Source organism: Flavobacterium sp. GW823-FHT06G12, assembly GCF_058794775.1.
The window spans coordinates 502,076-559,746 of record NZ_JBXAHE010000002.1 but is presented as its reverse complement, the minus strand read 5'-3'; the positions used below and the strand labels follow the sequence as shown (position 1 = coordinate 559,746).

The window sequence follows — 57,671 nt, the reverse complement described above, 5'->3', positions numbered from 1 at the left end:
ATTTGCGCAATAATCAGATTACACCAGAGGACATAGCTGTTCTAAATCAGTATGTTAAGCCAGATTTTGACTTCAAAGAGAACAAAGGATATATTACACTTACAACACATAATGCCAAAGCAGATTCTATCAACTCACAGTCAATCAATGATTTAGATGGTAAAGAATATGTGTATACGCCATTTGTGGTGGGAGATTTTCCAGAAAAGATATTTCCTGTCGAGGAAGAACTTAAATTAAAAGTGGGCGCACAGATCATGTTCGTCAAAAATGATTTGTCTTTTGAAAAAAGATATTTCAACGGAAAGATGGGCGTAATCAAATCGCTTTCTGACGAGGAAATCTTTGTTCACTTTCCAGAAGAGAATATGACACTTGAAGTTGAAAAGTACGAATGGAAAAATATCCGCTATAAAGTCAACGAACAAACCAAAGATATCGAAGAAGAGGTTTTGGGAACTTTTGCGCATTACCCAATCAAGTTGGCTTGGGCTATTACGGTGCACAAAAGCCAAGGTTTAACTTTTGACAAAGCAGCGCTCGATGTATCGCAAGTTTTTCTTCCTGGGCAGGCCTATGTAGCACTTTCGCGTTTGCGTTCGTTAAACGGGCTTATTTTGCTTTCTCCGATGCAGATGAATGGCATTTCGAACGATCAAGATGTGATGGATTACGCTTTGAATAGAGCGACAGAAGAGACTTTGGAGAAAGCACTTCACTTTGAAACCAAAAATTTTATTCATAACTATTTGATAAACAGTTTTAATTGGGGAGAATTGGCGCAAGAATGGCGAAATCATCGTTTTAGTTATAACGAAAATGCTGCTGGCTCCGAAAAAACGAAACATGCAGTTTGGGCACACAAGCGCATGGAAATTATGGAGCAGCTTTTAGATCCTTCGCAGAAATTCATTTCGCAACTCAATAAAATTTTCATCAAAGAAACAGCCGATTTGTTTTTTGTGAAAGAAAGGGTAGATGCGGCCTACGATTATTTCTTCAAACAAATGGATAAGTTGGTCGATGATCTAATCTACAAAATGGCTGAAATTCAAAAATTTAAAAAAGTTAAAGAGTTCTATGAAGAACTTAATTTTTTAGAAGATCTTCAAACAAAAGCCGTTTTACGATTGATGAAAGCGAAGTTATTGATCGAAGTGGTTGTTGCCGGCGAAGAAATCAGTAAAGAAAAGCTGACGTCGCCAAATATTAAAAATTACAAAACGAACAAAGCGGAAAGAATAAGAGAAGAGCTGAAAACGACAAATACAGACATTTTTAGAACCGAAGAGCCCGTTGCTCGATACAAATCAGCTAAGACCGAGAAAAACGAGCTTAAAACGGCTAAAAAAACGACAGTCGAAGAAACGTACGATTTGTGGATGGATAAAAATTCAGTGGAAGATATTGCAAGAATGCGTAAATTGAATGTTCAAACTATCGAAGGGCATTTGATACGACTTATTCAAACGAAGAAAATCGAAATTACAGATGTTTTGTCCTATGATAAAATTTTGGCCTTGCGAGAAGCATTTCAGTTTTATCAAGAAGAATCTTTGAGTCCTTTGAAAGAAAAATATGGAGATGAATTTACTTGGGACGAATTAAAAATGTTCAAAGCGAGCATAAATTGAATTTAGAGCGTCCTACGTGAAACACTGTTTTTCTGTTTTTCAAAAATCTAATTTCTAACGCATTAAATTATTTTTGACATGAAAACATTTAAAATATTGCTAGCAATTTTGGTGTTTAATTCTTCGTTTTTGATTGCTCAGGATTTGAAACCAGAATACCAGAAATTTATTTCGAAGTTTATTTTTGAAGTGAAAAGTAACGATAAAGAAGCAATTGCAAAGCGAATAAAATTTCCGTTCAAGCGAGAGTATCCAATTGCGTCAGTTAAAGACAAAGCAGATATTGTAAAAAGATATAATCAAATTTTTGATAAAGTTTTGATTGAAAAAATAACAAAATCTGATCCTGCAAAAGATTGGTCAGAAGTAGGATGGAGGGGAATTATGCTCAATCAAGGAGATTTGTGGATCGATACAGATGGAAGAATCATTAGTATCAATCATCAATCTGATGAAGAACTGAAAATTAAAAATTCGCTGATTGCAGCACAGAAGAAAAATGTAAATGTTTCAATTTCAAATTTTAAAGAGCCCGTTGCAATTCTGGAGACTTCAAAATTCAGAATCAGAATTGATGATTTAGGAAGTAATAATTTTCGTTACGTTTCTTGGGGAATCAAAAACAAAATGACTGACAAACCCGATTTGGTAATTGAAAACGGAGTTTTCTATGCAGACGGAACAGGAGGAAATCATTATTTTGATTTTAAAAAAGGCAATTTCAAGTATAGATGTTATTTTATTGTTTTGGGTCAGAAAGATTCGCCACCTGCAGTGTTGACGGTTTATCAGTCCGGAAAAGAAATTCTATCGCAAGACGCAAAAATTGTTTCACGATAAACAAAAAGCCCGATTCGTTTAGAAATCGGGCTTTTATATTAAATGACGAAAATTGTTTTGTCAAGTTCTTGGTAATCTACTGTTTGTTTAGAATCATGGATTTAGTAGGTAATATTTGCGTCGCCAAAGTAGGACATACAATTCTATCTATTAAATCTTGCTATGGCGCCAAAAATAATTTCATCTGTTTATTGCCAGATAATGTTATTGTTGAAATGAAAAACTCTCCAGATTGTCCACAGGTGCTGTTTAGCAGAATAAAAAATAGAATGGTAAGCGTCTAATTTTTCATAGGTTCCATTTTTTAATCCTCAAGTATCAATAATACTTGAGGATTTTAGATATAGGCTATTGTTTTATCATCAAATATTTGCCGCCTTTTATAACTGCAGGCTTTGGTTTTGGCTGACCCTCCTTAACTGCCATTGGTCCCGTATACCAAATTTCTGCAATAATTGCAGGTTTTCCATTGACAGTAGTTTTTCTTATATCAATTTCTCCTACTTGAGGAGACAGTTCATCACTAAAACCTAGTCTAAGGCGTTTTTCATCTGTTGAGCAATCATCGCAGCCTAATACAGTTCCTGTTAAAATTCTTGTGCCACTTATATTATTACTGTTGCTGGTCGAAGTTAATTTACTCAATGTATTCACTTTTTCAATTCCATTTTCAATCAACTGATATTCTCCAACAATTAAGTCTTCATAATAAGCGCCATTCATAGAAGTCTTTATATTTTTTTGCAGTTTTATTTTTAGGGATGTATTGCCATTGGTATATACGTAAGTGCCATCATACCCATTTAACACATTTTTTGTATCTTTGTAGTATGCGCCTTTTATGCCGACAAATCCTTCTTTTGGTGCTGTTATGTCTAATATCTGACTTTGTCCCGAACAGCTATTTAAAAAAATAAAAAATACTGCTAAAAAATTAATATAGTTTTTCATAATCATTTTATTATTGTTAAGTACAAGGTACAAGATTTGCTTTTTTTGTAGTTGGATTAAGTTCTAATTTGCTCCATTTAGTCAATAATGGATCTGCTTTATAAATAGTTATGCCAAAAGAACCAAATTGTTTGAGAAAACTTTCTTCTAAGGCTCCTGCACTTTCATCATATAGTATTGCCTGTGCATCGTGAATTTTTTTAATTTTTTCATCGTCTGATTTATTATTTAAATTTGGATTATTCCAGACTGAATTTACCTTACTGTCTAATAACGCAAAATCGTTAACTTTTATAGAATAAGTATTTACATTCCCGGCTTTATCTTTGGCGACCATTATACAAAAAACATCTTCTTTTCTGCTTGGAGATGCATCATTATAAGCATTTCTTAAAAATTTTACATCTCCAAAAGAAAACATTGCATAGCCATTTTTTGGGTGAGAATGTGCTCCACCAAATATATGAAGAGCCTGTTGATAATGGAACTGAAAATTCATCTAGTGATGATATCTGATTATACTCATACCTGTAAGTCCCATCTGGATTCATGCGTTTTTTTACTTCAACACCGTGTTCCAATCTATTGACAGAAGCCATTACTTTTCCCTTTAACCAATCAATACTAGGTTTCATATTTCCTGTTTTTGTAACGTCTATTAATGCTTTCATTTGTCCGCAAGGATCTGTTGAATTTCCATTTTGATCTTCACCACCTTCAGAACCAGAACCTGTACCTGTACCATGATTGGTATAAGAACCAGCATCTGAGTAATTTGGATTAGTACCACCTGTGCCATTGTAAATAATACCTCCTCCTCCCGAAGGATTTTGATAATTATTGTTTACTACAACTTCTTTTAATTGTATACCTGTATCTGTAGTTCCTCCCCATCTACATCACATTCTATTCCGGCAGGACAGGCGACTTGATTTGAAGGGGCTTTACCTGTAGTTTGTTTGTTTTTAAGGGCTAAGGTAAGAACACCATTTTCAATAAGTCTATTGTTTTCGAACTTAGCAGTTTTTACAAAACCCTTTTTTAAATCCCACCCTACTATATAGCCATTAAAAGAAGGACTATTAATTGATGAATTATCTGCATCTGGATATATTTCAAAGACCATTGCTTCGTAATTGTTTTCGGATACTTTATAAATATACAATTTTTGTTCCCAAAGCTCTGTTTGATCTTTTTTTACTTCAATTATAGGAACTATAATTGTTTGTGTTCCATCTTTTGAATTTGTAATTTCTGCATCATTCCAATTGTAATTTAAGTTCTTAAGTAAAGCAAAATTTTCACCTTTTGCTTCATAGTTTTTAAACCATACTTTGGCAGATTGCATAATTTTAGCATCTGTCTGCCCTACATCATTGTCATCTTTTTGACACTTGATAGAAGTAGCAAGAATTAAAAAGACAATCATAAATCTTGCGGCATTCTTAATTTTTCTTCTCATATTTTGGCATTTAAAGGTTAATATTCTATGCAACTATTTAGGATTATAGATGCAATTATAATGATAAAATATAAGAAAAAGATTATTTTTATAGTTTTATTTGTTAAATAATGTAATATTTATTTTATAAATTTATTTGATTCAGATAAAATAATGCGAGAAGTCTAGGAAAGAAGTATAGGTATCTTACTAAATACTTTTGTTTTGATATTTTGATATCAATTGGAAATCATCAGTACGAATAAAAAAGGGAATTTTAAAGATGAATGTCATTTTACAATTTAGGCGATAATAATAGGCGCCTTAGATGTTATTAAAATATCAATTGGAAAAAGAAATTCTATCGCAAGAGGCAAAAATTCTTTCACGATAAACAAAAAGCCCGATTTCTAAACGAATCGGGCTTTTGTATTAAATGGCAGGAATTGCTTTTTCAAGTTACTTTTCTTGAGTTATTTGTGTCAATTTTAATTTCTGCAGAGCAATATCATTCTTCTATGTTTTTATCTTTTTTTTGAAGTTCTTGAGAAAATGAGGTTGTTGTTATTCTGTTTTCGAAAAACAACGAAACAAGTCGGCTAGATTGTTTCGCGTGGAACTTGTAATGGCTGAAAGAAATATTTAAGTCAATTCCAAATTTGATTCAATCAGAAAAAGGCAAAAAAAAATCCTGTTCGAAAGAACAGGATTAAAAGTATTTTATAGGTTTTCTACCAGAATCCAAGCTTGTGGATTTTCGCCTTTTTGTATTTCTTTTTGAGCTTGTTCAGCTTCTTTCATTGTAGCATAACTTCCGTACAAAACAGGAAATAAACCGTGCTTGTTTTCTTTGAGCATTCTCGCTTTGAAACCATCTTTAATTAGTTGGTTATAAGCTTTTCTAGCATTTTGCTCACTTCTAAACGCGCCTGCCATAATGTGATAGGGCATTGTTGGTTCAACAGTTTCGACAGCAGCAGAATCTACAGAAAGAGTTACAGCTGGAAGCGGACTTTTGATAAAGAAAGTTGCTTCTTGAATTTTGTTTTGTACTTTTTTCTGAACAGCTTGTTCTACAACAAGTGTTTGATTGTCAATTTGATTTTGGTACAAAGGATAACCAATGCTTCCTGTAATTCCAAGTCCTAAAACAAGAATTGCAGCATAACGTAAGAATCGATTTGAAGATTTGGTTTCTTCCTCATTTTCGTATAATAAAGTGGCATCTTTTTCTTTTGCTGCAATCTTTTCGATTTTTTTCTCGAAAACCTCTTTTTTCACCATCGGAGAAACAAAAGGACTTAATCCAAAAGAAGTCGCCAAATAATTGGTCTGATCGTTCGGTCTGAAAATTATATTGCTTTCTGAATTTAAACGTAATTCTCCAATATTTTTTAAAAGGATTACGCCACCTTCTTCCAAAGTTTTTTTCCAATTTAAAACCTCAAAAGCAATTGCGCTAACTGCAAAACCGTAAGATGTTTTTTCAGCTTGAGCAATATGATTTGCTAACAAACCATCGTTATTTTTGATACGACTGTTGAAAGAAATGGTTTTTTTTGGAGGAAAAAACGAATTAGTGCTTTCATTCAGCTGCGCTGAGTGAGTTTCGGTTAAAAATGCACCAAATCCTGGAACCGTTACACACTGATAACGATACAATAACTGTGAGATATATACTTCGATTTTCATACTAACAAAGTTATGCATCGTGTATAGTTATCAAAATTTTATTCACAATTTTTATTAACAATTCAGAATTATTTTTATACAATTCGTTTTCAAATATTTAGCTCTTTAGTTTCTGTCTGTGGGTTTCGTTTTAGAAAAATTAGATTATATTTTAACAAGAAATAACTTTGTTTTAATGATATTTGCGATTCAAAAAATCAAAATTATTTTTTCTATTTTACATAATGTTTTAAAAAGATGACCGATCAGGATTTATTTAGTTTACTTGCCTTGTTGAAAGTTGATGGAGTGGGTGATATTTTAGGCAAAAAACTGCTCCACTCTTTTGGATCGGCTTCAGACATTTTTAAAGCCAAAAATTCTCAGCTGGCGGCCGTTGACGGTATTGGATCTGTTTTGTTGAAGAATTTAAAGGACAAAACAATATTTGAAAGGGCGGAGAAAGAATTATTGTTCATTAAAAACAATACAATTCAGGTTTCTTTTTTTCAAGATGAAAGCTATCCAGAAAGACTTAAACATTGTTTTGATGCTCCAATTTTACTTTTTACAGCAGGAAACATAGATCTTAAAAACAGAAAAATAATTAGTATTGTTGGCACTAGACAAATCACTTCTTACGGAACCGATTTCTGCAAAAAGTTGATTGAAGAAATAGCTCCGTTAGATCCAGTAATTGTGAGCGGGTTTGCGTATGGTGTTGATATTGTTGCACATCAAGCGGCTATAGATTATAATTTGCAAACAATTGGCGTCTTGGCTCATGGCTTGAATCAAATTTATCCCCGAACGCATAAAAAATACATGGCTAAAATGGAGGAGAATGGTGGATTTATAACAGAGTTTTGGAGTGATTCAAATCCCGATAAAGAAAAATTTGTTCGTAGAAACCGTATTGTTGCTGGTATGACTGAAGCAACAATTGTAATTGAATCTGCCGATAGAGGAGGATCTTTGATTACTGCAAATATGGCAAATGAGTACAATCGTGATGTTTTTGCTGTGCCCGGGAGAGTCACCGATAAATACAGTCAAGGTTGTAATAATTTGATTAAAACTCAGAAAGCGAACGTACTGACAAGTGCAGCAGATTTAATCTATATGCTAAATTGGGATATTAAAGAAAATCCCAAAAGCATTCAGAAACAGCTTTTTGTAGAATTAGATGCTGATGAACAAAAGATTTACGATTTTCTTCAAAAGGCTGGAAAAGAATTATTAGACATCATTGCAATAGAATGTGAAATTCCAATTTTCAAACTTTCTGGAATTCTGATTAATATGGAATTAAAAGGTGTTATACGGCCACTTCCTGGAAAACTTTTTGAATCAATTTAACGCAGAAAATCTTATATTTATTTTTTTGTAAAATGTTTGTACAATCGGTATAAAATATAGATCATCAATAATCCAAAAACGATGTTTAGGATTTGAAATACATACGGTGGAACATTATAATCTTCAATATACTTATCCATCTTTGTTTTTTTAAATGATTAATATACTTAAAGTTACAAAAAGTAAAAAGAACTTTAAAAGAAAAACGCTGACCATTTTAAAATGATCAGCGTTTTTTAAAAAACATTGTTTTGAAATTAAGATTTAGGATAATATTTAGAAATTTCAATAGAAAAAAGAACGCTTGTTATCTTCCATTTTCCATTAATCTTAACTAATTGCCAGTATTCTTCACCCCAATTTGTCATCGAATCTTCTGACCAAAAACTGTAATCGAATGTAACACTGGCAATAACATCGTCATTTTGAATAATTATCTTTTCAAACTTTTCCTCACTTTTTTTGCTTTGCAGAATAGATTGAATAAAGCTACTGTATGTGCCAGTAAAATAATTTTTTATGATTGTTGGCTTAGCTTCGAGTCTTTTGGCTTGACTTTTTTCTTTGATTACACCAATCCAATTCACGGTTTCTTTAAAAAACAAACTATTAAAAGTTATAGAATCTTTTTTTGCGATACTTTGCATAAATGCATTTAGTATTTGATGTATTTCTTCTTGATCTTTTAATGTTTGTTGAGCAAAAGTAAAGTTTAAAGAAATGAATGATAATAAAATTGTAATTACTGTTTTCATGTTTTTAAGATTTAATTTTTAGCACATAATTTTTAATTTTTGAAGAAGGTTTTTCTACTAAATATTTAATAAATAAGCTGATTATAATGCAGTTTATAAAACAGCTGAGCAGAGCGATTTGTCCTTCGTTATCAATATTTAATTTTTGCAGAACTATTTGAGTTAAGTGAATAATTCCTTTGTGTGTGAGATAGATAGAAAAGGAAAGTGATGCGAGTTGAGTCGATAAAATCGATTTTGAATGGTATAAAAAGCAAGATTTTGAAATGGCAGACATTACAATCAATCCATAGCCAATTGAAACAGTTGTAAATCCAACCGTTGATGCTAATTGTGAAATTTGATTACTGCAAATCCAAAATGAAAATCCAACAATTATTAACCCAATTAAGAATAATTGATTGCCATATGAATTAACGAAATTTTTGAAACGCTTGGAATATTCATAGAAAAATGCAATACCAATTCCAATTATTAAACCATCTAATCTGGTGTATGTTGGGTAATAAATTTTCATATACCAGATTCTCCATAAATCTGAGCTATTTAGGTTTGGAACTATTAGCAACTGCCATGAAATAATTCTTAAAGACAAAGTGAATAACAAGAGAAAAAGCAGAAAATATTTGATGTAGGATACTTTTTTGAATTTTAAAAATAACAGAAGAATTATGGGAAAAATTAAATAAAATTGCTCTTCTATGCATAAAGACCAAGCATGAGAAAATGTTCCAAAATGGAGAAGATCAAGTCCGATGTTTTGAGTAAAAGTGATAAACTTCCAAAATGGAGGCAGAGCTTCTTTTTCTCTAAAAAAAGGAAAAGTAAAATAAAGAAACAGGGTTAAAGCATAAGCCGGAATGATTCTGAAAAAGCGTTTGATATAAAACTCTTTGAAGCGAATGTTGCTTGAGAATTTAAGTTGTTCAAAAAGCTGTTTTGAAATGAGAAACCCGCTAAGAACAAAAAATAAATCCACACCAGTCCAGCCAAATTGCCCATATTTATCAACCCAATCTGGATGTTGAAACATGCGATAATGATATAATAGAACCATTAAAATTGCTAAAGAGCGCAAATGATCTAGGCCAAGAAATTTTTCAGATGTTTGAGAATTCATTCGTTTTTTTCGGCAAAACTATAGCGAATTTTTTCAGGTTTTTTAATGGTATTTGTAAAGTCAGTTTTGATGTTTGAATAACTTAAATTCATATTTCAATGACATTATTTGCAGTTCATCATCAAAATTAAGCTGTTTACAATCAACTTATAAAAAATGAACCCCAATTACCTATTTTTGAAGCATGATAAAGAGTAATTTACACTATAACGTGAAGCAAAGTGTTGTCTTTCAGATTTGTTTTTGGCTTCTTTTTTTTTTAATTGGCGAAGCCAAAATTTATGCTGAATATGAGCATCCGCTTTTTTCTATGATCATTCCGTATGATTTGAGTCATTTGATTTTTCAAATATTATGTTCCAATTTTATTTATTTCATTTTAATAAAAAAGATGTTCTATAAAAAGCATTATTTTTTATTTGTTATTTCAATAATTGCCTGTATTTATTTATTTTCTGTTTTAAATAGAATTTTTGCGATTTATGTCGCCGAACCTTTTTTTATAAATGAACCTCAAGACAATTTAATAAGTATTTTGACAGATTTGAGTTATTTGTTCTGCTATTACGTAGTTCCAATCGTGACGGCTTGTTTTGTTTTTGTTTCAGTAGCATTTATGTTTGATTTAAGGAACGAAAAACAATATTCGGTACAAATACTCAAAGAAAAGGCAGAATTGGAATTAAACGCCTTAAAAACGCAATTAAATCCACATTTTTTATTCAACACGCTAAATAATATTTATTCGCTTTCAATTATTGATTCTGATAAAACATCTGAGTCGATAAGCCGTCTTTCAAATATTTTGGATTATATCTTGTATAAAGGCCAGAAAAAATTAATTCAGATTTCTGATGAATTGAAAGTAATTCATGATTATGCCGAATTAGAAAAACTGAGATATGATTCTAGGTTAGAACTTAAAATTACGGAGGAAATTAGTGCTTTAAATCTTGTTCCGCCTTTATTGTTTTTATCTTTAGTAGAAAATGCTTTTAAGCATGGAGCAGGAAGCATTTCCGGAAATATTTTTATTTCAATTTTAATTAAAACGGATGCCGAAAAAACGATTTTTAAGATTGAGAATTCTTTTGTTCCGAAAGAAAATAACAATGAAAAAAGTTTAGGCTTAAAGATAATTCAGGAACAATTAAAGATTATTTACGGAGGTCGAAGTTCCAATTTAATTCAAAATCAAGACAATCTCTTTAGTGTAGAAATAATAATTCCAGCAAATGAAAATTAATTGTATTATAGTTGATGATGAACCACTTGCAGTTAAACTTTTAGAAAATCATATTTCTAAAATAGAAGAATTGCATTTGGTTGGCACCGCTGGAAATGCTTTAGAGGCTTACAAATTGACAAAGTCTAAAACCGTTGACTTGGTTTTTTTAGATATTCAAATGCCAGATTTAACTGGAATAGATTTTTTGAAATCATTAAAAAACAGACCCAAAACTATATTTACAACCGCATACAGAGAATTTGCAATAGAAGGCTTTGAACTTGAAGCGGTTGATTATATATTGAAACCAATAACATTCGAACGCTTTTTTAAAGCTGTTGAGCGTGTTTTAAGGGAAAATACTGAAAGTAAAGAAGATGAATTTATATTGTTGAAATCAAAAGGACTTCAATATAAAATTTTACTCAAAATGATTTTATTTTTTGAAAGTCAGGCCAATGACATCAAAGTGGTTTTAAAAGAAGGAAAAACAATCATTGCAAAATATAAAATAAGTGATTTGGAGGTTTTAGAATCGAAAGGTTTTTTGCGTGTTCACCGTTCTTTTTTAGTTAATTTAAAAGAAGTTAAAGCCTTTGGCAATACGGAGTTAATAATCGAAAATTATGCAATTCCAATTGGCAGAAGTTATAAGCAAAACTATGAAAAGTTTAAAAGCCGTTTTTGAAATTAAATTTTAAAAAAAACCTAACAGATTTAAAATTCTGTTAGGTTTTATAAATTATTTTTGAAATCCTAAAACCTCTCTAACTTTTGTTAGAACACCATCGGCAATTACAGAAGCTTTTGCAGCGCCTTTTTTCAATAAAGCGTCAACTTCTTCAAGGTTGTTGATGTAGTAATTATATTTTTCTCTTTCTGTTTTGAATTTTTCAGTAATCAATTCAAACAAAGCTTGTTTCGCATGACCATAACCATAATTTCCGCCTAAATAGTTTGCTCTCATTTGTGCAGTTTGCTCTTCATTTGCTAATAAAGAATAAATAGCAAAAGCGTTGCAAGTATCTGGATTTTTTGGTGCTTCAAGAGGTGTACTATCAGTTTCAATACTCATAACTTGTTTACGTAAAGTCTTATCATCCAAGAATATATTGATAATATTATTTGCAGATTTACTCATTTTTCCTCCGTTAGTTCCAGGAATAAGCATAATGTTTTCTTCAATTTTTGCTTCAGGAAGAACAAATGTTTCACCCATTTGGTGATTGAAACGAGCCGCGACGTCGCGAGTAATTTCTAAATGCTGCAACTGATCTTTTCCAACAGGAACAAATTCAGCATCATATAATAGAATATCGGCAGCCATTAACATCGGATACGTGAAAAGTCCCGCGTTAACATCGTCCAAACGATCAGCTTTATCTTTGAAAGAATGCGCTAATGTTAATCTTTGAAACGGAAAAAAACAGCTTAAATACCAAGTCAATTCTGTAGTTTGAACCACATCAGATTGTCTGTAGAAAGTAACTTTTTCAGGATTTAAACCACATGCAAGCCAGGCCGCAGCTGTGCTATAAGTGTTTTCTCTTAAAGTTTTTCCATCTTTAATTTGAGTGATTGAATGCAAATCGGCGATAAACAAATAAGATTCATTTGTTGGGTCGTTTGATAACTCGATTGCCGGAATAATTGCTCCTAATAAATTTCCTAAATGCGGTGTTCCTGTGCTTTGAACACCAGTAAGTATTTTTGCCATTCTCGTTTTTTCTGAAATGCAAATGTCGTGATGTTTTTTTTAACTACAAAGTTTGTAGTTTTTTAACGCAAAGAGCGCAAAGGGTTTTCGCAAAGTAAAGAAGTTTTAATTCTTTAAGAAATTGCTTTGCAATAAGTCCGCAAAGCTTTGTTTATAAAACATAAGAAAATATTTATAAATTTAACGTTTTTTAATTATGATAGAAAACGAAATATCAAATATTGTAATTGGACTAGCCATTGAAATTCATAAAAAACTTGGACCTGGATTATTGGAAAATGTTTATAAAGAATGTTTGTTTTATAAAATTAAGCAACGTGGACTTTTTGTTGAAAAAGAAAAATCTTTGCCGTTAGTTTTTGAAGAAGTTAAGCTAGATTGTGGATACCGCATTGATATACTTGCGGAAAACAAATTGTTAATCGAGATAAAAAGTGTGGAATCTCTTACTGTTAATCATTTAGCACAAACATTAACCTATTTAAGACTGGGAAATTTTAAACTTGGCTTACTCATAAATTTCAATGAAATTCTTTTAAAAAATGGTATTAGAAGAGTCGTTAACAATTTATAGATAGGGCTTTGCGAACTTATCGCAAAATAAACCTTCACAATAATCATTTCAAAAACTTTGCGAAAATCCTTTGCGTTCTTTGCGTTAAAATAAGCGATAACTAAGAAAAAATCTTTATAATATTCATTTCTGTTTTCTTACTTTTGAAGCTATGAAAATATTTAAAATTGCTTTTTGGATTCTTTGGAGAGTTTGGTTTTATGTTTTGATGGCCATTCCAATACTCATTATGTTCCCTTTTCTGGTCGTTTCTATTCTTTCTGAGAAAGGATATCCGTATTTCTTTAAAATGGCTCGCATTTGGGCTAAATTTATCCTTTTCGGAATGGGTTTCTTTTATACCGTAAAACGGGAACAGAAGCTTATTAAAGGCAAAAGTTACATGATCGTGGCCAATCATACCTCTATGACCGATATTATGCTTACGTTGGCTATAATTAAAAATCCTTTTGTTTTTGTTGGAAAGAAGGAGCTCGTAAAGATTCCGCTTTTTGGATTTTTCTACAAGAGAACATGTATTTTGGTTGATAGAAGTTCTTCTAAAAGTAAAAATGAAGTTTTTAAAAGAGCTCAGAGTAGATTAAATCAAGGTCTAAGTATTTGCATTTTCCCAGAAGGGGGAGTTCCAGATGATGAGAGTATTTTGTTGGACGAGTTTAAAGACGGTGCATTTAGATTGGCGATCGATCATCAGATTCCGATTGTGCCGATTGTTTATCCAGATAATAAAGAGCGTTTTTCATATACTTTTTTGAGTGGAAGTCCAGGAAAGATGCGCGCTAGAATTTTACCTTTCGTAGAAACAAAAGAATTGACAAGCGACAACAGAAAAGAATTACGAGATCAAGTTAGGAATATGATTTATAATGGTTTAATGGATTATCAAAAGGAATAACCATAAAAACATTATGTAAAATACAAAAGCCGGTAGACTTAATCAGTCTACCGGCTTTTCTTTGAATTAAAAACCCCCTATTTTTATTCAAAAGTTTATTATCTGTGAATTATTTTTTCTGAAATAAAACGCAGTACTTTTTTAAATCTTAATTTGGTTTTTCTTCGGTTTTTATTGTACAACAATTCTATTTTTTCTTTCATGGTTAAAAATATTAATGGTTGATAATAAATAGTTTAACTAAAAACTCAAGTTAATGCCATATTATTATGATGAAGAAAAACTAAAAAGGTTGCGTGTAAAATTTAAAAAAAAATAAAAAATTGATAAAACCCGCTAGATGAAGAAAGCTAACGGGTTTTTACTCAAATAACCAACCAAAGTAAATTCTAAAAAAATACCAATATTGATATATGGCAGTATCAATGGTACACTGTTTTTTTTTAATAGATGAAGATTTTGTAGAATGGTTGCGTCAAAATTTCATCTTATTTTTAAAAACAAAAAAACCGAGAGATCATAAAAATCTTCTCGGCTTTTTAATAGTCTTTTTTTGACTTATTTTTTAGGCATTTGCCAATTCTTTTATGTGTTCTTTAATTTTAATTTCCAGTTCTTCAGCAAGTTCTGGATTATCTTTAATTAAAGTTTTAACTGCATCACGACCTTGACCTAGTTTTGTATCGCCGTAGCTGAACCAAGATCCTGCTTTTTTAACGATATCAAATTCAACAGCTAAATCTAAGATTTCACCCGTTTTAGAAACTCCTTCTCCGTACATAATGTCAAATTCGGCAGTTTTAAAAGGTGGTGCTACTTTGTTTTTAACAATTTTAACTTTAGTTCTGTTACCAATTACATTTTCACCGTCTTTAATTTGTGCAGAACGACGAATATCTAAACGTACAGAAGCGTAAAATTTAAGTGCGTTACCTCCAGTTGTAGTTTCTGGATTTCCGAACATAACACCAATTTTTTCACGAAGCTGGTTGATAAAGAAAACGGTACAATTTGTTTTACTGATAGTTCCAGTAAGTTTTCTTAAAGCTTGAGACATTAAACGTGCGTGAAGCCCCATTTTAGAATCTCCCATTTCGCCTTCAATTTCACTTTTTGGTGTTAAGGCTGCAACAGAGTCAATTACAACAATGTCTATAGCTCCAGAACGAATTAAGTTTTCGGCAATTTCTAAAGCCTGCTCTCCGTTATCTGGTTGAGAAATGATTAAGTTCTCGATATCAACATTTAATTTTTCAGCATAATTTCTATCAAATGCGTGCTCAGCATCGATAAAGGCAGCAATACCGCCTGCTTTTTGAGCTTCTGCAATCGCGTGAAGCGTCAAAGTTGTTTTTCCAGAAGATTCTGGACCGTATATTTCGATGATTCTTCCTTTTGGATATCCATTAACACCAAGAGCTAAGTCAACACCTAATGAACCAGAAGAAATCGTTTCTACTTCTACAATGGCTCTGTCGCCCATTTTCATTACGGTTCCTTTTCCGTAGGTTTTGTCAAGTTTATCAAGCGTTAATTGTAGCGCTTTTAATTTGGCTTCTTTGTCTGAACTCATTTTTTTCTAAATATCTAAAATTATTATTTTGTCTTTCTGGATAAAAATAGGAAAATTCTCCTATAATTTTATTGATCAGTTTTATAATTTGTAAAATTACTTCTTTTTTTGAAGTTTGATTGTTCCAAATTGTCACAAAATCAGTCTATAAAAATAAAGCCTTTAATTCTGTAGCGTCAGATGGTTTTATTTTGCCTGCAAGCAATAAACTCAATTGTTTACGACGAAGCGCGGCATCAAAACGTTGGATTTCTAGTTCGGTTTCTGGAATAATTGCTGGTACTTCAACAGGTCTTCCAGTGTCGTCTACAGCAACAAAAGTGTAGATAGCTTCATTGGCTTTTGTTCTATTTCCAGATTCGCGGTCTTCTACCCAAACGTCAATAAAAACTTCCATCGAACTTTTAAAAGATCTTGAAACTTTAGCCTCTACGGTTACAACGCTTCCAAGCGAAATTGCTCTGTTAAAAGCAACGTGATTTACAGAAGCCGTTACTACAATTCGGCGTGAATGTCTGCGAGCTGCAATACTTGCTGCGCGATCCATTCTGGCTAATAATTCGCCGCCGAAAAGATTGTTTAAAGGATTTGTTTCGCTCGGTAAAACTAAATCAGTTAAAATAGTTAGAGATTCTGAAGGATGTTTTGGATTCATTTTTTGAATAATAAATTTTGTTTTTCAGCCACAGATTTCACGGATTAAAATGATTAAAAAAATCTGTGAAAATCTGTGAAATCTGTGGCTAACTTTTTAATAATTGAAACTGATTAATTCAACCAGTAAACAGCCATTACAGCTGGTATAAAATATATAACAATGGTTCTCGCACCATCGTAATCTTTTGCAAGTCTTTGTCCGAAAAGCATCATTAACAAACAAATACATGAAAATATAGCTCCGTAAAAACCAAATTCTCTTCCGTTATTTGTGAATAATTGAATACCACCAACAACGCACAAGATTCCTGAAATCAATTCTAAAATTAGTAAATGTAAAAGAGCTAACGGAACTTGATTTTTTAATGGAGTTTTGGCAAAATGCTCTTTAAGCCAAGCTACATTATCTTTCCAATAAAAAATTTTTTCGTAACCTGATTGTAAAAAAGTTAAAGCTAGAAAAGCTAAAAGTAGAATTGAGGCAACATTGTTCATTATGAATTATTTTTTATGAATTAAACGAGTCAACTTGATTGATAAATCGGTGAGGATTATTTTCGCATTTCCATTTCTTTCAATATGATACATGGCATCTGAAAGTTCTTTGAATATTTCGTGAATGTTATTTCCGTTTACGAATGGAGCAAAATTTTCCAATTTAAATTTATCCACTTTCGGTTCAATGTAAACTAAACTTTGTGCTTGGTAATTTAACATCAAGGCTTGTCGGAACATTTCGATACAGTATTGAATAAATTTTTTCTGACTTTCGCGTCCTAGCGCAGCAATCTGTTCACTCCAAGAAATTAAATCTTGAATAGCCGCAGCATTTCCTTTTGCTCTAAAAGCGGCGCGAACCCAATTGACAAACCATTGCTCGAATGGAAGATCGTCATCATCTTCTTTTAATAAGTGAAGTGCTTTATTAAAATTTCCTTGTGCTTGGTGGGCAATTTTTTTGGCTAGATTCGAATCTATATTTTCTTGTGCAACCAAAGCCTCAGCGATTACTTTTTCTGGAAGTCCATTAAAGTGAATTACCTGGCAACGTGAACGTATGGTTTGGATAATATCTTCTTCATTTTCAGAAATCAGAATAAACATTGTTTTGTCTGATGGTTCTTCTAAAAGTTTTAAGAGTTTATTTGATGCTGCAATATTCATTTTATCTGCCATCCAGATAATCATGATTTTATAGCCGCCTTCGTAAGATTTTAGCGAAAGTGATTTTAAAACTTCCTGTGCATCTTCTACACGAATTTCTCCTTGTTTGTTTTGAACCCCCAAAATTTTATACCAATCGAATAAACCTCCGTATGGCATTTCTTGGATAAAACCGCGCCAATCCTGAATGAAATCTAAACTTTTAGGTTTTGTCTTTACATCTTCGGTGGTAACAGTTGGATAAATAAAATGCAGATCGGGATGAGATATGTTATCAAACTTTAGATTACAAGAATCGTTTCCGTTTGAATTTTCGTCGCCAGTATTGTTGCACAAAATGTATTGGGCATAAGCAATGGCGGTAATTAATGTACCACTTCCTTCCGGACCAACGAATAATTGTGCATGGGGAATTCTACCAGAAGCAGCACTTTTTATCAAGTGGCTTTTGATATAATCTTGACCTAAAATTTGAGAAAATTGCATTGGGCAAAGATAGAAGAAAATGTGTAGTCAAAAATTTTAGAGATAAGATTATTTCGTAGTTATAATTTTCAAATTTAGAAATCGAATTTTGAAAATTTTTCTCGTCACTTTCGACAGAATTTTGTTAATAAATATCTTCAAGTTAGTAAATATCAAGATGTTTTTGTTAATATTTTTTTCCGAAAATCGTCAAACGAAGGTTTTTTTTGGTTATTTATAGAGTCAAAATCTTATTTTTTATAGTTAATATCTTACGGATTTTTAATTAACATTTTTAACAAAAAGCCCGTTAAAACGCACATTTTCTCGACATAACACTAGTTTTTAAGGTTTTTTTAAGATATTTTTTTGAAAAAAAAATCCATTACAGTTGTAATTTAAGTTAATTTCTATATTTTTGTTTTTATCAACAACCAATTATAAAATAAGAATCTATGAAAGGGAAAATTATTCTATTTAGTGCTTTTTTTATCTTAACTACTGCGGCTGTTTCAGCACAAGCTAAAAACGCACCGAGAAGTATTATCAGTACAACTGCTCTTATCCGAAAATACCATGATCAAAAAGAATTGAGTGGTATGCAAAAGGGTGAACTTTTGGAATTATACATCGAGCGTATTAAAGTATTAGTTAAAACTCTCCCTTACATTGCTTTGGTTACAAAACCAGGTGTTACTATGGCAGACTTAGGTATTCCAGACGATAACGAACACAAAAAAGTTTTAGATGCTCAGGCAGTTGGTACAACAACTTTCTTGGATACTACGGTAGATTTTCAAAGAAAAATGATGCCTTACTCTGATAAAGGAAATCTAATCGCTGCAATCTTATTCTACGAAAGTACATTGAAATCATTACACGAGTTCAACGATTTGAACGAAATGTAATAAAGCATTTTTTAAAATCTTTTTTGAGAAAGTCTAAGTGAATACCAGCTAGGCATTCTTAAAAAACAAAATAAAAAAACAACTCATTCTCGAGGGTCCTGAAAAACTTCAGAAAACTCGAGAGGAGTTTTTGCATTTACGTATACCCAAATTTATTATTAACCGTAATACCCCCCTTATCATGAAAAAAATTACTCAATTGATCTGCGTTCTTTTGACAGTAGCGAGTATGAATGCTCAACAAGAGAAAGGAATTATGGGCTACACCAATTGGTTAAACAACTGGACTGAGTTTAAGCCTAATAAAGTTGATTATGGAGAAGCAAACCAAATTTTGGCAGGAAATATTTCTGTTAATACCAAATTGCTAAAAAGAAACATCTACGTTCTACAAGGAAACGTTTATGTTACAAACAATGCTGTTTTAACAATCGAACCAGGAACTGTAATTATTGGTGATTTCGAAACAAAAGGAACATTGGTAGTTACAAAAGGTGCTCAATTAGTAGCTGATGGTTTAGAAACAGATCCAATTGTATTTACTTCAAACCGCAGTATGAAAAAAGCTGGTGATTGGGGTGGAATTGTAATTCTTGGAGATGCACCGATTAACAAATTCGGAAATGTAGGTTCTTATAACCTTGATCTTGATCCTTCAATGACTACTTACGGAGGAGACAATGTAGCTTCAAACTCAGGAATTTTAAGATTCGTTAGAATTGAATTTGCTGGTAAAAAAGTAAAAGGAGCTGATACTTTTAACGGTTTGACTCTTGCTGGTGTTGGAAGCAAAACAGTTCTTGAAAACATTATGGTAAGTTATGCTGGAGGAGACTCTTTCGGAATCTTAGGTGGTGACTTAAATGCTACAAAATTCGTATCTTATAAATCAGTTAACGACGACTTTAAATTTTCTCAAGGAGTTCAATGTCGTTTCTTCAACTCTTTAGCAGTTAGATCTTCTTACTTCTCTAGTACTAAAGATGGATCTCGTTGTATGGAGGTTAAATCTTATGAGAAGAAAAGTGAAACAGATTTCACTAAAAAACAAACTTTAGTTGTTGCAAGTAATATTACAATGGTTAACGACAGTGAAAACATTAAAGCTGATATTCAAGCAGGTTTAGTAAAAGAAGCTGTTTATGTAGCAGAAAATGCTTCTCTTGAAATGAAAAGAAGTGTAATCTCTGGATTTAACCCTGCTGTATTATTAGATAGCAAAACTGAAATCAATGATGCCAACCTTAAAAAAATCAAATTTGAGGAAATGTATTTCAACTTATGTAATGGAAACATCTTTACAGAATACAATTCTAACAATGAAGATTTAGAAAGCTGGTATGGAAACAGTGTTTTCTTTAACGTGATGTCACAAAGTGACAACAAAGAAACATTCATTGACATCTTCAATCCTAAAAAGCCAGATTTCAGATTACAATTAGGAAAAATCACAGCTTCTAGCGGTAATAGATAAATAGTTTCGATTTTTATTTCCCACGCGTAAATTTTATTAATTAAGTCCCCAGACACAATTTATGTATCGTCTTACGGGCCCAAATAAAGATCAAGACATAATGGTATCTACGAAAAAATATTTTTTATATATAATATTTTTGGTTTCGCCTATATCGTTAACTCTATATGCACAGAATACAGCAGAAAAACCTACTGAGGCTGCTGATTCTGAGTGTGTGTTAACTATGGCTTTTAATAACCAAAACAACAATACTAATGCTGTTGAAAACGGCAATTTTAATCAGTTTATAGTAGGGATGTCCACCCCCAAGGACAGCCTTACTATAGCGGCTGAGTCAAATACTGTATCTAACGATTGTGAAGAGATTTCATCGGTTGCGGCTACTTCAATTCTAGCAAAAGAAGTAATTGAAAACTACAAATATGATTTCTCAGAAACATTTATAGATATCTTGTTTTTTGAGCGTATAGATCTAGCAAGAACACGCACTATATGATTCAAAAAATTACTTTATCTTTTTTTAAAGTTTTACTATTATTCAGCATAATCCTTTTTACTGAATCGAATACTTATGCGCAATCATCAATATCTCCTCAACAACTACCTTTTAAAGATATTTGTGCTGGAGATATTGTTAATGGCGCTAAATACAATGAATATCTAGCAACTTTTTCATATTTAAATTTTGCTTCAAATGTTACTTTTTCTGTTCAATTGTCTGATGAGTTTGGTAGTTTTACCAATCCAACAGCTACTACTACTCTAGATGTTATTCAATTATCAGGTACAGAGCAAACCATTAAATTCGCAATTCCTACGACACTAAAAGGTTCTAATACTTACAGTTTAAGAATAGTAAGTAGTAACGGAATTAATAGTCCTAGAGCACAAAATTTTTCAGGGTCATATTCTTTTTCAGTTTTCTACAAAGATTATGTGTCTTCGTTTTTAATAAATCAAAATAGAAATACTGCCACTTTCTGTTCTGGAGGCAGTTTTACTTTGTCAGTTGATAATCTTACTCCTGAAGTGCCAGAATCATCACCTGCAAACTATTCGAATATTAAATACAAATGGTACAAGGATGATGTTCTAATTTCAGGACAAAATTCGTCTTCTTTAGTAGTAAATGCTGCAGGCGTTTATTATGCAGAACTTGATTATGGCCAATGTTCGAATGTGAATTTCAGTTCAAATAGAGTTACAGTTTCTTCATCATCTTCTGGGTCTGCAATTACAATAAACTCATCTTTAGGAAATCCTTTTTGTGCCAGTGGTTCAGGAACGATTTTAACTGCTACATCTGGTAACAGTTATCAATGGAAAAAAGATGGTGCAGCCATAGCAGGAGCTACTAATCGTACCTATAGCACTAACGAGTCTGGTGTTTATTCTGTAGACGTAGATTTTGGCGGTTGTATAGCAACAGGAAGCATCGATTTGAAAAGCAATAGTTTCAACGCAAGTATTGACGCTCAAGACGGATATAAATTAAATGAAGGCGAGACTATAACAGTTACTATAACTACAGACGCAACAAATCCGACTTATGAGTGGTATTTGAACGGCAACTTAATTCCTAATGAAACATCGCCATCATATGTGGTAGCTGTTAAAGGTATTTATAAAGCAAAAATTGCTCAGGCATCTGGATGTGTTGCTAGTAAAGAATTTTCATTCAAAATAAATGGTGATTCTGCATCATCAAGTGTTATTCCGAACATTATTAAGTTAAGCGGAATGAATCCTTATTGGAATATTCCAGATGAGTATAAAAATGCAAACACAAAGGTAATGATCATTAGTTCAAACGGAGAGATGGTTTTGGATGTAGTGAATTACCAAGGCGATTGGCCTCAAAACAATATAGATTTTAAGAATGTAAATCCCGTTTATTACTATGTCATTCAATCCGACACAGGTGAAAAAAAAGGATCAATAACTGTTATAAAATAATATGAAGAAACTTTTACTATTCATCACTTTATTTTACGGTTTATCAAATGTACTCTATTCTCAAAGCGCTAGCGAGGATGGAGTTGTTTCGTTTTCATTACCTATCAGAAATTCTTTAAAGTTTAATAGATATATAATTAACCCAACATTCAGCTTTGTTAGAGAATCAAATCCATATGTAAGTTTCTATAACAAAAGGCAATGGGTTCAATTTGAGAATAACCCACAAACGTATTTTGCTACTTATTCAGGACGTTTTAGAGAAAACGAAGCATTTGCTGTTGGTCTATTTCAACAAAATTATGGTCTTATGACTGTTTTTGGAGGAATTGCCAATTTCGCTCATAATATCGTTCTGGAAGAAGATAGTAATTTGACTTTTGGTTTAAATGCGGGAATTTATCAAAGCGGTCTTAATACAGGAAAAATTATATCAGATGATTCAAGTATTCTAACTGGAGATTTTCCAAAAAGTACTCTTTTAACGGTAAATCCAGGGATTAACTATGGTACTACTTTTTTTGATTTCGGAGTAGCGATTAACAATTTAGTGCTTTACAATTTTGGATCAGGAATGGTAAAAGAAGATCCAGAAAGAGCGATTCAATTGCACGCCATGTACACGGGATACATTGACAGTTATGGTTTTTTTGACAGAAGTAAATTTTCTGGAATTGTTAGAACAGAAATTAAAAAAGATAAAACAGTTATTTCAGGTCTAGGAATGCTAGCACTTCAGCAAGGAGTTTGGGCACAATTAGGCTATAATACATTGTATGGAGTTTCTGCAGGACTTGGGGTTAATATTTCTCCAAGCATTGCTATTGAATACAATTACGAAAGAGGAATGGGCAATTTCTCTAATTTGGGCGGTTCTCATGAATTTGCTATTGCCTACAAATTCAAAAATAGAAATTACTATTACGGAGATGACGATGAAGGTTCTCTAATTGATCCTTCAAAACCAAAACCAGTTCCAGCTAAACCAAAATCTCAAGCAACTCAAGTTAATAGAACTGAAATTGCTGAAAAGAACAGATTAGCTGCTGAAGAAAAAGCAAAAGCCGATGCAGAAGCAAAACAAGCAAGATTGGCAGCAGCCGAGAAAGTTAGAGCAGATGCTGAAGCTGCAGCAAAAGCAAAATTAGAAGCAGACAATAAAGCTAAAGCAGATGCTGAAGCTGTTAAAATAAGATTAGCTGCTGAGGCAAAAGCAAAAGCCGATGCCGCAGCTGCTGCGAGAGCACAAACTGTAACGGCAAACAGAGCTGTTGCTACAACACAAAAAACACAAGCTCAATTGGCTGCTGATAAAGCAAGAGCTGATGCAGAAGAGCGCAGATTAAAATTAGCTGCAGATAACAAAGCGAGAGTAGATGCTGCGGCAGCTGCGAGAGCACAAGCAGTGGCAAATAAGCCAACAGCAACAGCAGCACAGAAAACACAAGCTCAGTTAGCTGCCGATAAAGCAAAAGCAGATGCAGAGGCAATGAAGTTAAAATTGGCTGCAGATGCCAAAGCGAAAGCTGATGCAGAAGCTGCGGCTAAAGCAAAAGCAGAAGCTGCAAAACCAGCTTCGGCACCGCAAAAAACAGCTGCCCAATTAGCTGCAGATAAAGCACAAGCTGACGCAGAGGCAATGAAATTGAAATTGGCAGCAGATGCGAAAGCTAAAGCGGATGCAGAAGCAGCTGCGAAAGCAAAAGCAGAAGCCGCAAAAGTGGCAGCTCCAGCGCCGCAGAAAACAGCTGCACAATTGGCTGCTGACAAAGCAAGAGCTGATGCAGAAGCTGCAGCAAAAGCAAGATTAGCTGCTGCTGAAAAAGTGAAAGCTGATGCAGAAGCTGCAAGACAAGCTAGATTGGCCGCAGCAGAAAAAGCTAAGGCAGATGCAGAGGCTGCAAGATTAAAATTAATAGCAGACAATAAAGCGAAAGCCGATGCTGCAGAAGCAAAACGTAAAGCTGACGCAAAAGCAAAAGCAGAAGCAGCAGACATGCAGTCAATATTAGCGGCAGATGCTAAAGCAAAAGCAGATTCAGATGCATTGCAAGCGAGATTGGCGGCAGATGCTAAAGCAAAAGCAGCTGCAGAGGCTAAGACTAAAACGTCTATCGATGCTGCAAATAGAGCTAAAGCAGCAGCAGATTTAAAAGCAAAACTTGCTGAGGAAGCTGCTCTTAAAGAAAAAGCAGCTGCAGACGCAAAAGCAAAAGCAGATGAAGAGGCAAGACAAGCGCTTATAGCCGCAGAAGCAAAAGCAAAAGCTGATGCAGAAGCACTAAAAATAAAACAAGCTGAAGAAGCACGCCAAGCACAATTAGATGCTGAAGCAAAAGCAAAAGCCGATGCAGAAGCACTTCAAGCTAAACTTGTTGCAGATGCCAAAGCGAAAGCTGATGCAGAGGCAGCGGCAAAAGCAAAATTAGAAGCTGAAGCGAAAGCTAAAGCTGATACAGAAGCAGAAAAAGTGAGATTGGCAGCGGAAGCAAAAGCACAAGCTGATGCAGAAGCAGAGAAGGCAAGATTGGCTGCAGATGCCAAAGCAAAAGCAGATATGGAGGCTTTACAAGCTAAATTAATTGCTGACGCTAGAGTGAAGGCTGATGCAGAAGCTACAGCGAAAGCAAAAGCTGAAGCAGAAGCGAAAAAATTACAAGAGGAAGAAGATGCACGTCAAGCGAAATTGGCTGCAGACGCAAAAGCAAAAGCTGATGCAGAAGCAGAGAAAGCAAGAGTAGCGGCAGAAGCGAAAGCAAAAGCTGACGCTGAAGCAGAAAAAACAAGATTAGCCGCAGAAGCAAAGGCAAAAGCCGATGCAGAAGCATTACAAGCTAAACAAGCTGCTGAAGAAAAAGTAAGAGTAGAAGAAGAAGCTCGTCAGGCGAAATTAGCAGCAGATGCGAAAGCTAAAGCTGATGCTGAAGCAGAGAAAGCTAGATTGGCGGCAGAAGCAAAAGCAAAAGCCGATGCAGAAGCATTACAAGCTAAACAAGTTGCTGAAGAAAAAGCTAGAGTGGAAGAAGAAGCTCGTCAAGCGAAATTAGCAGCAGATGCGAAAGCAAAAGCTGATGCAGAAGCCCTTCAAGCGAAACTTGCTGCAGACGCGAAAGCAAAAGCAGATATGGAAGCTCTTCAAGCAAAATTATTAGCTGATGCAAAAGTAAAAGCCGATGCAGAAGCAACAGCCAAAGCGAAGGCAGAAGCAGAAGCTAAAAAATTACAAGAAGAGGAAGATGCACGTCAAGCGAAATTGGCAGCAGATGCAAAAGCAAAAGCCGATGCAGAAGCATTAAAAGCACAACAAGTTGCTGAAGAAAAAGCTAGAGCAGAAGAACAAACTCGTCAAGCGAAATTAGCGGCAGATGCAAAAGCAAAAGCTGATGCAGAAGCTCTTCAAGCGAAACTTGCTGCAGACGCCAAAGCAAAAGCAGATATGGAAGCTCTTCAAGCTAAACTTCTAGCGGACGCGAAAGCAAAAGCCGATGCAGAAGCGACAGAAAAATTAAAGGCTGAAGAAGAAACTAGGCTGTTAAGAGAAGAAGAGGAGCGTCAGGCAAAATTAGCAGCAGATAAAGCTAAGGCAGATGCGGCAGCAGCAGCACTAGCAGCGAAAGCGAAAGATGATACTGGAAAAGCTATTGAAAACTTGACTCAGTCTGTTGAAAGTACAAGTAAAGTACAAACAGATTTATTAGATCAGTTTAAAGCTACTGTTGCGAATAAGCAAAAAGACTTGAACGATTTAAAAGAAGAGAACGATTTAAGTGAAAAGGGTATTTATAAAGAGCCAAAACCATTCAAAAGTGTAGCGGCAGAAAACAGCCAAATTGAAGCATTGAAAGTTCAGATTGCTGATGCAAATGCTAGCATGAAAAATGAGATTGCGAAACTTACAAATCTTTACAACGATAGGCTTAAAAAGTTCCCTAAAGATGATCCTTTGAATAAAGCTTATCTTGAAAAGATAAACGAATTAAAAGCGGCTCAGTTGAAAATGGAAAGTGAAGGAGCAGCTTTAATTGCCGATTTAGAGCGTATTAAAACAGGAACTGAAATTGAGCGTAAACGTAGAATTAAACGTGCAGCTTATGAGAATGATGAAGGAAGATATGCACAAGATATTGCCGCTCTTAAACGAATAAAAGAGACAACAAAAGTAAGTAGCACGCCATTAAAAGCAAATGATTTTGATTTTGGTGAAGAGCAGTCAAATATGCAGATTATTAAAAATATTAAAAACTCTGATAGCGGATATTATTTGATTCTTGCAGTACACAACAGTGTTGAGAAACGAGATGAGTTTTTAATTAAAGCAGTAGCCGCAGGACTTACAGATGTGAATTTCTTTTATAATGTGACAACAAGTAAGTATTACATCTATTATGAAAAATACGACGGTTTACAAGAAGCGACAAAGGCATTGGAAGCAAAAGGGAACAAGCCATACAACGGTAGAATGGCTGTCGTAAAAGTCGAGAATTAGTAAAAGCACTAGTCTCTCTTAAAATGGGAAGAGAGACTTTGAAATAAATGTTATCAAATACAAATTTTTTTATTCGCTAATGCCCCTTAGAGGATAAACAGAAGTAACAAAAAAAAGATTATGAGAAAGCCTACTAACCTAAGATTGATTTTATTGACTTTGTTTTTATTGCAAAGTTATCTAATGCTTGGACAAAATCATGTGCCTTTTGCACCAAGGTTTGACACAAGTATTAGAGGAGATATGATGCTTATTGGTAATAATATTGTTAATAGAGATAACAATAAAACGAATGAGCGCCCAAATGATGCTTTTACAGGAAAGACGGATAATAACTCGGAGAACATGCAATACATTGATGTTGATAATGATCCCGATACCTTTAGTTCGAGTTCTGCGACTTTAAAAGTGCCAGATGCCAGTAGAGCATGTTACAATATTGTGTATGCAGGATTGTATTGGTCTGGTATTTATACACAGGGTTCTTTAGATAGTAAAGCAGTAAAGCGAAGTGATTTAGGCAATATAAAGTTTAAGCTACCTGAGGAAACAGCTTATAATAATATTACAGGAACTTTAATTTACGATTATTATAATAATAATCCAAAAACAACAAATGGTGACCAAATACCATATGCTTATTATGCTAATGTAACACAACTTTTAAAAGATTCAAAAAATCCTGAAGGAGAATATACAGCGGCAAATATCAATTCTGCTCGAGGTAATTTGAGTAATGGAGGATATGCGGCAGGATGGTCATTATTTGTTATTTACGAAGATCCAAACTCAAGTGCAAAATATATTACTGCTTATGACGGTTTTAGCTGGATTAAAGCTGGTGGAGCCGATTTGACGTATGGTATATCAGGTTTTAAAACGATTCCAACAGGGAATGTAAAAGTAAAATTAGCTTTTGCAGCTTTAGAAGGAGATAAAAATACGTCGGGAGATACTTATTCTATAAATGGTACACAGGTTTATACTACAGAGCGTGCAACAAACAATTTCTTTTGTAGTGTAATTAATGATCTTTCGGGAATTAATCCTAATAGAAAGCCAGCCAGTACAAATACACTTGGTTTTGATGCGGGTATTATTGAATTGAATAATGCCAAAAATGCTATTATTAAAAATGGTGATACTAAAGCTAATTTAAAATTAACGACCAGCGGAGATGGTTATGGTGTTTATTTTAATGCTTTTAACGTCGAGGTTATCGCTCCTCAGATTGCGCTGACAAAAATTGTAAAAGACACAGACGGGAAGAATATCGGAGGACAGAATGTGACTCTTGGTCAGCAATTAGTCTATGAAATTACGATTCAAAATAAAGGTAATGATGATGCAACTTCATTAGTTATTACTGACCAGTTGCCAATAAACGTTATATTTAATCAAAAAGATGATTTGCTTCCTTTACCAGATGGAATTATAGTTAAAACACCTTATGACCCTGTTACAAGAAAAATTGTTTTTGAGGTAACAGATCCTAAATTAATAACAAAGAATAGTCCTACTGTAAGTAAAATCTCTTTTAAAGTTCAAGTCGTTCCTGATTGTCATTCACTAAGCGAGGCTTGCTCTAACAGTATCGACAACCAGGCTTTTGCTACTTATAAAGGGAAGGAAAATACCAGCTTTTCAATCGATGAAACAGCTCCTCAAGGAAGTGTTAATTCAACTGATGGATGTGCTGTAACACCAAAAGCCACAAACTTTTTAGTAGGTGTAGACGGTTGTGAATATACTGAAAATGTAACCTTATGTACAGATACTGTAGATCTTATTCCTGCAAAAGGATATGATAAGTACACATGGTATAGTGATGCTAAAATGACCAATAAAATTGGTGAAGGTAGTCCATTTACTGTGAGTAAAGAAGGAACATATTATGTGTATAACTTGGCTCAAGCACCATGTAGATCTATTTCTCAATCTTTTGTTGTAACTCGTTTTAAAAGTACAAGCAAAAACCCGGTGTTAGATTTCGCAAGTGAAACAGTAATTTGTGCCGATACCGGTCAACCATTTCCAAACATTTATTTGTGTGGTGGTAACGATAAAAAAGAAATAAAAACAACTATCACGGATGCTTCCAATATAGTATGGGAACGTTTTGTTGAAGGCAGCTGTACGGTGTCAACAGGTAAAAACTGTCCAAACGAATCATTGACAAGTACAGGAAATCCGAATGAATTTTGTAAATGGGAACAAGTAGGATCAGGGCCTGATTATACTGCAGATGCAAAAGGAAGATATAGATTGACAGTTACCTATAAAGGTGGAGTTTGTTTCAATCGTTTTTATTTTGATGTTTATCAAAACCCATTAACTCCAACAGAAAAGCATAAAGATATTATTTGTTCAAGTAATGGTAGTATTACTGTTGAAGGTGTTCCAGCTGGATATGAGTATGCCATCAGCAAGGATCCTAATGGACCTATAGGAGCATACCAGTCAAGTAATATATTCCCAATTGCTACTGAAGGTTCTTATACTGTCCATGTTAAACAAACTAATGTAACTACGTTTCCATGTGATTTTGTAGTTAAAAATATTCTTATTAGAAAAACAGATGTTGATGTTAAGACAGTAATAACACAACCTCTTTGTGCAGGTAGTAAAGGTAAAGTAGAAGTTGCGGCAAATAATTCGAATCCAAATTACACTTTTGTTATTAAACAAGGTAATGCAACAGTTCAGACTATTGGGCCAGTTTCTAGTAATAAAGCTATATTCGATTTACTTGCAGGAGATTACACACTTACTGTAACAACATCTGATGGTTGTACCAATATAAGCGATGTAAAAATAATTGCACCAGATCCGCTTACTGCGACTTATGATGTAAAATCACTAACGGCATGTTCAGATGGAGAAATTACAATAAATCCTAAAGGAGGGACAGCACCATATTCTTACTCTATAAATGGTCAACCGTTTGTTTCTGAAAATAAGATTACTGTAAAAAATCCAGGCGGTAGCTACAGTATTAGTGTTGTAGACAGTAATGATTGTGAATATATAATTCCGACATTTTCAGTTAATCCTATTGCTAAACCAACGGTTACTATAAATTCGAAAAATGTAAGTTGTTACAATACTAAAGAAGGAGAAATTTCAATTTCAGTTTCTCCTGCAGATTCTGGTTATACTGTTTCTTACAGTATTGCTGGAGTTGCTGGTGGTGCATATACAACTTTACCAACAACGGGCTTAGCTGTAGGAGATTATAAGGTTACAGTAAAATATACAATAAACGGAGTAGATTGTACTGACCCAGAAAAAGTTATTAAAATTACGGGACCTACATCTACACTGACTGCTTCTGCAGGTGTTGCTGAATTATCAGGTTGTGGCCCGACAGGGAATACTAAACAAGGGATGGTTAGAATTACCAATCCTCAGGGAGGGGTACCTTTTCCTGCACCAAATTTATACCGCTATAGTTTTGACGGAGGAAATAATTATATTACAGATAATTTTGCCTACATAAATCCGAGTTCATCTCCTATTACATTATATATTAAAGATGCTGCTGGGTGTATTTTCCCAATGTCAGGTATTATCTTAGACGAAAAACCGGCTGATCCTATATTTAGTGATCCTGTTTTGACTTATAATTGTAAAGGAGAAGGTACAGCTACAGTAACGGTTAATGCAGATGCAAGTCCAAATTATAGCTATTCATACTATTTAGGGAAGCCAGATCCGGCAAACCCTTCTAATTACATTTATACTTTAAATACAAATACTCCGGCTAATATCTTTAAAGATATTCCTGTTGGAGATTATAAAATTAAAGTAGAGTACAATTTAGTTTCTGTTCCGACTTATAGTAATTTACTAAAAGAGGATTTTGGTAGTGGACCACCAACTACAGCTCCTGGTATTGCAGCGGCATACTGTTTCAATGACCAAAGAGTTGACCCACCTTATTTATGTAAATATCCAGATGGAACACCTAGTAGATCTGTTGAAGATAATGCTTACTCAGTAGCAAGTTTCTTCTGGAGAGATGACGATCCAAATAGCAATAATAGTGGTGCTTGGTTCCATTTCAAAGATCATACGACAAACCCTAATAATTTAGCTAACACTGGAGATCCTGATGGTAGATATTTATTAGTAAACGTTGGTAATGCTGCTGGAAAATATGGTATTTTGTACAGTAAACCAATTGCAGATGTTATACCTAATCAGGATGTTATTGTCGACTTTTATGTAGGAAATTTATTAATGCCTTCTTATAATAGTGCGGCTCCAATTATTAGAATTGAATTAATTGATTCTAAAGGTAATGTTGTAGCTAGAGATGATACAGGAGAAATTGCGCCTGGTTTAAATCATCCTGACAGAAAAAAATGGGTGCCAATTAGTATTAAACTAAATCCTGGAGCAAACACCAATTTAACTTTTGTGATACGTTCAGGAAGTGAAGTATTCAATGGAAACGATTTAGTAATCGATGATATTTGGGTACGTCAGGTACCAAAATCATGTTTGCAGGACAAAACTTTAACTCTTAAAGTTCCAAGCGGACAAGGATTTTCTGCAGAAGTAACAGGAATTAACGGAGTTAAATGTAAAGGAGATAAAAATGGTACTTTCAGTATTGTAGCTAAAAATTTTGATACTGTAAATGGTTTCTATTATACTTTAAATGGAAATGCTACTAATCCAACATGGGTAAAATCTATGACTTCTCCAGTTAACTTTGATGATAAAGGTGAAGGAACATATAATGTAAAAGTACGTTTTGCAAATAATGCATCTTCTTGTAGTTTCGATATTCCAACTACAATTACATCGCCAACTGCATTTGTAGTAAATGCAAGTGCATCGGCTGCAACGTGTAAAGGGGCAACTGTAACAGCAACTGTTTCAGGAGGAACTCCAGATTATGTTGTTACACTTAAAGATAAAAATTCGCCATATATAGAAACATTCCCAACTACGACTTGGAAAATAAATGAAGTTCCTGCTGGAACTTACATTGTTTCGGGTACTGATGCAAATGGATGTAACGTTGTGATGAATAAAGACTTGGTTATTAGTGCACCAAGTAAACCAACGGCATCAATAGTTTCTAATGTAGGATTGTGTTTTGATGGTAGCAATGCTACTATTAGAGTTAGTGTATCTGGCGGTCTTAAGCCTTACACTTATCAAGTAAGTACTGATGGAGGTGTAACATACAGTGATCCAAGTTCAACTTTTAACGGGTCAACTTTTGATTATATCGCTAAAGGAACAGGTACATACCAGTTTTTAATTTTAGATGCTAATAAATGTGATGCGTTTACAGCAAGTCAAACTATTAATAAAGCGATCACAGCGAAAGCTGATATTAGTGTTCCATTATCTTGTAAAACAGGTACTGCTGCAAATGCTACTATAGATGTTACTATAGATGGCGGAACATCACCTTATACTTATACTGTTACAAATAAAGGAACAGGTGTGGTACTAGTAAATAATGGTACTACTGCTGGTCCAACATTCTCTTATTCTGCTACAACAGCTGCAACATATGTATTTGCTATTAAAGACAAAAACGGTTGTCCTATTACTGTAGAAAAAGAAGTGCTTGCTAAAGTTCCGGTTACGGCTACTCACGCTGTAAATCCAGTTACATGTTTTGGAAAAGCAGATGGTTATATTGATATTACGCCACAAAATGGTGTTGCACCATTTAAGATCCAATTTAATGGTACAGGAGCTTTTACAACAGTAACAACATCACCTGTTCGTTACGGTTCATTAGCAGGTTCTGTTGGTGCCGGTACTAAATATACTTATATTGTTGAAGATGCCTTAGGATGTCAACAGCAATATACATTCTATGTAATCCAACCAGCTGCTGTTACACTTACAGCTTCTATTACAACGCCTTATAATTGTACCACTAATGCGGCTACTATTACAGCAAGCGCAGGTAACGGAAACGGTGGCTTTACTTATGTATTAAAAAATACAACTACTGGTGCAACTATAGAAACTAACACTACTGGTGTATTTAATAATTTAACTATTGCAGGAACTTACGAAGTAACAGCAACAGATAGTAAATCATGTCCAATAACAAAAGTTGCTGGAACTATTAATGCGTTGAATCCTCCAAAAGGAATGACGCTTACGCCTACGGCAGTAAAATGTCCAAGCAATACAACAGATGTAACGATTACAAATGTTGTTAATGCTGCAGGAGTTGCTGTACCTACAACAGGTTTAGAATATAGAATTAAACTTCCTGTACCTCCGGGTACTTCTACTTACCAAACTAGTAATACTTTTACTGGATTGGCAGCAGGTAAAACATATACTTTTGAAGTTAGGGATGCTAATTTCTGTGTGTATGAAAAAATACTTGATGTACCATCATTACCAGTATTTGCTGTAGCTTTAAAATCTCAGAATAATATTAGCTGTTCTACTGCAACTGATGGTTCTGCAATATTTACTGTTACAGGATTAGGTAATGGTACTGGATACAGTTATAAAGTAGATGCATTGCCAGCAGTGACAGGATTAACTACTCCACCAACCGGAAGTTCATTTGAAATTTCTGTACCAAATTTAAGTCCAGGACTTCATACAATTGTAGTAACAAATACAGTTACAAATTGTCCACAATCTCAATCGGTTACGATTGCGGCACCACCTGCTGCATTGGTATTAAATCCATCAACATTAGTACACGTAACTTGTGATAATAAAGGAAAAGCAACAATTAATGTAGTTGGAGGTTGGGGAACTTATGAATATACAGTTACACCTACATCTCCAGCAGGATCAGCGATTGTTCAAACAACGACAAATGTATTTTCTAATTTAAATGCTGGTGCTTATTCTGTTTCTGTAAAAGATTTAAATGGTTGTACTGTAACAGGAACTTTTACTATTAATGATAAAGTTAATCCTACTGCGAGCATTGATGTTTCAAACTCAGATTTTTGTGTTGTAGGAACTGGAGCAAAAATTGTAGTATCGCCTAACAGTGCTCCTAATTATACGTATGTTCTAGATAATGGTGCTGTTCAAAATACTGGTACTTTTACAGGAGTAACTCCAGGAATTACTCATAAAATTAGAGTTACTGATACTTCTACAGGATGTTATACTGATTTAACAGTGCCAACAATTAATGCACCAATATCAGCGAAATTAAATCCTTTAGTAAAAGATTTAACTTGTGATGCTACAAATCCAAATGCAGTTATTGAAGTTTCTATAAAAGATGGTTATCCAGATTATAGCTATAGAGTAAGTACAAATGGCAGCGGATTTAGTGGTTCTAATATTCCAGTAGCAGCTGGTGCGACTACATTTACGTACCAAACAACTACAGGTGCTGCAGCTGCAACTTATGAATTTGAAATTTTTGACAGTAAAGGATGTAGAACTACTGTAACGCAAAATATCGCTGCGAGAGTAACTCCAACAGCTACAACTACACCAACAAATCCTACTTGTTATAATGGAAATGATGGTTCTATCATTGTAAACGCTAGTTTAGGTCTACCGCCATATACTTATGAAGTTTCTACAGTTTCTGATACAGGACCATTTACTACCATGACTAGTAAAACATATTCTAATGCTACGGCTGGAGATTACTGGTTTAGAGTTACGGATGCGAAAAAATGTCAGTTTGTAACAGCAAAAACGACTGTTTCAAACCCGCCACAATTAACAGCTAAAGCTGATCTTACTACAGCTTTAAGTTGTGGAACATCAAACGCTACACAAGCTGCTACTATTACAGTTACGGTATTATTGCCAGGAACACCATATAGCGGAACAGATAAATACAGATATAGTTTTAACGGAGTTTTACCAGCAGGAACATCAAATACTTACACGACTAGCACTCCTGGTGCAGTTACAGTAGATGTATTCGATGCAAATAATTGCCCTTACAGAATTCCGGTTTCACCTGTCGTTAATACATTAAATCCGCCGTCAAATATGGCTTTTTCACAAGCCAATGTTATTTCTTGTATGGCTACACAATTAGATACAGATTTAACAGTATCTTATTCAGGAGGTGTAGGACCATTTAGAGTTGAAATTACATCTACAGATGCAGTTCCAGCTCCGGCAGTTGCTGTTGCAACAGGTGTAACGGCTCAGTCTTATGTATTTAAAGATTTAGCTCCAGGTAACTACTCTTTTAAAGTTACAGATGCTAATAAATGTACAACGACTGGCGATTATACAATTGAAAAAGTTGAATTACCGATTGCCAACGGTTCAGTGATTTCAAATGTAATTTGTAAAGGTGCATCAGATGGTAAACTTAGTTTTACAGTTTCTGGTAATGTAGGTGCTACATACACTTATGAACTAAGAAACAGCGTAAATGCACTTGTACCAATTATTCAATCTTCAAAAACAGGAAATGTTATTGATTATGTAGGATTACCTGCAGATACTTATACATTTAGAGTTACAAACTCAACAACAACTTGTTACGCAACAAAGGTTCTTGAAGTTAAAGAGCCGAAAGATCCATTGGCTCTTATAACGCCAACAATTACTCCTATCACTTGTTCACCAAACAATGGTAAAGTAGTTATTAATACAACTGGAGGTTGGGGTAACAATAGATATACATTAACTCAACCTGACGGAACTTTAGTTGGTCCTCAGCCAAGTTCAACTTTTGCCAATATAACTCAGTCAGGTACTTATGGTATTTCTGTTACAGATTTAAATGGAAGCGGATGTACTGTTACAGATACATTTACTGTTGATGCAAAAGTATTGCCAAGCGCGAGTATCGATTTAACAGCTTCAGATTTATGTTATGATTCAGTTGGTAAAGCGACAATTGTAGTTACACCTACAGTTCCGTCTCCTACTTACATGTACAATATCAATGATGGTGTTTATCAAAGTAGTGGTACTTTCCCTAATTTGGAGCCAGGAAGGTATAATGTTAAAGTAAAAGATATGGCAACGGGTTGTATTTTACCATTGTCAGCAATAGATATTGAATCTGAATTGAAATTCAATGCTACTTTAAGCAAATCAGCAAACTGTCTTACTCAGAATACTGAGATAAAAGGTATTGTTTCTGGTGGAAAACTTAATTATTCTTATACTGTAACTAAAAATGGAACATTAGATCCAACTGTTATACCAGTAACAGGTACAACTTTTACTTATACAGATCCTGTAGATCCTCCGCAAGTTGGAAATACAACTTATATATTTACGTTAACAGATGCGTCAGATGCTAAATGTAGTCTTACATCTACAGTTGTTGTAGGACCAAGAACAGATCCTGATTTTACATTAACTCCTAATTCAACTATTTTATGTAACGGAGATGCAACGGGTTCTATTACAGTAACAATTGACAAGACAAAAGGAGTATCTCCTTATACAATCTCTGTTTACAATACAACAACTTCTACCTCTTATGGTGCACAAACTACTGGTCTTCCAGCTGGTGATTATACAGTAAGAGTAACAGATGATAAAGGTTGTTATCTTGAGAAAACGACAACTATTGAAGAACCAAAGAAAATTGTATTCGATATAGATGTTAAGCCTATGACTTGTGACTCAAGTGGTAGCGGTGTATCTTACGGATCTATTACAGTTAAGGATTTTGTTGGAGGTTCAAGCGATACAGCTCCATTCGGGCCATTTACTTATACTTTGACAAATAACGTTGGAGAACCGACGCAAGTTGCTGATCATGCAATTTCAGACGTTAGAGGTGATTATACTTTTAATATTTTAAATTTTGGTATTTATGAATTAACGGTTTCTGATAAAAACGGCTGTTCAGTTACCAAAACAATCTCGATGGCATCAAAACCAGAAGATTTAAAAATTGAGGTTAAAGCAGGAACAGCGTCATGTACAACAGCAAGTCTTGTTGTGACTGTAAATACGCCGATTATTGGAGGGCCTTATCATTTTGCTCTTTATCCAATCAATTCAGCTTCTACGCCGCCATATAAATACGCTGATAATACAGGATCATACCAAGATTCAGATTCAACGAATCCTGCAGATCCTGAATATACACAATCGACTTTTAACGGTTTATTACCAGGGGTTACTTATTCGTTCATCGTTTATGACGTAACAACAGACTGTTATTTCTTTAAACAAGCAGAAGCACCAACATTGACTTCTTCTAATTTAAATATTGCTGTAACACCAGCTAATGTAACATGTCAGGGAGCTGGTAATGGAAATGTTTCATTCACGTTCACGGGTACAAAACCAACAACAGAAACAGTTAAATACGAAGTTTACAATTCGCAAAGTAATACATTAGTTACTCCTGCAGTTGGGGGTACAGTGACATTACCAACTAATTCGGCAACAAATGTAGGACCACTGGTTCCAGGGACATATTATATCTTATTTACAGAATTGGATAATACTTCAACTGTAGTTTGTATGAATACGTCTAAAACTTTTACAATAAGTGAATCAGTTGTTCCTTTAACATTAAAGGTTAGTTCTCCTAAAAATGATAATTGTGGAACTGATCAAGGTATAATTGAAGCTTTTGGACAAGGAGGAACGGTTACTAAAGTAGTCGTTGATCCATCAGATCCTACAAAAACTATTACAGTTCCAGCGCCTTATTTATATCAAATTTTCCCAGATACAGGTGTGGCTGGTGTAATTGACGGTTCAGATAAACCAGTGACAGATGCTGCGCTTTCTGCTTCTTTCGACCCAGCTCTTCATACAGGAAGTACTTTTAATAAAGAATGGGGTCACTATTTAGTTTATGTAAAAGATGCAAATGGCTGTATTCAGGTAGAGTTTGTTGAAGTGAAATTAGATCCAACTCCAGTAATAACAGCTGTTGTAAACAGTGTTTGTGCTGAGGAAGACTCTTTTGTAATCGATGTTGATATGACAACATTCGGTATTGCTCCATATACTTATAGTTTAGATGGTTTTGATTTTGTTCCTATGCCTGCAACACCATTTTCTATATCTAATCTTCATTCAGGAAATCATACTGTAGAAGTTAGAGATTTTAATGGTTGTGGTAATAAAGTAACATTAAACCCTATTGCTGTACCTTTAGACATCAAAGCTAAATTTACTATAGACCCTACATGTAGAGATGCTGACGGTACAATTACTGCTGTTGTAACTGGCGGATTTGCACCAAATAATTTTGAATACACTTTAAAAAATAATACTGTAGCGACAGTAGATGTTGTGCAAATTAACAATCCAAAATTTGTAGGTCAGGCAGCGGGTAATTATACTGTAACAGTAAGAGATTTAAACACAAATTGTTCTAAATCAGTTATTGTTGATTTACTTGTACCAACTCTTGTAGATTTAGTTCCAGGAGATATTACAACAACTGCTGTTGATTGTAACGGAACACAAGGAACAAACAATAACGGAACTCTTACGGTTAACTTAAGAGCTGTTAATGACAATCCGGATTATAAATTTATTCTGACACCTGTTTTACCAGCAGGACCTGCTATTACACAGGATAGTAATTATTTTACAGGTTTAATTGCAGGAGATTATACAGTTAAAGTTATTTCTTCTAGAGGCTGTGAATTTGAGGTGCCTGCTAATGTACCTGCTCCAAGTGCGGTTTATGCAACCGCTACTGCAACACCATTTAGTTGTGCAGTTGACCCTACTACAACTACAGTTGTTGTAGCAGCTGCTGGTGGTACAGGAACTGGTACATTTACTTTCAGTAAAGACGGTACTAATTATTTTACAAGTAATAGTACACCAGCTGACGATAATTACACATTTGAATTATCTGATACAGGAAGTGTTCAAAACCCTCATTATTGGGTGAAAGATGCTAATGGATGTATTTATGAGACAAGTGGTTTAGTTGCACCATTAGACCCACTACCAAAATTAATTTCAGCTACAGCTAAGAGATCTCCTTTAGCAGGATCTCAAATTGATTGTCAAAATGGTAGAGAGGTAATTCAAATTGATGTAGTTGGAGGATCCACTCCAGCTGATTTCACTTATCAAGTTTCAATTGACGGAGCTGGTTATACAACTCTTACAAATTCTGCTGGAACACCATATACTTATAATGCTACAACAGCGGGTAGTAAGTACCAGTTTAAAATTATTGATAATGAAACAGGTTGTGAGATTTTAACTAACATTTATGAGGTTCCTTTATTCGATCTTATTAGCGTAACAGCTACTACGGCTTCTGATGTAAAATGTATATCAGAAAATAATGGAACAATTCAAATCAATATTGCTGGGTATTCTGGTGCATACGATTATCAAATTTTTGATGGTCTAACTGCAGTAGTTGGAGTTGGAGCAAGCGGTTCTCACGATACTGCAACTTCAAATCCGTTTGTAATTCCTTTCGGATTACCTGCAGGAAATAATTATACAGTACACATTCAAGAAACGGGTCATCCAAAATGTCCTTCGATTTCAAATCCGGTAATTATCAAAAAACCAACTGCGGCTTTAGCTTTAGATCCGTTAGTTGTTACACCATTAGGTTGTACTACTTTAGGAGCTGTAGTAATAACTGCTAAAGATGGTTGGGGTGATTATACCTATACTTTGACGCAGCCAGACTTAACAGTTGTAACAAACAAAAATGGTAAGTTTGATAATCTTAATCAAGTAGGACCAGCAGGATCTTATAAAGTTTCTGTAAAAGACGCTAATGGTTGTGAGGTGACTGATTCATTTAATTTAAGTACACCGGTTCCTCCAACAGCTAGTATCGACCCTACAACAGATTATTGTTATACAAATGCTGATAAAGCAACTATTGTGGTAATTGCTTCATCTACATCGCCTTTTGCATTGCCAACAGATACTTATGATTATAGTATTAATGGTGGTCAGACATGGCAAATTAATAATAATATATTCACTGATTTAACTCCTGGAGATTATACATTTACAGTTAGAGATAAATTTGGATGTACTGGTACTACTTCGATTACTACAATTGAAGGACAGCTTTATTCTTCAGCAGAAAAAACAAAAGATATTTTCTGTACGGGTACAGTTGAAGGTACAATTAGAGTAAAAGCATCTGGTGGATATGCGCCTTATAGCTATACTGTAGCCATAAATGGTGGTGCAGCTTCTGCTCCAATTGCATTTGTAAACGGAACATATTCTGATTATACAGTTGTTTCTCCTCTTACAAGTACATACGATTTTGTAGTGTATGATGCTCATAACTGTCCAACTCCAGTTAGTACAGTGACTATGGTAGCGCCAACTGCAGTTACGTTTACTGCAACACCAACATCTCCATATTGTTCAGGAACACAAGGAAATGTTGATAATGGTTCTATCTTGTTTACTTTACCAACAAGTAATGATAACCCGCCTTACACATACACTGTTCAGCGTACGGCACCTACAGTTGGTTTAGTATTAACACAAGTAAACAATCCGTTGTTTACAGGATTAAGTGCTGGTACTTATGCTGTAAATGTTACATCTGACAGATTGTGTGACGCTCCAACAACCGTTGTTATTAACCCTCCAATTGCAGTAGTGGCAGAAGCTTCGGCTACAAAGTTTACTTGTACAGGAACAAGTATTAACGAGACGATTGTTACTGTTACTGGTAAATTTGGTACAGGTACAGGTTTAGTAGGAGATTATACTTATAGTAATAACAAAACAAAATGGGAAACAAGTAATACATTTACGGTAGTTGATAACCAAAATGTTCAAACCCTAACATATTATGTTAGAGATAAAAACGGATGTATTGCTGAAGTTCAGATTACTGTGGATCCATTCCCAATATTGAAAAAACCTACAGTTACACAAGGAAGAAGAGCAGCTTGTAATAATGCTGGTGAAGTTATTGATGTTGTAATCAATGGCGGAGCAAGTCCGGCAAACTTCCAATACGAAGTATATCAGGATGGTGTTTTATTAAGCGGCGGTCCATATGCTGTGACTGGAAATACATTTAGTTATCTAGCTCCAACTGTTGGTCATTTCTATCAGTTTAAAATAACTGACTTGACAACATCATGTTCTATTACAACTGATCCTTACGAAGTGCCAGTATTCAATACTGCTAAAGTTATTGCAAATGCTTCTTCGTCAGTTTCTTGTAATGGTTTAAGCGATGGTAAAATCACATTTAATATTGTAGATTACAGCGGTCCATATACCTATCAGGTTTACAACAATGGAGTAGCGGTTACAGGTGCTTCTGGATCTGGAACTACTGCAACAGCAAATCCGTTTACAATTCCTTTCGGACTTTCTGCGGGAGCTAAGTATACAGTAGTAATTACTGAGACGGCTTATCCATTCTGTGATATTACATCTGCTGATGTAAACATCACTGAACCGCCAGTACTAGATCTAACTACTATGGTAGTTGATGTTAAAAACCAAAATTGTTGGACAACTGGAGCAGTTATTACTGCTGATGCTTCTACAATTGTAGGTGGAACTCCTGGATCAGGATTTACATTTGCTTTCGTACCAGCAGGAACAGTTCCAACAGCGGGTCAATATTCATCTTCAAACACTAAAACATTTGCAACAACTAAAATTGCACCGTTGTTTGATTCGTACGATGTTTACGTAAAAGATGGTAACGGTTGTCCTAAGTTTAAAACAGTAAATATTTCATTAGATCCAAAACCTGCAATTACAAATGTTGCGGTTGCGAGTCAATGTTATAATGCTGCAGGATACAGAATCGACGTTACTGCAAATGGTGTTGGTACTCTAGAATATAGTTTAGACGGAGTACAGTTCCAAGGCGCTAGTTTCTTTACAGTTACTGCTCCAGGAAATTATACAGTAACTGTACGAGATGCTAATAAGTGTACAACAACAGCTCCGGCTCCAGTTACAATTTATGAGCCTCTTGCGTTACGTGCAGAGGTTACAAAAGTGCCTACTTGTAAAGCTGCCGATGGTACAATCACTTTATTCGCTTCTGGCGGAAAAGTGCCAATGCCAAGTTATGTCTACACAAGAGATAATTGGACAAATACAAGTACAAGTCCGGTATTTATAGGATTAGCTCCTGGAATAAAATATACTTTTAGAGTAAGAGATGTTAATACAAATTGTGAGGTAGAGATTGAAGAAACAATAGATATGCCAACTGATGTTACAGGTATTGTTGCAACAGCGACTCCTACATCTTGTAATGGTTATGCTAATGGTAGCATCTCAGTAACAATTGCAACATCAAATGATAATCCTGTTTACATGTACAGTCTTGCCGGACCAGAAAACAGATTACCTCAGGAATCTCCGTTCTTCAACGACTTACCATTTGGTAATTATGTTGTAACGGTAACTTCAGGAAGAGGATGTTTTGCAACTGCACCAGCTACAGTTGGTCAGCCACAGTCAGTGGTTGTTGCTAAACCTATAGTAACACAATACCTATGTTCTGCAGGAACAAACAATGCTGGTAACGCTACAATTACAGTAGCGGCAGGTTCTGTAACAGGTGGTTCTAGCACTTATATCAGATATCAATTCATGAGAGATGGAGTTCAGGTACAAAATGATGATAGAAACACATATACCGAATCTGATTATTTAGGTGGTGACTATATCGTGAATGTATTTGATTCTAAAGGATGTCAGGGTACTTACGCTACAGTAACAATCGATCCTTACATTGGAATTGCTGATCTGAAAATTGCTGCTACGCAAATTACTTGTAAAAACGATGAAGCTATTCAAGTAACTGCGATCGCTACAACAGGAACATTGCCAGCTTTAGATTATACTATTGTTGGAATAGATGGTAATACATATCCTCTTACACCAAGTGTAAATGGATCATGGAATGATTTGAAAGTAGGTAATTATAAAATTGTTGTGACTAATCCGGTAACAGGATGTAGTGTTGAAAAAATCTATATTGTTAACGAACCAAACACATTCAAATTTGTAGCTTCTGAAATTAAAAACCTTACTTGCTATAGTGATGAAGATGGAGCAATTACGTTGACATTAGTTGATAATATTCCAACTCCAAAAGATGATGCTGGTAGATTTGATTATGTGATTACACATGAATCTGGAACGATTCTAAGAGGGTCAACTACAACAACAGAATTAAAACTTTCGAATCTGAAAAGAGGTAAGTATACTGTTGTGGCAACATTAGTAGGTTCTCCTTTCTGTGACGTTCAAACTGAATTTAACATTGAGGGTCCAGCTACAGAATTAGAAATTCTAGCGTCTAAAAAAGACATTACTTGTGTAACAGGTAATGATGATGGAGAAATCCGTATAAGCGCTCAAGGTGGATGGCCAGGTGATTATCTATATAAATTAGATGGTCCAGTAACAGTAGATTTTTCTGCTCAAAACGTATTCACAGGATTAAAAGCAGGATTGTATACAGTTTCTGTTAAAGATGCTGGTGGCTGTATTGATACCGATCAAGTTACTTTAGTAGTTCCAACACCAATTGTGGTTACAGCTTCGGCAGACAAAACATTATTATTATGTAATGGAGATATGAGCGCGACTATTACTGCGACTTCGGTTACAGGCGGACAGGGTAGTAATTATTTATATACTTTAAATACTACTTCAGTTACTCCTGTAAGATCTTCAGGACCTCAGAATACACCATCATTTGCTGGTTTAGGAGCAGGAACTTATACGATAACTGTAACTGATGGATTCAATTGTGTTGGCGAGTCAGCTCCAATAACAATTAATGAGCCTACTGAAGTTAAACCAAGTTTGGCTGAAACTAGAAAAATGACTTGTCTTACACAGACTCAACTTACTTTAAGTGCTACTGGTGGTACACCTCCTTACACTTATAGTAGTGACGATGTAACATACTCAACAGTTCCTTTTACAAGTTCTGTTTCGTTTGATGTTGCTCCAGGTGCATACAAGTACTATGTGAAAGATGCAAACGGATGTGTTGATTTTGTTTCTAACGAAATTACAATTGACCCGCTTGAGCCATTGAAAGCTAATTTGGATATATCTAATGCTGTAGTTTTATGTCGTGAAGATCCAAGTGGTGTAATTGTGGCAAATGCTTCAGGAGGATTAGGAAACTATCAATATACTTTACTAGACGGTGCCGGAAACATATTAAAAGGACCACAGTCAGATGGTAGATTCGATAAGCTTTTAGCTGGTGATTATAAAGTAATTGTGAAGAGTGGTGATTGCGAAACTTTACCAGAAGATGTTAATATCGATCAGCCAAAAGAAGTATTCTCAGCTGAATTTATTCCAACAGCAGTGAAATGTTTTGGTGGAAATGATGGAACAATTGAAGTAATCGGTAAAGGTGGAACAGGAAGTTATAAATACTCTATTTCACCAAGAAACGATCAATACTTTGACAGTAACATTTTTGAGAAATTGAAAGCTGGTTTCTATACAGTTATTGCAATGGATGAACATGGATGTTATGATACTGAAGTAGTTGAGGTTAAACAACCTACAGCACCACTTTCAGTTGCCGAAACTCCTGGAATGACTATGCCAGAAGAATGTGCCGGAGAACTTAATGGAGCATTTACAATTGACATTGCGGGTGGTACGCCTCCTTATTTAGTTAGTTTAAATGATATTAATGGTACTTACCAACCGGTTACAGGAACACAACATACGTTTGAAAATCTTGCGGGAGGTGTTTATACAGTATTTGTGAAAGACGGCGGAAACTGTCCTCAAGAAGTAGAAGTTAGTGTACCATTGCCAGTAACGCTTAATCCAGTTGCTGAGGTAACGTATGACTGTGTGAACAACTCACAGGCAAACATGGTAATAGTAACTATTGATGCCTCTATTACAGACCCAACAGATGTAGATTATTCTCTTGATAACAATGGAACATTCCAGCCAAGTAACATCTTTACAAATGTTCCTGCTGGTGATCACTTCATCGTTGCAAGACATACTAACGGATGTGAAGTGCCAACGCCAATATTTACTGTTAACGCAGTTGCAGAACTTGGCTTAATAGACATTACAAACCAAAGTAAAGACATCAACACAATTGTGGTTCAAGCTACAGGTGGAGTTGCTCCTTACGAGTACAGTTTCAATGGAGAGTCATTTACATCATCTAACAGTTATAGAATCTATAAAACGGGTGATTATGTAGTTATCGTTAGAGATAAAAATGGTTGTGAGAAAACAATAACAGTTCATGGAACATTCTATGATTTCTGTATGCCAAACTACTTTACTCCAAACGGTGACGGACAAAATGATACTATTGGTCCAGATTGTGGTGCATTAGCGTACAAAGAATTAACGTTCGATATTTATGACAGATATGGTAGAGTTGTTGCCAAATACCGTGTAAATGGTAAATGGGATGGTAGATACCATGGAAATGAATTGCCAACAGGAGATTACTGGTACGTTCTTAAACTAAACGATCCAAAAGATCCTAGAGAGTTTGTTGGACATTTCACTTTATACAGATAACAAAATTATAGCCCCAATGATGTTATCTAAAAATATTATTACAATGAAAAAGTTTATTTTATCCTTAGTACTCATGGCTGTAACAACAAGTTACAGCCAAGAGTTAAACCTACCAGTGTTTACGCAGTATTTAGCTGATAACCCTTTTATTCTTTCTCCTGCTTATGCTGGTATTGGAGATAATCTCCGTATTAGAGCCAACGGTTTAACTCAATGGGTCGGAATTAAAGATGCACCAGATAACCAATCATTGTATGCAGATTTTCGTGTTCTAGATCGTTCTGGAGTTGGTATATCATTGTATAATGACAGCAATGGTAATACAAGACAAACAGGAGCAAAAGTTTCGTTTGCCCACCACTTGATTTTAGATTATCGTTCAGAACAGTATCTTTCATTTGGTATATCATATAACTTTAATAGTTTCCGAATCGATACGGGTAATTTTACAGGAGACGTAAATGGCGTTCCTGTGGCATTAGACCCTTCAATTACAGACAATCGTTACAATTCAAATAACAACTTTGACATTAGTGCATTGTACCGTAACAAAGGATTTTATTTTAGTTTTAACGCCAATAACGTTTTAAAGAAAAATACAGATAAGTATAGAGGAGTAGAACCTGATTTGCTTTCTAATTATCAGATTTATTCTGGATTTACTTTCAGAGATGGAGAAAACAGACGTATCGAATATGAACCATCGGTTTTCTTTCAATATTTTGCAAGTGACCAACGTTCTACAACCGATTTGAACTTCAAATACAGACGTTACAATCGTTATGAAGATTACTATTGGATTGGAGTTTCTTACCGTTTCTTAAACGACCAGTTCCCAAAACCTTTATCAATGGGACCAATGGCTGGTTTTATGAAATCTAAATTCTATTTTGCATATTCTTACCAGATAATGTTTAATGGTCTTGGAGCATATAACTCAGGAACACATTCAATCACCATCGGATTCGATTTCTTGCAATCAATCAGTAACTGTCCTTGTACACAGAGTCCAGTTCACGATTAAACAAGTAATTTTTATCATCTTTGAGAATAATTTTGTTTATTTTCATAATTTACAACGTTTTCGTTTTTATTAATGGATTATTTTTGCTTTTTTGAAATTTAGACTACGCTAAAAGTTCTATATTTGTTATTCTTTCAAAAAATTAAAAAAATTAGCAGATGAAAACTTTAAGCGATTTCGATTTTAAAAATAAAAAAGCAATTATCCGTGTTGACTTCAACGTGCCATTGGATGAGAATTTTAATGTAACAGATACAACACGTATCGAAGCGGCAAAACCAACAATTGATGCTATATTAGCACAAGGTGGAAGTGTGATTTTAATGTCGCACCTTGGAAGACCAAAAGGAGCAGAAGAGAAATACTCTCTAAAACATATTTTAAAAACGGCTTCTGATATTTTAGGAGTTCAAGTAAAATTTGCTGAAAACTGCGTTGGAGAACCAGCTCAAACTGCAGCAAAAGATTTAAAACCAGGCGAAGTTCTTTTATTAGAAAACTTACGTTTCCACGCAGAAGAAGAGGCAGGAGATGTAGCTTTCGCTAAAGAATTAGCTTCTCTTGGAGATATTTATGTAAACGATGCATTTGGTACTGCTCACAGAGCACACGCATCGACTACAATTATTGCACAGTTTTTTCCAAACGATAAATGTTTCGGAACATTATTGGCAAAAGAAATTGACAGTTTAAATAAAGTTCTTAAAAACAGTGAAAAACCTGTAACTGCTGTTCTAGGAGGTTCTAAAGTTTCTTCTAAAATCACCGTTATCGAAAATATCTTAGATAAAGTAGATCACATGATTATCGGAGGAGGTATGACTTTTACTTTCATTAAAGCTCAAGGCGGAAAAATTGGTGAGTCTATCTGCGAAGATGATAAATTAGATTTAGCTCTTGAAATTTTAAGATTAGCAAAAGAAAAAGGAGTTCAGGTACATATTCCTGTTGATGTTATTGCTGCAGACGATTTCTCAAACAATGCAAATACTCAGGTTGTAGACGTAACTGCAATTCCTGATGGATGGCAAGGTTTAGATGCAGGTCCAAAATCTCTAGAAAACTTCAAAAAAGTAATTTTAGAGTCAAAAACAATTCTTTGGAATGGTCCATTAGGAGTTTTTGAAATGGAAACGTTCTCTAAAGGAACAATCGCATTAGGAGATTATATCGCAGAAGCTACTCAAAATGGAGCATTTTCATTAGTTGGTGGTGGAGATTCTGTTGCAGCAGTAAAACAGTTCGGATTTGAAGATAAAATGAGCTACGTCTCTACTGGTGGCGGGGCAATGCTTGAAATGTTAGAAGGAAGAATTTTACCTGGAATCGCTGCGATTTTAGACTAAAAAATCACAATTAACATTTTTTTAAACACTTTTCTTCGATAAAGGGCTTAGATTTGCAAAAATACAACTCTTGTAATTGTTTGAATTACAGAATTTTAAAATAATGTTATATGATTGTAAAAAAATTATCATTAGTGGTTTCGGCTTTCTTCTCGTTAGCTGTCTGTGCTCAAGAAACGGCAAAGACAGATGTAGAATTGAAGCCAGAGGTTAAACTTTCATATTTAGATTCTATTAAAAGTACTTTCAAAAAAGACAATCTAGCTACAAAAGTAGACAGTCTTTGGATGAACGAATTAGTAAGTCTAGATATTTATGATGATCTAACCAAAGACATTCAAACCATTAACAAAGATGTTACTGTTGATGAAGAACTTCCAACCGAATTGCTAAAACAGCGTTTGGCGGCGATGAATCAGAAATCACCTTTTGAAATTCAATACAATCAAGGTTTAGAAAATATAATAAAGTCATTTCTTAAGAACCGTAAAAAATCGTTTTCTCGATTAATGGCTTTATCAGAATATTATTTCCCAATGTTTGAGGATGCTTTTGCAAAACAAAACGTTCCTCTGGAAATAAAATATTTAGCCGTTGTAGAATCTGCTTTAAATCCTAAAGCAGTTTCTAAAATGGGCGCCACGGGACTTTGGCAGTTTATGTATGGAACCGGAAAACAATACGCTTTAAAAATTGATTCTTATATCGACGAAAGAAGCGATCCTCTTAAAGCTACAGCAGCAGCTTCAGAATACATGACCAAAATGTTTAATATTTTTGGAGACTGGGAACTGGTTTTAGCTTCTTATAATTCAGGTCCAGGAAATGTTACTAAAGCAATTCGTCGTTCTGGCGGAAAAACAAAATACTGGGATATTCGTAATTATCTTCCAAAAGAAACTCAAGGTTACGTTCCAGCTTTCTTAGCAACAATGTACCTTTTTGAATACCACAAAGAACACGGAATTAACCCAGAAAGAGCAGTAGTTAAAAACTTCGAAACAGATACTATAGCAGTCAAAAATCAAATGTCTTTCAAACAGATTGCAGATTTATTAGACATGCCACAATCGCAAATTCAGCTTTTAAATCCATCTTATAAAATGGGAGTTGTTCCGTTTTACCAAGGAGAACAGCATTTTATTCGTCTTCCAAAAGATAAAGTAGCAACTTTTGTTTCAAACGAAGATCAGATTTATGCTTATGTGAAGTATGATTCTGAAATGAAATCAACTAATTCAAGATTAGCTATAAAGTATACTCCAAAAACAAAACCAGCGGTTGCAAAACCAGCAACAGCAGTTGAAAGTGGAGATTTCGAATTTTACAAAGTTAGAAAAGGAGACAATTTAGGCGCAATCGCTTCTAAGTATAATGTAAGCATTAGCGAGCTTAAAAAATGGAATAATTTAAAAACAAATGCCGTTGCAATAGGCAGAAGTTTAAAAATTAAATCTGAAGAACCTGCACCATCAGCTATTAAAGCAAATGCAGTTATAGATAAAAAAGAAGAAGCTATTGCTTCTGCTGAAGAAAAAACGAAACCTACAGCAGTCGATATGGACTATGTTGTAGTAGCTGGAGATAATTTAGGTAGCATTGCAAAGAAATTCGGTACGACTATTGCGGAGTTAAAAGAACTTAACGATTTAACTTCAAATAACATTGGTTTAGGAAAAACACTTATTATTTCTAAAGCAGCAATAGTTATAGAAGAGCCGGCTTCAACAGCAATTGCATCAAACTCGGTTGATTCATTCAAGAAAAAAGCACCTTCTAAAAACGTTAGCGAAGATTATTACGTTAAGAAAGGAGATTCTTTATACAGCATTTCTAAAAAATATCCTGGAGTAACAATTTCAGATATTAAAAAATGGAATGGTATTAAAGATGAAGATATTAAACCGGGAATGAAACTTAAAATAAACGGATAATAGAAAAATCTTATTAAATTTGGGTTTTATTTCATAAATTAAAAAAATGAATAAAACCCATTTTTTATTGCTATTACTTCCGTTTTTCCTGACTTCTTGTTTCAAAAGTGAAAAACAAGAAACAGTCTCAGGAAAAACCAATACCATTTCGGTCATTATAGACGACCAGTTATGGTATGGAGAAGTGGGCGATAGTATTAGAAATAAATTTGCCTCACCAGTTCTTGGACTCACTCAAGAAGAACCACTTTTTACCATTAATCAATATCCTGCGAGATTGCTTGAAGGTTTTGTTACCGATAGCCGAAGCATTATTGTGGTAAAAAAAGCTACAGCTGATAAATTCGAAATCATTCGTAGCAAAAACCTTCCACACAATACTTTTCGCATTTACGGAAAATCAGTAGATGATATTATTTGCAGTATAGAATTAAACTCAGCTCAAATAATAAAAATTATTCACGATGCTGAAATTCAAAAGATTCAAGAAGATAATAGCACTTCACTATTAAATAAAGCCATTATAAAAAACAAATTCCATATTAATATTCAGATTCCGACAGGATATGAATACATGTTGCACAAAAGGAATTTTATCTGGCTTAAAAAAGAAATCATAAGCGGTAATACTAGCTTACTGATTTACCAAATTCCGCTTAGCAACTTTAAGAAGAAAAAAGATGTCGTAAATGCAATTGTCAAAATGCGTGATTCGGTTGGCAAATACATTCAAGGACGCGAACCCAATACGCAAATGATTACCAGCGAAGCCTACGCACCGTATTTTTCAAAGGTAACCTTAGACAATAAAGACGCCTTTGAAACAAAAGGAACTTGGGAATTGAAAAACGATTTCATGACTGGGCCATTTATCAATTACGCTATAGTAGATCCAACTTTCAATCGTGTTTTGGTTATCGAAGGATTCTGTTATTCGCCATCACATCAAGAACGTGATCTAATGCTAAATCTTGAGGCAATTATAAAAACAGTTAGAATCGATAAACGATAAAGGTTTTTACTTTAGGTTTCAAGTTAATAAAGTTGCGTGATAAAATCTGCGCATTTCTCTGAGAACTTCACGATAAAATAGACAAGGCACATCAACTTAGAAATAGAAATTCGAAACCACGATTTTTTTTCGTAATTTTATTTGTAACAAACATTAAAACAAATAGTTATGAAAAAATTAACCGCAATCTTAGCAATAATAACCTTATGTTTAGTTTCATGTAAAAAAGAAGTAAAAACAGAAACGGATACTGCAAAAGACTCTCTGGCCGTAAAAACCGAAGAACCACTTATTGAAGAGCCATTAGATTCTGCTGCGCAAATGAAAGCTTGGATCGCTTATGCAACTCCAAGTGAAGCACATAAATTAATGGCCGATGAAGTTGGAAGTTGGAACTGCGATATGACATTTTGGACTGATCCAAATGGTAAACCACAAAAATCGACCTCAGTAGCAGAAATCAAAATGATTTTAGGAGGACGTTATCAAGAAGCTGTTTATAAAGGAACAATGATGGGACAACCTTTTGAAGGAAAAGCTACACTAGCGTACAATAACGCAAGCGAAGAATATACCAGCACTTTTATCGATAATATGGGAACAGGAATGATGGTTGGCATGGGAAAATACAATCAAGCAGCAAAGAGTATGGAATTTAAAGGCGAAATGGTTAATCCTGTTAATGGCGAGAAAACACCATATCGCGAAATTTATACAATCGTTGATCCGAAAACCAGAAAAATGGAAATGTTCGATATGAAAAACGGATCTGAATATAAAAGCATGGAAATTGTTATGACGAAAAAGTAATTTTTCTACAAGACACAAATTACAAATAAGCAAAGGCATAAAGTTTATATATGAATATAACTTTGTGCCTTTGCTATTTTTATTAGAAACTTTAGCATAGCAAAAAAAAATATAACTTAGCGTCTTCGTGCCTTTGTGGCAAAAAATAAGGAAGAATGGATTTAAAATGGAAAATAAAGCCTTTTGAGGCATTAACTGTTCATGAGTTATATGATTTACTCAGATTGCGTAGTGAGATCTTTGTAGTAGAACAAAATTGTGTTTATTTGGATCTTGATGGTAAAGACAAGAAAGCATTGCACCTAATTGGAGAATTTGAGGGTAAAATCGTAGCTTATTCTCGTTTATTTGATGCTGGAATTAGTTTTGACAATGCTTCTATCGGAAGAGTTACTGTAGATGCAAATTACAGAGATAAAAAATGGGGGCATGAATTAATGCAGGAAGCGATTGCGGGAATTAAATCTAATTTTGGAAAAGACAAAATAACTATTGGCGCGCAATTGTATCTAAAGAAATTTTACGAAAGCCATGGTTTTGTTCAAATCAGCGAAATGTATTTAGAAGATGATATTCCGCATATTGAGATGATTCGAGAATAACTAAATAATGAAATAAATACGAAATAAGCATAGAATCTTAGTAACTCAGCATCTTAGAAGCTCTAAAAACTTAGATTTTAGTAATCACAAATTCTACCCTACGATCGTAATTATCGCCTTTTCCTAACGGATATTTATTGCCGCAGCCTATATAGGTCATGCGGCTTTTTGATATTTTTTTTGAAATTAAATAATGGAAAACAGTTTTTGCACGATTCCAAGAAAGCCTTCTTTCTTTAGTATCTCTGTCAATTCCATCGCTATAAATTTCGGGTGTGCAACAAACATGTCCGCGAATTTCAAAATTTAAGTTTCGATGATCTTGAAGAGTTATGGCAATTTTATCTAATTCCTTTTTAGAATTGGTAGTTAATCTAGCACTTCCAATATCAAATAAAATAGACTCTAGGCAAACTTTATCTCCGACTTTTAAAATGTCTTTGAAGGAAGAATGAATTCCTTTTCCGAAACTATTTTTCTTAACAACAATTAAATCAACCCGCCGATTTCGCAGACGTGTTTCGTGCAGATTTTCTACAGTATCTGCTTTTACGACAACGCGTCCTTTTCCTTCTAGAATAACAATTTTACTTTGATTGAAGCCTTTTTTAACTAATAGATTCTGAATTGTATTGGCTCGATTATTAGATAATCTAAAATTATACTCATCGTTGCCGCGATCATCGCAATAGCCATAAATCTGTATAGACTCTACTTTAGAAGTGTCTATGTTCTTTATAAAGTTAGAAACCACATTGATTTGCTTTTCTGTCAAATCATACCTGTCAAATTCAAAGTAAATGGTTTCAACAGGTTTTTGCTGTGCGTTTACTGTATAAAATGAAAAAAGAATCAGGGCTAGAGGTAACTTCATTCACTACATTTTTAAAATCGTTTTATATTCTGTTTGGTTATTTAATACACTAACTGCTCTTTTAATTTCTGAATTGTTTTTTAGATAATACTGATACAAACCTTCTTGATATTGATATCTCTTAATCAATTCTTCCAAGATCATGTTTTTAATCTCTTTTTGGTTTTTATCCAGTAAAGTCGTTTCGCTTTTTTCTAAAGCATTTAACAATTGCTGATATTCGGCAGTAATCGTCTCGTCTATTTTTTCTTTTTTAGCTGCAGCTAAAGTATTTTTCAAAGCCACTTCGGTTTCTGTATCGAAAGTGATTTTGTTGGTTTTTAGGAATTGTTTGAAAGCCGCATAATCTGCATCGGTAAGAGTTGGAATCTTATCTCCTAAATTTGGATTTTTGTAATAATATGATGTAGCATAATCAAAAACGCCATCGTTTTTGGTTAAAGCAGTAGCAATCGGACTTATTTTAGTTTCTTCCAATTCGATATCTGGTAAAACTCCACCTCCGTCATAAACTGTTCTTCCTTTTCTGGTTTTAAAAGCGTTGAAGTTTTTTGCTTCTGTTTTTTGAGCCACACCGTTTTTGTCTTTATGCGCATAATCCAAAGCTTGAATACATCTTCCAGAAGGTGTGTAATATCTAGAAATAGTAACTTTCAATTGCGTTCCATAAGTTAAATCAACAGAGCGTTGTACCAAACCTTTACCAAAACTTCTGCTTCCTAAAATAACAGCACGATCCAAATCTTGTAAAGCACCCGAAACAATTTCAGATGCCGAAGCACTTCTTCCGTTTACTAAAATTGCCAACGGAATTTCAGTATCTACCGGTTCTTTCTGTGTTTTATAAGTATTATTATGTTTTTCAATTCTAGATTTAGTTGTTACAATAACTTCATTCTTCGGAACAAATAAATTACAGATATCAATTGCTTCGTTTAATAAACCTCCTGGATTCCCTCTTAAATCCAAAACAATTTGTTTGGCTCCGTCAGCTTTTAATTTCTCAAGAGCGTCTTTTACTTCAGCAGAAGCTTTTCTGCTAAAATGCGCCAAAACAATGTATCCTGTTTTATCATCAATTTTTCCGTAAAAAGGAACCGATTTAATATCAACTTCATCCAAAACCAAAACAGTAGTATTGGGTTTTCCCTGACGAAGATATTTGATGTTGATTTTAGTGTTTTTTGTTCCTTTCAATAATTGAGAAGCATCGTCTTTAAAATCGGCAATCAAAACATCACCTATTTGGATAATTTCATCTCCCGCTTTAAGTCCCGCTTTATCTGCCGGATAATTTTTATAAGGTTCACGAACAATTAGACGGTCGTTTTTTCTAGAAATCAAAGCGCCAATTCCGGTATATTCTCCAGTATTATTGATTTTAAAGTTAACAACATCTTGCTCATTAAAATAAACCGTGTACGGATCCAGACTTGCCAACATGCTTTTGATCGCTTTATCCATCAAATCTCCTGGATTCGTTTCGTCAACATAATTGGTATTTACGGCCTTGAACAAAGTCGTGAAAATTTCGATCTGTTTGGCAATTTCAAAAAAATCTTCTTTAAAACTGGTTCCAACAAACAACATTCCCGCCGCAGCGACTGGTATAATAAATTTCTTCTTGAAATACGGATACATGATTATTCTTTTTTTCTTCTTTTTAATCTTTTTCTAATAAAATAGGCAAATACAACAAATAAAATGACAAACGGCCAAGCGCTTAATAATGAAAGCAATAAATCGGACAATGTATAAAATCCAGATTCAATTGCGCTCCAAAGTTTAGAGCCGTAAGATATTTTGACACCCTCTTTTTCAGGTATTGTTTTATAAAATTCAATAGTGATTGTGCTTTCAGAAACGCGACTTTCCAGATATTTCAGTTGGCCTTCTTTGGATTCTATTTCTTCACGAATAGTCGAAATTTGTTCTTCAATCTCTAAAATCTCACTAACCTTATTGGCTTTCTTTAAAATTTCTAGATAACGTTCTTCTAGTTTTTTCTTTGTTTTTAATCTTGAAGTCAGATCAATATATTGTTCTGTAACATCTTGTGCAGAGATATTTTTAACTTCAAAATACGAAACACCTTTCGAAACATCATTTATAAAACGGTCAAAATTCTGACTAGGCACTTTTATAGTAAGATTTCTAAAAAGAGTTGCAAAATCTTTTCCTTCAGAATCGTTTATAATTCTAGCCTTACTATTTGCAACAGCTTTTTGAATTTGAGCGAATGAATTTTCTAAATTATCGGTTTCAAATTTTAAAGTTGCTTCTTTTATAATTTTTTGTTCGACTTGTTGATCTACCTTCGGAGGCGGAGGTGCTTGTAGTGGATCTGCTTGTCGGTCATAAGAGACGCTTTCTGCTTTTGCAGGCATTTTAACCGAAGAAATGATTACATTTTCATCAGCCGAAGCTCCAGTTTTGCTACAGCCAGAAAGAACTAAAATAAAAACAACTAAAAGGAGAAGATGTCGCATAAAATTTCAATTTAGAGCTAAAACTACGATTTTTTTGTCTAACTTGATTAATAATCTTACGTTTTGAAATTTACGCTTCAGTTTTCGTATCAGAATCTTGCGGTTTGTTAATTTGAGTTGCAAATTTCTCAAATAACTGAATCATTTTGGTATTGATTTCTTCGTAAGACAAACGGTCTTTGGTTTGATAAAAAAGCATTATCGAATACTGCTGATCTAGATGATCCAAAAGCAAATGTTTGTTCAATCGATACGTTTCTCTCAAAACTCTTTTAAAATAATTTCGATCAACGGCTTTCTTGAAGTATTTCTTTGAAACTGAAACACCTATCTTGGTTTGTTCTTCTGAATTTGCTTCGACCTGACGGTAAACCAAACGAAGCGGATATTTAGATACCGATTTTCCTTCAGAAAACAGTAATCCAATCGTAGTTTTGCTTTTTAAACGCTCGTTTTTAGGGTAAGTAAAGTTCATTTAATTCAGAAAAAATTTGCAAATTCTAGTGCAAAGGTACAATTAAACCATAAAAACAGTTATTGTTTTCAATTTTAATAAGGCTAAAAATATATTTACTACTTTTGCGCATTAATTTTTGAAGCATGGAAAAAATTATTTCTTATCCAATATCGGTAATTTACTATTTATTATTTGGTTTATGTTTGGTTGTTTTTCACCCAATTCAATGGATTTGTTTAAATGTTTTTGGTTACCAGGCTCACAAAAAAAGTGTTGATTATTTAAATTTCTGCCTTTTAAAATGTACAAACCTTGTTGGAACAAGATATACGATTGAGGGGGTAGACACGGTTCCGAAAGGTGTGCCAATCATTTTTGTGGCAAATCATCAAAGTATGTACGATATCGTGGCAATGATTTGGTACTTTAGACGTTTTCATTGTAAATTTGTAAGTAAGAAGGAGTTAGGTAGCGGAATTCCAAGTGTTTCTTATAATTTGAAATACGGAGGATCTGTCCTAATTGACCGAAAAGACCCTAAACAAGCGATACCAGTTATCAAAGGCTTGTCTGAATATATCGAAAAAAACACAAGATCTGCCGTTATCTTTCCAGAAGGAACAAGAAGTAAAACGGGAGTACCAAAAGAATTTGCGCAAAGCGGTTTAAAGATTTTATGCAAATATGCACCATCTGCATACGTTGTGCCCGTGAGTATCAATAATTCTTGGAAAATGGTAAAATTTGGTTTTTTTCCTGTTGGTTTAGGAAATCATCTGAAGTTTACAGCTCATCCAGCTTTAGCGGTCAAAGATTACAAGTTTGAAGAGCTCATGGAGATTACTGAAAAAGCAGTTAAAGAAGGAATAAATGAATATAAACAGGTTTAAGTTTTAGTCCGAGCTAAAATGTAAAACCCAAATCTATAATAAGTAATGTCTATAAAAAACATTAGATTAGAAGTAATGCAGTTTTTGGAAAAAAACGTGGATAGCTTCGTTGAACAGTATTTAATTCCAGTGGAAAAAATTTGGCAGCCGTCGGATTTCTTACCAAATTCTCAAGGAGAAAACTTCTTTGAAGAGGTAAAAGAATTACGCGAAATTGCTAAAGAACTTCCGTACGATTTCTGGGTTACGCTTGTTGGTGATACCATCACAGAAGAAGCATTGCCTACATATGAATCATGGTTAATGGATGTAGAAGGAATAGATCAGCAAGAAGGAAGTCAAGGAAATGGCTGGGCTAAGTGGGTAAAACAATGGACTGGCGAAGAAAACCGTCACGGAGATCTTTTAAATAAATACTTGTATTTGTCTGGTCGTGTAAATATGCGTGAAATCGAAATGACAACACAGCATCTTATCAACGACGGTTTTGATATTGGAACTGGAACTGACCCATACAAAAACTTTGTGTACACTAGTTTTCAGGAATTAGCAACTTATGTTTCGCACAATAGAGTAGCTCAGATAGCTAAGAAATTTGGCGATAACAAATTGTCTAAAATGTGTAAAATGATTGCAGGTGATGAAATGCGTCACCACCACGCATACAGCGAATTTGTTACTAGAATTTTCCAAGTTGATCCAAGCGAAATGATGTTGGCGTTTCAATACATGATGAAACAAAAAATCGTTATGCCGGCTCACTTCTTAAGAGAATCTGGTCAAAAAATAAGTACAGCTTTCGAACAATTCTCAGATTCTGCACAACGTATTGGTGTTTACACAGCAAACGATTATGTTGAAATCATGCAGAAATTAATCAACAAATGGGAAATTGACAAAATCACCAATTTG

Annotated in this window: 37 protein-coding genes (2 of these 37 running past the window's edge); 21 read left to right on the top strand and 16 right to left on the bottom strand. The window is 34.2% G+C overall.

The genetic code is table 11. The features are described 5' to 3' along the window. Both AC1Q5Z_RS09320 and AC1Q5Z_RS09315 read left to right on the top strand, forming a co-directional pair. Nucleotides 1–1,634: the 3' portion of a helix-turn-helix domain-containing protein gene (locus AC1Q5Z_RS09320; protein WP_492444483.1), read on the top strand. The gene continues 646 nt to the left of window position 1, outside the view; the window shows 1,634 of its 2,280 coding nt (coding positions 647–2,280); its start codon lies beyond the left edge, outside the window; its stop codon occupies nucleotides 1,632–1,634. Between the two features lie 78 nt (nucleotides 1,635–1,712). After that, nucleotides 1,713–2,474, top strand: coding sequence for a hypothetical protein (locus tag AC1Q5Z_RS09315; protein ID WP_492444481.1), 762 nt, complete (start codon nucleotides 1,713–1,715; stop codon nucleotides 2,472–2,474). A gap of 348 nt (nucleotides 2,475–2,822) precedes the next feature. On the opposite strand, the gene AC1Q5Z_RS09310 is transcribed toward AC1Q5Z_RS09315, so the two are convergent. The 4 genes from AC1Q5Z_RS09310 to AC1Q5Z_RS09295 form a co-directional block, all read right to left on the bottom strand. Next, entirely contained in the window at nucleotides 2,823–3,425 is a 603-nt protein-coding gene (locus AC1Q5Z_RS09310; protein WP_492444479.1) for a DUF6705 family protein, read from the bottom strand. Between the two features lie 16 nt (nucleotides 3,426–3,441). Next, nucleotides 3,442–3,924, bottom strand: coding sequence for a hypothetical protein (locus AC1Q5Z_RS09305; protein ID WP_492444478.1), 483 nt, complete (start codon nucleotides 3,922–3,924; stop codon nucleotides 3,442–3,444). Between the two features lie 360 nt (nucleotides 3,925–4,284). Then, complete coding sequence (locus tag AC1Q5Z_RS09300; RefSeq protein ID WP_492444476.1) at nucleotides 4,285–4,887, bottom strand: hypothetical protein; 603 nt, start codon at nucleotides 4,885–4,887, stop codon at nucleotides 4,285–4,287. Nucleotides 4,888–5,586: 699 nt separating this feature from the next. Beyond that, the gene (locus tag AC1Q5Z_RS09295) at nucleotides 5,587–6,558 is read right to left on the bottom strand and encodes an HU domain-containing protein (RefSeq protein ID WP_198855082.1); all 972 of its coding nucleotides are present in this window, start codon (nucleotides 6,556–6,558) and stop codon (nucleotides 5,587–5,589) included. 237 nt (nucleotides 6,559–6,795) lie between these two features. On the opposite strand from AC1Q5Z_RS09295, the gene dprA reads away from it, so the two are divergent. Next, nucleotides 6,796–7,896, top strand: coding sequence for a DNA-processing protein DprA (gene dprA / locus AC1Q5Z_RS09290; RefSeq protein ID WP_492444475.1), 1,101 nt, complete (start codon nucleotides 6,796–6,798; stop codon nucleotides 7,894–7,896). 17 nt (nucleotides 7,897–7,913) lie between these two features. Here the strand turns inward: dprA and AC1Q5Z_RS09285 are convergent, their stop codons facing one another. From AC1Q5Z_RS09285 to AC1Q5Z_RS09275, 3 genes are all read right to left on the bottom strand, one after another. Then, on the bottom strand, nucleotides 7,914–8,036 hold the full coding sequence (locus AC1Q5Z_RS09285; protein ID WP_492444473.1) for a hypothetical protein: 123 nt from the start codon (nucleotides 8,034–8,036) through the stop codon (nucleotides 7,914–7,916). 117 nt (nucleotides 8,037–8,153) lie between these two features. Next, nucleotides 8,154–8,651, bottom strand: a complete 498-nt coding sequence (locus tag AC1Q5Z_RS09280; RefSeq protein WP_492444472.1) for a hypothetical protein — start codon at nucleotides 8,649–8,651, stop codon at nucleotides 8,154–8,156. A 4-nt stretch (nucleotides 8,652–8,655) separates the two neighbouring features. Continuing rightward, nucleotides 8,656–9,771 carry an acyltransferase family protein gene (locus tag AC1Q5Z_RS09275; RefSeq protein ID WP_492444470.1) on the bottom strand — a complete coding sequence of 372 codons (1,116 nt, stop codon included), beginning with the start codon at nucleotides 9,769–9,771 and terminating at the stop codon, nucleotides 8,656–8,658. 391 nt (nucleotides 9,772–10,162) lie between these two features. Between AC1Q5Z_RS09275 and AC1Q5Z_RS09270 the strand changes: the two genes are divergently transcribed. Together AC1Q5Z_RS09270 and AC1Q5Z_RS09265 are read left to right on the top strand one after the other, a co-directional pair. Further along, nucleotides 10,163–11,017: a sensor histidine kinase gene (locus AC1Q5Z_RS09270; protein WP_492444468.1), complete on the top strand. Its 855-nt coding sequence runs from the start codon at nucleotides 10,163–10,165 to the stop codon at nucleotides 11,015–11,017. Then, nucleotides 11,007–11,687: a LytR/AlgR family response regulator transcription factor gene (locus AC1Q5Z_RS09265; RefSeq protein WP_492444467.1), complete on the top strand. Its 681-nt coding sequence runs from the start codon at nucleotides 11,007–11,009 to the stop codon at nucleotides 11,685–11,687. The genes AC1Q5Z_RS09270 and AC1Q5Z_RS09265 overlap by 11 nt, the downstream gene beginning before the upstream one ends. Before the next feature lie 54 nt (nucleotides 11,688–11,741). Here AC1Q5Z_RS09265 and trpS read toward each other — a convergent pair whose 3' ends face one another. Beyond that, on the bottom strand, nucleotides 11,742–12,716 hold the full coding sequence (gene trpS / locus AC1Q5Z_RS09260; RefSeq protein ID WP_492444465.1) for a tryptophan--tRNA ligase: 975 nt from the start codon (nucleotides 12,714–12,716) through the stop codon (nucleotides 11,742–11,744). A 196-nt stretch (nucleotides 12,717–12,912) separates the two neighbouring features. On the opposite strand from trpS, the gene AC1Q5Z_RS09255 reads away from it, so the two are divergent. Both AC1Q5Z_RS09255 and AC1Q5Z_RS09250 read left to right on the top strand, forming a co-directional pair. Further along, entirely contained in the window at nucleotides 12,913–13,290 is a 378-nt protein-coding gene (locus tag AC1Q5Z_RS09255; protein ID WP_343584618.1) for a GxxExxY protein, read from the top strand. A gap of 151 nt (nucleotides 13,291–13,441) precedes the next feature. Beyond that, a complete protein-coding gene (locus tag AC1Q5Z_RS09250) occupies nucleotides 13,442–14,185 on the top strand; it encodes a lysophospholipid acyltransferase family protein (RefSeq protein WP_343584620.1) in 744 nt (247 codons plus the stop codon). A 565-nt stretch (nucleotides 14,186–14,750) separates the two neighbouring features. Here AC1Q5Z_RS09250 and recA read toward each other — a convergent pair. The 4 genes from recA to AC1Q5Z_RS09230 all read right to left on the bottom strand — a co-directional run bounded on the left by recA (nucleotide 14,751) and on the right by AC1Q5Z_RS09230 (nucleotide 18,065). Then, nucleotides 14,751–15,758 carry a recombinase RecA gene (gene recA, locus AC1Q5Z_RS09245; RefSeq protein WP_125718440.1) on the bottom strand — a complete coding sequence of 336 codons (1,008 nt, stop codon included), beginning with the start codon at nucleotides 15,756–15,758 and terminating at the stop codon, nucleotides 14,751–14,753. 145 nt (nucleotides 15,759–15,903) lie between these two features. Next, the gene (locus AC1Q5Z_RS09240; RefSeq protein ID WP_095930181.1) at nucleotides 15,904–16,413 is read right to left on the bottom strand and encodes an acyl-CoA thioesterase; all 510 of its coding nucleotides are present in this window, start codon (nucleotides 16,411–16,413) and stop codon (nucleotides 15,904–15,906) included. Nucleotides 16,414–16,526: 113 nt separating this feature from the next. Beyond that, nucleotides 16,527–16,910: a DoxX family protein gene (locus AC1Q5Z_RS09235; protein ID WP_095930182.1), complete on the bottom strand. Its 384-nt coding sequence runs from the start codon at nucleotides 16,908–16,910 to the stop codon at nucleotides 16,527–16,529. Between the two features lie 6 nt (nucleotides 16,911–16,916). Then, nucleotides 16,917–18,065 (bottom strand): DNA polymerase III subunit, encoded by a 1,149-nt coding sequence (locus tag AC1Q5Z_RS09230; protein WP_286972031.1) that lies wholly within the window; start codon nucleotides 18,063–18,065, stop codon nucleotides 16,917–16,919. Between the two features lie 434 nt (nucleotides 18,066–18,499). Between AC1Q5Z_RS09230 and AC1Q5Z_RS09225 the strand changes: the two genes are divergently transcribed. From AC1Q5Z_RS09225 to AC1Q5Z_RS09170, 12 genes are all read left to right on the top strand, one after another. After that, nucleotides 18,500–18,952, top strand: a complete 453-nt coding sequence (locus AC1Q5Z_RS09225) for a hypothetical protein (RefSeq protein ID WP_198855090.1) — start codon at nucleotides 18,500–18,502, stop codon at nucleotides 18,950–18,952. Nucleotides 18,953–19,133: 181 nt separating this feature from the next. Further along, a complete protein-coding gene (locus AC1Q5Z_RS09220; RefSeq protein WP_198855091.1) occupies nucleotides 19,134–20,426 on the top strand; it encodes a beta-helix domain-containing protein in 1,293 nt (430 codons plus the stop codon). Nucleotides 20,427–20,526: 100 nt separating this feature from the next. Beyond that, nucleotides 20,527–20,925, top strand: a complete 399-nt coding sequence (locus tag AC1Q5Z_RS09215; protein WP_233074026.1) for a hypothetical protein — start codon at nucleotides 20,527–20,529, stop codon at nucleotides 20,923–20,925. Next, on the top strand, nucleotides 20,922–22,385 hold the full coding sequence (gene sprC / locus AC1Q5Z_RS09210) for a gliding motility protein SprC (protein ID WP_278020021.1): 1,464 nt from the start codon (nucleotides 20,922–20,924) through the stop codon (nucleotides 22,383–22,385). Before AC1Q5Z_RS09215 ends, sprC begins: the two co-directional genes overlap by 4 nt. Before the next feature lies 1 nt (nucleotide 22,386). Continuing rightward, nucleotides 22,387–26,871, top strand: a complete 4,485-nt coding sequence (locus AC1Q5Z_RS09205) for a PorP/SprF family type IX secretion system membrane protein (protein ID WP_492444460.1) — start codon at nucleotides 22,387–22,389, stop codon at nucleotides 26,869–26,871. A 120-nt stretch (nucleotides 26,872–26,991) separates the two neighbouring features. After that, nucleotides 26,992–45,321, top strand: coding sequence for a T9SS type B sorting domain-containing protein (locus AC1Q5Z_RS09200; protein WP_492444458.1), 18,330 nt, complete (start codon nucleotides 26,992–26,994; stop codon nucleotides 45,319–45,321). A 43-nt stretch (nucleotides 45,322–45,364) separates the two neighbouring features. Then, entirely contained in the window at nucleotides 45,365–46,345 is a 981-nt protein-coding gene (locus AC1Q5Z_RS09195) for a PorP/SprF family type IX secretion system membrane protein (RefSeq protein WP_233074027.1), read from the top strand. Nucleotides 46,346–46,503: 158 nt separating this feature from the next. Beyond that, nucleotides 46,504–47,691: a phosphoglycerate kinase gene (locus AC1Q5Z_RS09190; RefSeq protein WP_198855097.1), complete on the top strand. Its 1,188-nt coding sequence runs from the start codon at nucleotides 46,504–46,506 to the stop codon at nucleotides 47,689–47,691. A 110-nt stretch (nucleotides 47,692–47,801) separates the two neighbouring features. Beyond that, entirely contained in the window at nucleotides 47,802–49,625 is a 1,824-nt protein-coding gene (locus AC1Q5Z_RS09185; protein WP_343584638.1) for a LysM peptidoglycan-binding domain-containing protein, read from the top strand. Between the two features lie 46 nt (nucleotides 49,626–49,671). Beyond that, a complete protein-coding gene (locus AC1Q5Z_RS09180) occupies nucleotides 49,672–50,637 on the top strand; it encodes a DUF4837 family protein (RefSeq protein WP_198855099.1) in 966 nt (321 codons plus the stop codon). A 168-nt stretch (nucleotides 50,638–50,805) separates the two neighbouring features. Then, a complete protein-coding gene (locus AC1Q5Z_RS09175) occupies nucleotides 50,806–51,447 on the top strand; it encodes a DUF1579 domain-containing protein (protein ID WP_343584641.1) in 642 nt (213 codons plus the stop codon). Between the two features lie 155 nt (nucleotides 51,448–51,602). Next, nucleotides 51,603–52,049 (top strand): GNAT family N-acetyltransferase, encoded by a 447-nt coding sequence (locus tag AC1Q5Z_RS09170; protein ID WP_492444455.1) that lies wholly within the window; start codon nucleotides 51,603–51,605, stop codon nucleotides 52,047–52,049. A 70-nt stretch (nucleotides 52,050–52,119) separates the two neighbouring features. Here the strand turns inward: AC1Q5Z_RS09170 and AC1Q5Z_RS09165 are convergent, their stop codons facing one another. The 4 genes from AC1Q5Z_RS09165 to rnpA all read right to left on the bottom strand — a co-directional run bounded on the left by AC1Q5Z_RS09165 (nucleotide 52,120) and on the right by rnpA (nucleotide 55,887). After that, nucleotides 52,120–52,923: an OmpA family protein gene (locus tag AC1Q5Z_RS09165; RefSeq protein WP_492444453.1), complete on the bottom strand. Its 804-nt coding sequence runs from the start codon at nucleotides 52,921–52,923 to the stop codon at nucleotides 52,120–52,122. A gap of 3 nt (nucleotides 52,924–52,926) precedes the next feature. Beyond that, nucleotides 52,927–54,564 (bottom strand): S41 family peptidase, encoded by a 1,638-nt coding sequence (locus AC1Q5Z_RS09160; protein ID WP_343584646.1) that lies wholly within the window; start codon nucleotides 54,562–54,564, stop codon nucleotides 52,927–52,929. A gap of 2 nt (nucleotides 54,565–54,566) precedes the next feature. Continuing rightward, nucleotides 54,567–55,412 carry a DUF4349 domain-containing protein gene (locus tag AC1Q5Z_RS09155; RefSeq protein WP_198855104.1) on the bottom strand — a complete coding sequence of 282 codons (846 nt, stop codon included), beginning with the start codon at nucleotides 55,410–55,412 and terminating at the stop codon, nucleotides 54,567–54,569. A gap of 70 nt (nucleotides 55,413–55,482) precedes the next feature. Then, on the bottom strand, nucleotides 55,483–55,887 hold the full coding sequence (gene rnpA / locus AC1Q5Z_RS09150) for a ribonuclease P protein component (protein WP_343584648.1): 405 nt from the start codon (nucleotides 55,885–55,887) through the stop codon (nucleotides 55,483–55,485). Nucleotides 55,888–56,012: 125 nt separating this feature from the next. Between rnpA and AC1Q5Z_RS09145 the strand changes: the two genes are divergently transcribed. Together AC1Q5Z_RS09145 and AC1Q5Z_RS09140 are read left to right on the top strand one after the other, a co-directional pair. After that, nucleotides 56,013–56,759 carry a lysophospholipid acyltransferase family protein gene (locus AC1Q5Z_RS09145; protein ID WP_198855106.1) on the top strand — a complete coding sequence of 249 codons (747 nt, stop codon included), beginning with the start codon at nucleotides 56,013–56,015 and terminating at the stop codon, nucleotides 56,757–56,759. 45 nt (nucleotides 56,760–56,804) lie between these two features. Further along, nucleotides 56,805–57,671 carry the 5' portion of an acyl-ACP desaturase gene (locus AC1Q5Z_RS09140; protein WP_198855107.1) on the top strand. It continues 129 nt past the right edge of the window, so the window shows 867 of its 996 coding nt (coding positions 1–867); it begins with the start codon at nucleotides 56,805–56,807; its stop codon lies beyond the right edge, outside the window.

Excerpts from the sequence above, each read along its gene's own strand:
- AC1Q5Z_RS09165 (WP_492444453.1), bottom strand. The coding sequence starts at position 52,923 with ATGAAGTTACCTCTAGCCCTGATTCTTTTTTCATTTTATACAGTAAAC.
- AC1Q5Z_RS09295 (WP_198855082.1), bottom strand. The coding sequence starts at position 6,558 with ATGAAAATCGAAGTATATATCTCACAGTTATTGTATCGTTATCAGTGT.
- AC1Q5Z_RS09310 (WP_492444479.1), bottom strand. The coding sequence starts at position 3,425 with ATGAAAAACTATATTAATTTTTTAGCAGTATTTTTTATTTTTTTAAAT.
- AC1Q5Z_RS09305 (WP_492444478.1), bottom strand. The coding sequence starts at position 3,924 with ATGAATTTTCAGTTCCATTATCAACAGGCTCTTCATATATTTGGTGGA.
- AC1Q5Z_RS09215 (WP_233074026.1), top strand. The coding sequence starts at position 20,527 with ATGGTATCTACGAAAAAATATTTTTTATATATAATATTTTTGGTTTCG.
- AC1Q5Z_RS09250 (WP_343584620.1), top strand. The coding sequence starts at position 13,442 with ATGAAAATATTTAAAATTGCTTTTTGGATTCTTTGGAGAGTTTGGTTT.
- rnpA (WP_343584648.1), bottom strand. The coding sequence starts at position 55,887 with ATGAACTTTACTTACCCTAAAAACGAGCGTTTAAAAAGCAAAACTACG.
- AC1Q5Z_RS09195 (WP_233074027.1), top strand. The coding sequence starts at position 45,365 with ATGAAAAAGTTTATTTTATCCTTAGTACTCATGGCTGTAACAACAAGT.
- AC1Q5Z_RS09230 (WP_286972031.1), bottom strand. The coding sequence starts at position 18,065 with ATGCAATTTTCTCAAATTTTAGGTCAAGATTATATCAAAAGCCACTTG.
- AC1Q5Z_RS09155 (WP_198855104.1), bottom strand. The coding sequence starts at position 55,412 with ATGCGACATCTTCTCCTTTTAGTTGTTTTTATTTTAGTTCTTTCTGGC.
- AC1Q5Z_RS09265 (WP_492444467.1), top strand. The coding sequence starts at position 11,007 with ATGAAAATTAATTGTATTATAGTTGATGATGAACCACTTGCAGTTAAA.
- AC1Q5Z_RS09225 (WP_198855090.1), top strand. The coding sequence starts at position 18,500 with ATGAAAGGGAAAATTATTCTATTTAGTGCTTTTTTTATCTTAACTACT.
- AC1Q5Z_RS09175 (WP_343584641.1), top strand. The coding sequence starts at position 50,806 with ATGAAAAAATTAACCGCAATCTTAGCAATAATAACCTTATGTTTAGTT.
- AC1Q5Z_RS09255 (WP_343584618.1), top strand. The coding sequence starts at position 12,913 with ATGATAGAAAACGAAATATCAAATATTGTAATTGGACTAGCCATTGAA.
- AC1Q5Z_RS09190 (WP_198855097.1), top strand. The coding sequence starts at position 46,504 with ATGAAAACTTTAAGCGATTTCGATTTTAAAAATAAAAAAGCAATTATC.
- AC1Q5Z_RS09275 (WP_492444470.1), bottom strand. The coding sequence starts at position 9,771 with ATGAATTCTCAAACATCTGAAAAATTTCTTGGCCTAGATCATTTGCGC.
- AC1Q5Z_RS09200 (WP_492444458.1), top strand. The coding sequence starts at position 26,992 with ATGAGAAAGCCTACTAACCTAAGATTGATTTTATTGACTTTGTTTTTA.
- AC1Q5Z_RS09240 (WP_095930181.1), bottom strand. The coding sequence starts at position 16,413 with ATGAATCCAAAACATCCTTCAGAATCTCTAACTATTTTAACTGATTTA.
- AC1Q5Z_RS09300 (WP_492444476.1), bottom strand. The coding sequence starts at position 4,887 with ATGAGAAGAAAAATTAAGAATGCCGCAAGATTTATGATTGTCTTTTTA.
- AC1Q5Z_RS09180 (WP_198855099.1), top strand. The coding sequence starts at position 49,672 with ATGAATAAAACCCATTTTTTATTGCTATTACTTCCGTTTTTCCTGACT.
- recA (WP_125718440.1), bottom strand. The coding sequence starts at position 15,758 with ATGAGTTCAGACAAAGAAGCCAAATTAAAAGCGCTACAATTAACGCTT.
- AC1Q5Z_RS09285 (WP_492444473.1), bottom strand. The coding sequence starts at position 8,036 with ATGGATAAGTATATTGAAGATTATAATGTTCCACCGTATGTATTTCAA.
- AC1Q5Z_RS09280 (WP_492444472.1), bottom strand. The coding sequence starts at position 8,651 with ATGAAAACAGTAATTACAATTTTATTATCATTCATTTCTTTAAACTTT.
- AC1Q5Z_RS09185 (WP_343584638.1), top strand. The coding sequence starts at position 47,802 with ATGATTGTAAAAAAATTATCATTAGTGGTTTCGGCTTTCTTCTCGTTA.
- trpS (WP_492444465.1), bottom strand. The coding sequence starts at position 12,716 with ATGGCAAAAATACTTACTGGTGTTCAAAGCACAGGAACACCGCATTTA.
- AC1Q5Z_RS09160 (WP_343584646.1), bottom strand. The coding sequence starts at position 54,564 with ATGTATCCGTATTTCAAGAAGAAATTTATTATACCAGTCGCTGCGGCG.
- AC1Q5Z_RS09270 (WP_492444468.1), top strand. The coding sequence starts at position 10,163 with ATGTTCTATAAAAAGCATTATTTTTTATTTGTTATTTCAATAATTGCC.
- sprC (WP_278020021.1), top strand. The coding sequence starts at position 20,922 with ATGATTCAAAAAATTACTTTATCTTTTTTTAAAGTTTTACTATTATTC.
- AC1Q5Z_RS09205 (WP_492444460.1), top strand. The coding sequence starts at position 22,387 with ATGAAGAAACTTTTACTATTCATCACTTTATTTTACGGTTTATCAAAT.
- AC1Q5Z_RS09315 (WP_492444481.1), top strand. The coding sequence starts at position 1,713 with ATGAAAACATTTAAAATATTGCTAGCAATTTTGGTGTTTAATTCTTCG.
- AC1Q5Z_RS09220 (WP_198855091.1), top strand. The coding sequence starts at position 19,134 with ATGAAAAAAATTACTCAATTGATCTGCGTTCTTTTGACAGTAGCGAGT.
- AC1Q5Z_RS09235 (WP_095930182.1), bottom strand. The coding sequence starts at position 16,910 with ATGAACAATGTTGCCTCAATTCTACTTTTAGCTTTTCTAGCTTTAACT.
- dprA (WP_492444475.1), top strand. The coding sequence starts at position 6,796 with ATGACCGATCAGGATTTATTTAGTTTACTTGCCTTGTTGAAAGTTGAT.
- AC1Q5Z_RS09145 (WP_198855106.1), top strand. The coding sequence starts at position 56,013 with ATGGAAAAAATTATTTCTTATCCAATATCGGTAATTTACTATTTATTA.
- AC1Q5Z_RS09170 (WP_492444455.1), top strand. The coding sequence starts at position 51,603 with ATGGATTTAAAATGGAAAATAAAGCCTTTTGAGGCATTAACTGTTCAT.